Source organism: Hydrogenophaga laconesensis (assembly GCF_031457235.1).
Classification (GTDB): Bacteria; Pseudomonadota; Gammaproteobacteria; order Burkholderiales; family Burkholderiaceae_C; genus Hydrogenophaga; species Hydrogenophaga laconesensis.
Genome location: NZ_JAVDWE010000008.1, coordinates 1 through 56,131 on the forward strand (window position 1 = coordinate 1; position 56,131 = coordinate 56,131).

General features: G+C 66.2%; 53 protein-coding genes and 1 pseudogene (1 of these 54 cut by a window edge). 24 read left to right on the forward strand and 30 right to left on the reverse strand.

Features of this window, described 5'->3' with window-relative positions:
* Positions 1–337: 337 nt before the first annotated feature.
* Positions 338–685 (reverse strand): DUF2958 domain-containing protein, encoded by a 348-nt coding sequence (locus tag J2X09_RS14560; RefSeq protein ID WP_003056199.1) that lies wholly within the window; start codon positions 683–685, stop codon positions 338–340.
* Positions 686–908: 223 nt separating this feature from the next.
* On the opposite strand from J2X09_RS14560, the gene J2X09_RS14565 reads away from it, so the two are divergent.
* The gene (locus J2X09_RS14565; RefSeq protein WP_003056202.1) at positions 909–1,202 is read left to right on the forward strand and encodes a helix-turn-helix domain-containing protein; all 294 of its coding nucleotides are present in this window, start codon (positions 909–911) and stop codon (positions 1,200–1,202) included.
* Positions 1,203–1,555: 353 nt separating this feature from the next.
* Here the strand turns inward: J2X09_RS14565 and J2X09_RS14570 are convergent, their stop codons facing one another.
* Complete coding sequence (locus J2X09_RS14570) at positions 1,556–1,870, reverse strand: DUF736 domain-containing protein (RefSeq protein ID WP_003056203.1); 315 nt, start codon at positions 1,868–1,870, stop codon at positions 1,556–1,558.
* 821 nt (positions 1,871–2,691) lie between these two features.
* Here J2X09_RS14570 and J2X09_RS14575 point away from each other — a divergent pair.
* The gene (locus tag J2X09_RS14575) at positions 2,692–3,210 is read left to right on the forward strand and encodes a GNAT family N-acetyltransferase (protein WP_011517543.1); all 519 of its coding nucleotides are present in this window, start codon (positions 2,692–2,694) and stop codon (positions 3,208–3,210) included.
* A 130-nt stretch (positions 3,211–3,340) separates the two neighbouring features.
* Here J2X09_RS14575 and J2X09_RS14580 read toward each other — a convergent pair whose 3' ends face one another.
* From J2X09_RS14580 to J2X09_RS14590, 3 genes are all read right to left on the reverse strand, one after another.
* Positions 3,341–3,550, reverse strand: coding sequence for a hypothetical protein (locus J2X09_RS14580; RefSeq protein ID WP_003056207.1), 210 nt, complete (start codon positions 3,548–3,550; stop codon positions 3,341–3,343).
* Positions 3,551–3,612: 62 nt separating this feature from the next.
* Positions 3,613–5,679 carry a ParB/RepB/Spo0J family partition protein gene (locus J2X09_RS14585; RefSeq protein WP_003056209.1) on the reverse strand — a complete coding sequence of 689 codons (2,067 nt, stop codon included), beginning with the start codon at positions 5,677–5,679 and terminating at the stop codon, positions 3,613–3,615.
* A 75-nt stretch (positions 5,680–5,754) separates the two neighbouring features.
* Positions 5,755–6,582, reverse strand: coding sequence for a DUF932 domain-containing protein (locus J2X09_RS14590; RefSeq protein ID WP_003056211.1), 828 nt, complete (start codon positions 6,580–6,582; stop codon positions 5,755–5,757).
* Between the two features lie 566 nt (positions 6,583–7,148).
* Between J2X09_RS14590 and J2X09_RS14595 the strand changes: the two genes are divergently transcribed.
* Positions 7,149–7,370: a hypothetical protein gene (locus J2X09_RS14595; protein ID WP_049799789.1), complete on the forward strand. Its 222-nt coding sequence runs from the start codon at positions 7,149–7,151 to the stop codon at positions 7,368–7,370.
* A 147-nt stretch (positions 7,371–7,517) separates the two neighbouring features.
* Positions 7,518–7,817: a hypothetical protein gene (locus J2X09_RS14600; protein WP_003056213.1), complete on the forward strand. Its 300-nt coding sequence runs from the start codon at positions 7,518–7,520 to the stop codon at positions 7,815–7,817.
* Between the two features lie 142 nt (positions 7,818–7,959).
* Here J2X09_RS14600 and J2X09_RS14605 read toward each other — a convergent pair whose 3' ends face one another.
* The 5 genes from J2X09_RS14605 to mblB form a co-directional block, all read right to left on the reverse strand.
* Positions 7,960–8,238, reverse strand: coding sequence for a hypothetical protein (locus tag J2X09_RS14605; protein ID WP_021027902.1), 279 nt, complete (start codon positions 8,236–8,238; stop codon positions 7,960–7,962).
* Between the two features lie 63 nt (positions 8,239–8,301).
* Entirely contained in the window at positions 8,302–8,652 is a 351-nt protein-coding gene (locus J2X09_RS14610) for a DUF2958 domain-containing protein (protein ID WP_012204591.1), read from the reverse strand.
* Positions 8,653–9,028: 376 nt separating this feature from the next.
* Positions 9,029–10,099, reverse strand: coding sequence for a ComEC/Rec2 family competence protein (locus tag J2X09_RS14615; RefSeq protein ID WP_003056219.1), 1,071 nt, complete (start codon positions 10,097–10,099; stop codon positions 9,029–9,031).
* Between the two features lie 45 nt (positions 10,100–10,144).
* Positions 10,145–12,400, reverse strand: coding sequence for an anti-phage 6A-MBL system cap2_3 protein (cap2-3, locus tag J2X09_RS14620; RefSeq protein WP_011517546.1), 2,256 nt, complete (start codon positions 12,398–12,400; stop codon positions 10,145–10,147).
* Positions 12,397–13,590, reverse strand: a complete 1,194-nt coding sequence (gene mblB / locus J2X09_RS14625; protein WP_003056221.1) for an anti-phage 6A-MBL system MBL-fold protein — start codon at positions 13,588–13,590, stop codon at positions 12,397–12,399. Before mblB ends, cap2-3 begins: the two co-directional genes overlap by 4 nt.
* Positions 13,591–13,679: 89 nt before the next feature.
* On the opposite strand from mblB, the gene J2X09_RS14630 reads away from it, so the two are divergent.
* Both J2X09_RS14630 and J2X09_RS14635 read left to right on the forward strand, forming a co-directional pair.
* The gene (locus J2X09_RS14630) at positions 13,680–14,582 is read left to right on the forward strand and encodes a WYL domain-containing transcriptional regulator (protein ID WP_003056222.1); all 903 of its coding nucleotides are present in this window, start codon (positions 13,680–13,682) and stop codon (positions 14,580–14,582) included.
* Positions 14,583–14,588: 6 nt separating this feature from the next.
* Positions 14,589–15,377, forward strand: a complete 789-nt coding sequence (locus J2X09_RS14635; RefSeq protein ID WP_003056223.1) for a hypothetical protein — start codon at positions 14,589–14,591, stop codon at positions 15,375–15,377.
* A gap of 45 nt (positions 15,378–15,422) precedes the next feature.
* On the opposite strand, the gene J2X09_RS14640 is transcribed toward J2X09_RS14635, so the two are convergent.
* From J2X09_RS14640 to bfr, 7 genes and pseudogenes are all read right to left on the reverse strand, one after another.
* Positions 15,423–16,559, reverse strand: a complete 1,137-nt coding sequence (locus tag J2X09_RS14640) for a PDDEXK nuclease domain-containing protein (protein ID WP_003056224.1) — start codon at positions 16,557–16,559, stop codon at positions 15,423–15,425.
* Entirely contained in the window at positions 16,556–17,755 is a 1,200-nt protein-coding gene (locus tag J2X09_RS14645; protein ID WP_003056225.1) for a tyrosine-type recombinase/integrase, read from the reverse strand. Before J2X09_RS14645 ends, J2X09_RS14640 begins: the two co-directional genes overlap by 4 nt.
* Before the next feature lie 402 nt (positions 17,756–18,157).
* Positions 18,158–18,553 (reverse strand): annotated as a pseudogene (locus tag J2X09_RS14650) (barstar family protein); the annotation flags it as partial.
* 53 nt (positions 18,554–18,606) lie between these two features.
* A complete protein-coding gene (locus J2X09_RS14655) occupies positions 18,607–19,029 on the reverse strand; it encodes a guanyl-specific ribonuclease (RefSeq protein WP_204735701.1) in 423 nt (140 codons plus the stop codon).
* Between the two features lie 221 nt (positions 19,030–19,250).
* On the reverse strand, positions 19,251–21,578 hold the full coding sequence (locus J2X09_RS14660) for an NADP-dependent malic enzyme (RefSeq protein ID WP_204735702.1): 2,328 nt from the start codon (positions 21,576–21,578) through the stop codon (positions 19,251–19,253).
* A 236-nt stretch (positions 21,579–21,814) separates the two neighbouring features.
* Positions 21,815–22,039, reverse strand: a complete 225-nt coding sequence (locus tag J2X09_RS14665; protein ID WP_204735703.1) for a (2Fe-2S)-binding protein — start codon at positions 22,037–22,039, stop codon at positions 21,815–21,817.
* Positions 22,040–22,178: 139 nt separating this feature from the next.
* Positions 22,179–22,655 carry a bacterioferritin gene (gene bfr, locus J2X09_RS14670; protein WP_204735704.1) on the reverse strand — a complete coding sequence of 159 codons (477 nt, stop codon included), beginning with the start codon at positions 22,653–22,655 and terminating at the stop codon, positions 22,179–22,181.
* A 197-nt stretch (positions 22,656–22,852) separates the two neighbouring features.
* On the opposite strand from bfr, the gene J2X09_RS14675 reads away from it, so the two are divergent.
* From J2X09_RS14675 to J2X09_RS14715, 9 genes are all read left to right on the forward strand, one after another.
* Positions 22,853–25,093, forward strand: a complete 2,241-nt coding sequence (locus tag J2X09_RS14675; RefSeq protein WP_204735705.1) for a TonB-dependent hemoglobin/transferrin/lactoferrin family receptor — start codon at positions 22,853–22,855, stop codon at positions 25,091–25,093.
* 19 nt (positions 25,094–25,112) lie between these two features.
* Positions 25,113–25,439 (forward strand): hypothetical protein, encoded by a 327-nt coding sequence (locus J2X09_RS14680; protein ID WP_204735706.1) that lies wholly within the window; start codon positions 25,113–25,115, stop codon positions 25,437–25,439.
* 35 nt (positions 25,440–25,474) lie between these two features.
* Positions 25,475–26,560 (forward strand): hemin-degrading factor, encoded by a 1,086-nt coding sequence (locus J2X09_RS14685; RefSeq protein ID WP_204735707.1) that lies wholly within the window; start codon positions 25,475–25,477, stop codon positions 26,558–26,560.
* Positions 26,557–26,952 (forward strand): VOC family protein, encoded by a 396-nt coding sequence (locus tag J2X09_RS14690; protein WP_204735708.1) that lies wholly within the window; start codon positions 26,557–26,559, stop codon positions 26,950–26,952. Before J2X09_RS14685 ends, J2X09_RS14690 begins: the two co-directional genes overlap by 4 nt.
* A gap of 40 nt (positions 26,953–26,992) precedes the next feature.
* Positions 26,993–27,925 (forward strand): heme/hemin ABC transporter substrate-binding protein, encoded by a 933-nt coding sequence (locus J2X09_RS14695; protein ID WP_204735709.1) that lies wholly within the window; start codon positions 26,993–26,995, stop codon positions 27,923–27,925.
* A 61-nt stretch (positions 27,926–27,986) separates the two neighbouring features.
* Positions 27,987–28,484, forward strand: a complete 498-nt coding sequence (locus J2X09_RS14700; protein WP_204735710.1) for a VOC family protein — start codon at positions 27,987–27,989, stop codon at positions 28,482–28,484.
* Positions 28,481–29,572, forward strand: coding sequence for a FecCD family ABC transporter permease (locus J2X09_RS14705; RefSeq protein WP_204735711.1), 1,092 nt, complete (start codon positions 28,481–28,483; stop codon positions 29,570–29,572). Before J2X09_RS14700 ends, J2X09_RS14705 begins: the two co-directional genes overlap by 4 nt.
* Positions 29,573–29,667: 95 nt before the next feature.
* Positions 29,668–30,519 (forward strand): heme ABC transporter ATP-binding protein, encoded by an 852-nt coding sequence (locus J2X09_RS14710; RefSeq protein ID WP_374726509.1) that lies wholly within the window; start codon positions 29,668–29,670, stop codon positions 30,517–30,519.
* Positions 30,516–30,938 (forward strand): hypothetical protein, encoded by a 423-nt coding sequence (locus tag J2X09_RS14715; protein ID WP_204735712.1) that lies wholly within the window; start codon positions 30,516–30,518, stop codon positions 30,936–30,938. Before J2X09_RS14710 ends, J2X09_RS14715 begins: the two co-directional genes overlap by 4 nt.
* Positions 30,939–30,953: 15 nt before the next feature.
* Here J2X09_RS14715 and J2X09_RS14720 read toward each other — a convergent pair whose 3' ends face one another.
* From J2X09_RS14720 to J2X09_RS14745, 6 genes are all read right to left on the reverse strand, one after another.
* On the reverse strand, positions 30,954–32,003 hold the full coding sequence (locus J2X09_RS14720) for a DUF1513 domain-containing protein (protein WP_310308651.1): 1,050 nt from the start codon (positions 32,001–32,003) through the stop codon (positions 30,954–30,956).
* Between the two features lie 165 nt (positions 32,004–32,168).
* Complete coding sequence (locus tag J2X09_RS14725; protein WP_204735714.1) at positions 32,169–33,257, reverse strand: imelysin family protein; 1,089 nt, start codon at positions 33,255–33,257, stop codon at positions 32,169–32,171.
* Complete coding sequence (locus J2X09_RS14730; protein ID WP_204735715.1) at positions 33,254–34,747, reverse strand: di-heme oxidoreductase family protein; 1,494 nt, start codon at positions 34,745–34,747, stop codon at positions 33,254–33,256. Before J2X09_RS14730 ends, J2X09_RS14725 begins: the two co-directional genes overlap by 4 nt.
* 166 nt (positions 34,748–34,913) lie before the next feature.
* The gene (locus J2X09_RS14735) at positions 34,914–36,101 is read right to left on the reverse strand and encodes an imelysin family protein (RefSeq protein WP_204735716.1); all 1,188 of its coding nucleotides are present in this window, start codon (positions 36,099–36,101) and stop codon (positions 34,914–34,916) included.
* Between the two features lie 131 nt (positions 36,102–36,232).
* Positions 36,233–37,630, reverse strand: coding sequence for an aminopeptidase P N-terminal domain-containing protein (locus tag J2X09_RS14740; RefSeq protein ID WP_204735717.1), 1,398 nt, complete (start codon positions 37,628–37,630; stop codon positions 36,233–36,235).
* 45 nt (positions 37,631–37,675) lie between these two features.
* Positions 37,676–38,380 carry a nucleotidyltransferase family protein gene (locus J2X09_RS14745; protein ID WP_204735720.1) on the reverse strand — a complete coding sequence of 235 codons (705 nt, stop codon included), beginning with the start codon at positions 38,378–38,380 and terminating at the stop codon, positions 37,676–37,678.
* Between the two features lie 205 nt (positions 38,381–38,585).
* Between J2X09_RS14745 and tkt the strand changes: the two genes are divergently transcribed.
* From tkt to J2X09_RS14770, 5 genes are all read left to right on the forward strand, one after another.
* Positions 38,586–40,679, forward strand: a complete 2,094-nt coding sequence (gene tkt / locus J2X09_RS14750; RefSeq protein ID WP_204735718.1) for a transketolase — start codon at positions 38,586–38,588, stop codon at positions 40,677–40,679.
* Positions 40,680–40,717: 38 nt separating this feature from the next.
* Positions 40,718–41,716: a type I glyceraldehyde-3-phosphate dehydrogenase gene (gap, locus tag J2X09_RS14755; protein ID WP_310308653.1), complete on the forward strand. Its 999-nt coding sequence runs from the start codon at positions 40,718–40,720 to the stop codon at positions 41,714–41,716.
* Between the two features lie 113 nt (positions 41,717–41,829).
* Entirely contained in the window at positions 41,830–42,426 is a 597-nt protein-coding gene (locus J2X09_RS14760; RefSeq protein WP_204734153.1) for a TetR/AcrR family transcriptional regulator, read from the forward strand.
* Between the two features lie 22 nt (positions 42,427–42,448).
* The gene (locus J2X09_RS14765) at positions 42,449–43,348 is read left to right on the forward strand and encodes an alpha/beta hydrolase family protein (protein WP_204734154.1); all 900 of its coding nucleotides are present in this window, start codon (positions 42,449–42,451) and stop codon (positions 43,346–43,348) included.
* A 117-nt stretch (positions 43,349–43,465) separates the two neighbouring features.
* On the forward strand, positions 43,466–45,385 hold the full coding sequence (locus J2X09_RS14770; RefSeq protein ID WP_204734155.1) for a S8 family peptidase: 1,920 nt from the start codon (positions 43,466–43,468) through the stop codon (positions 45,383–45,385).
* Positions 45,386–45,409: 24 nt separating this feature from the next.
* Here J2X09_RS14770 and J2X09_RS14775 read toward each other — a convergent pair whose 3' ends face one another.
* From J2X09_RS14775 to J2X09_RS14785, 3 genes are read right to left on the reverse strand one after another with little or no spacing between them, the layout of a single operon-like run.
* A complete protein-coding gene (locus J2X09_RS14775; RefSeq protein WP_204734156.1) occupies positions 45,410–46,189 on the reverse strand; it encodes an SPOR domain-containing protein in 780 nt (259 codons plus the stop codon).
* Complete coding sequence (locus tag J2X09_RS14780; protein WP_204734157.1) at positions 46,183–46,986, reverse strand: biotin--[acetyl-CoA-carboxylase] ligase; 804 nt, start codon at positions 46,984–46,986, stop codon at positions 46,183–46,185. The genes J2X09_RS14775 and J2X09_RS14780 overlap by 7 nt, the downstream gene beginning before the upstream one ends.
* A 15-nt stretch (positions 46,987–47,001) precedes the next feature.
* On the reverse strand, positions 47,002–47,538 hold the full coding sequence (locus J2X09_RS14785; RefSeq protein ID WP_204734158.1) for an SET domain-containing protein: 537 nt from the start codon (positions 47,536–47,538) through the stop codon (positions 47,002–47,004).
* A gap of 96 nt (positions 47,539–47,634) precedes the next feature.
* Here J2X09_RS14785 and J2X09_RS14790 point away from each other — a divergent pair, with 96 nt between their 5' ends.
* Together J2X09_RS14790 and J2X09_RS14795 are read left to right on the forward strand one after the other, a co-directional pair.
* On the forward strand, positions 47,635–50,595 hold the full coding sequence (locus J2X09_RS14790) for a DNA topoisomerase III (protein WP_204734159.1): 2,961 nt from the start codon (positions 47,635–47,637) through the stop codon (positions 50,593–50,595).
* A gap of 34 nt (positions 50,596–50,629) precedes the next feature.
* Positions 50,630–51,280 carry a glutathione S-transferase family protein gene (locus tag J2X09_RS14795; RefSeq protein WP_204734160.1) on the forward strand — a complete coding sequence of 217 codons (651 nt, stop codon included), beginning with the start codon at positions 50,630–50,632 and terminating at the stop codon, positions 51,278–51,280.
* Positions 51,281–51,283: 3 nt separating this feature from the next.
* Here the strand turns inward: J2X09_RS14795 and J2X09_RS14800 are convergent, their stop codons facing one another.
* The 3 genes from J2X09_RS14800 to J2X09_RS14810 form a co-directional block, all read right to left on the reverse strand.
* Entirely contained in the window at positions 51,284–52,663 is a 1,380-nt protein-coding gene (locus tag J2X09_RS14800; protein ID WP_204734355.1) for a sensor histidine kinase, read from the reverse strand.
* Positions 52,664–52,769: 106 nt separating this feature from the next.
* Positions 52,770–53,444, reverse strand: coding sequence for a response regulator (locus J2X09_RS14805; protein WP_204734161.1), 675 nt, complete (start codon positions 53,442–53,444; stop codon positions 52,770–52,772).
* A 99-nt stretch (positions 53,445–53,543) separates the two neighbouring features.
* Positions 53,544–54,062: a MarR family winged helix-turn-helix transcriptional regulator gene (locus J2X09_RS14810; protein WP_204734162.1), complete on the reverse strand. Its 519-nt coding sequence runs from the start codon at positions 54,060–54,062 to the stop codon at positions 53,544–53,546.
* Positions 54,063–54,193: 131 nt separating this feature from the next.
* Between J2X09_RS14810 and recA the strand changes: the two genes are divergently transcribed.
* A complete protein-coding gene (gene recA / locus J2X09_RS14815) occupies positions 54,194–55,300 on the forward strand; it encodes a recombinase RecA (protein ID WP_204734163.1) in 1,107 nt (368 codons plus the stop codon).
* A 28-nt stretch (positions 55,301–55,328) separates the two neighbouring features.
* A complete protein-coding gene (recX, locus tag J2X09_RS14820; protein ID WP_204734164.1) occupies positions 55,329–55,790 on the forward strand; it encodes a recombination regulator RecX in 462 nt (153 codons plus the stop codon).
* A gap of 10 nt (positions 55,791–55,800) precedes the next feature.
* Here recX and J2X09_RS14825 read toward each other — a convergent pair whose 3' ends face one another.
* Positions 55,801–56,131: the 3' end of an MFS transporter gene (locus J2X09_RS14825; RefSeq protein ID WP_204734165.1), read on the reverse strand. 1,211 nt of this gene lie beyond the right edge of the window; 331 of the gene's 1,542 nt are visible here — the last part of the coding sequence; its start codon lies beyond the right edge, outside the window — the gene reads right to left on this strand; it ends in the stop codon at positions 55,801–55,803.

The window sequence follows — 56,131 nt, forward strand, 5'->3', positions numbered from 1 at the left end:
GTGCTCAATGGTGGCGAATTGTGCGGGCGTAATCTCCATGCCCGAGATTGTCCGACGAGATCGCCACGATCGCTATTAGTGTTAACACGCCCTAGTAACTTGCGTGTCAAGACGAAAAGCATCCGATGGATTGCGCGGATCGTCTGAATGCGACGGTGGCGCGCGAGGAAATGCGGCCTCCTGCGCTATCCACCGTGCCCGATGGCACGGCTGGCGTCATGACCGTTTGCGTCAGGGTGGCACTGGTTTGGTGCAACAGTGCGGATTAAGACCTGACGGGTCTGGAGCAAGACCGAAATAGCCTCAATGCGCCCGGCTTGGCCGTGGCGCGAACGGCTCAATCGAGGACGGAACCGTTCTCCTGGGCCAGCCGCAGGTACTCCGACAACGGGCGCACCGCCCGGAAATACCGATCTCGCATCACGGGCTGTTTGCTCGGCCCGACGATGGATGCGAGGTCGGACAGCTTGATCTCGCCCAGCTCAGGCATGCTGATCCCCAAGTCGATCAGGCCATGGGCCGTATCGCCGTCAGCGGGGTCAAGCGACACCAGCAGCCAAGTGGCGTGTGCGTCCGGCGTGAACAACCGCACCACGGGCAGCGGGTCGATGGCCCGGCCAGCGGCCCGGACCCGGCCGTGTTCCAGCAGTTGCTTGCGCTCGTCCTCGGTCATGAGTTGGTTCATGGGCGTTACCTCATTCGCACAAAACCGCCGAAGCGTGAAAGCGCAAAACCGCATCGGCGGGTTTGTGGAAAGGCACGGATGCGGTTTTGTGCTTCTGTGAGAAGCTGCAGATACGGATTTCCGTAAAAGCACGAAAGCGGCAGGCGGGCATAGTTGAACACTATAGATTGTAGCCCTATAGGGCTCAATCGGATGTCATCTTGGATTTTGCGGAGATCCAGGGTTGGCAGCGAAACATACATTGTCGGAGGCACTAAAGACCATCAGGAAAGCACGTGGTTTGAGCCAGGAAGCGTTCTCGGACGTGTCCAGCCGCACCTACATGAGCACGCTGGAACGCGACCTCAAAAGCCCCACCTTGAACAAGCTGGCCGAGCTGTGCGAGGTCATGGAGGTGCACCCGCTCACGCTGCTGACGCTGGCCTATGCCGGCGACGACCTGCAGCAGGTCGATCAGCTGCTGGCGCAGGTGCGCCAGGAGTTGGAGACTGTGGCGAAGAAGAGTGACACGCCATAGCGTGCGACCGCGCTGGCGTGGCCGATCCGGTGCAGCCGGTTCGGGGACTTCAGGGGCGCCAAGCATCGCGCGGCGGGGAGAGGCCGCAGGGTTTTCCCCCGGAGGCAAGCGAAGCGCGCAGCTGCGATAGGGATTGAAGCCGAATGGCCATGACGGCGAAGTCGGCATGGGGCGCAGCCCGCAAAGCCCGGTCGGCGCAGTGCGCCGAATCGCCCTGCATTCGCCCTGGCAACACGAAGTCATGGTGATGCTGCCCGACCACCACCATCACGAAGCTGGGAGAGCCAAGCCTTCCAGTCTGCTGATCCAAGCAGTACAGCGCCCCGCCGCAGTGGGCGGGGCGCTGGCGGCCGTCAGGCCGCCTGGGGCTTGCTGCGCGACCAGATCAGGTCGTGCGTGCCGTTCTCTCCTTCGATCAGGCGGGCATAGACCGTGGCCGGGAACGAAGGATCGTCGAGGGTCACGGAGATGTACTCCCGCCCGGCCTCGCTGGTCTTCTTCCACGCCGCGCCGATGTCGTGGCTGGCGGCCTGCAGGCGGAAGTCCGGGGCCTTCTCGTTGTCCCCCTTGTCGTTGGGCACCAGCTTGACCTTGACGTTGAGCGTCAGGGTGCGAAGCGTGCCGGTGAAGCCGTCTTTGTCTGCGGTGAAGGTGCCGATGTTGGCCATGATGAAACTCCTTTTGGTGGAACAAGGTTCGCGCCCATCGCGTCCTTGTTGTGATCCGGCCGGCGGGGGACGGGCGGGCTGCACCGCTTGCGGTCGCAACGCAGTGGAGAGCCGGGAGGCGAAAAGAATTTGTCCCGCGAGGAATGCGCCGAACGCAGTGACAAAGCAGGGGAAATTGTTTTCGCCGGACGGTTGCAGCCATGAAGCCCGAGGCGCAGCCGCGCCACCGCTAGGATTCACAACAACACAAGGACGCCTTGGGCCGAACCGCATCGAAAGGAGGCAGGGCCGGCTCGGCATCCCCGCACGAAGGCAGCACCGGCTCGCCCACTGACGCGGGCCAGGTCAACCATCCGACGACAAGCGAGAACGCCCCGGCCGCACCTTGCGGCGCCGGTCTTGAGGCGTGGCGTGGAAGCTCCATAGCGATGCCGGGCGGGATGTCCGTGAACCGTCCTTCGTGACGTGATGGGCGAGAACCGCCAGCGTTGAGGACGGCACGCATTCGCACAACCTGCCGCAGCAAGCACCAGCGTGTTCGCCAGCTCCGTCCATTGCGGCGGGGCGCTGGCCGGGCCGATCCGGCATCGACGGTTCGGCGGCATCGAGGGGCGCCAAGCTCGCGCGGCGGGGATGGGCCTTGCGCCGATCCCCCGGAGGCAAGCGCAGCGCGCAGCGCCGCAGGCGCGAAGGCGTGAGTGGATTGAAGCCGAATGGCCGTGACAGCGAAGTCGGCACGGGGCGCAGCCCGAAAGCCCGGCGGCGCTACGCGCCGACACGCCCAGGCCGTTCTATATTTTGAGCAGGGAACGCAGAACACCATGACCATCCAGCTACGACACGAAACCACGAACGACATTGCCGCTATCGAGGCCGTGACCATTGCCGCCTTCGCCGATGCGCCGCACACCAGCCACACGGAGCAATTCATCGTGCGTGCATTGCGCGACGCTAGCGAACTGACGCTTTCCATCGTGGCCGAAGAACACGGCCAGGTCGTCGGCCATGTGGCTCTGTCGCCGGTGACTATCACCAACGACCACGGCCACAAGGCCAAAGGCTGGTGCGGCCTGGGGCCGATCTCCGTCCTGCCGCAGAGGCAGGGGCACGGCATCGGCTCGCGCCTGATGGAACAGGCGCTGTCTGAACTGCGGGCCATGCAGGCCGAAGGCTGTGTGCTGCTCGGAGAGCCCGCGTACTACGGGCGCTTTGGCTTCCAGGCCCATGCGGGCCTGCAACTGCCGGGCGTGCCGCCCGGCTATTTTCTCGCACTGGCCTTCCATGGGCCAGTGCCCGAAGGCATCGCGCAGTACAGCGATGCCTTCAACGCCGCCGCCTGAGTGCCAGTGAAGGCGGCGGCGTAATGCCCCGGCTATTCGGCTTCAACACCGGGCGCGGCCACCGCCGCGCCCGGATTATGCGTTTCACCGCGCCCAGGGCGGAACGGCCTGGGCGCGGTGCTGACGATGATCATTCCTTCGTTTCGATGATCCACCACACGGCACGCGGCAAGGCGCGGCCCGTGATGGGATGTATGTCGGTGAGGTCAGCGCGGGCCGACCAGCCCGAGGGCGGTCGGTAGCCGCGCACGTCGCCATCGCCGTGCCAGCGGCGGGCGCGCACCGTGCCGGGTGCATAGACCGCCGCCATGCGCGGGCGGTTGGTGGTGGTGCGGGTCATGGGGGCTTCTCCTTGCAGCGAAGCGCCCCGGTCGAAGCCGGGGCGCTTGCCTTCGGCGTGGGTCAAGCGGCCAGCGCCTCGGCGGGTTCATCCGCCATTGCCTCGGCATCCTCCGGGGCGTCCTGCTCCGGGCCTGCCTCCTGCGCGCTTTCCTTCACTGCCTGCTGCGGGCCTTCGACCTTAAAGATGGCAGGCATCCAACCCGCGCCATCGGCCAGCCGCTCGGCTTCGCTGGCAATGTCGGCCTTCTTCAGCTTCGCCAGCCGGGAAACCTGATCGGGCGCGTACTCGCCCACGGCTTGCAGAACTGCCGCCTTCGGAACGTGCTTGAAATACCCCTCGGCGGTCGGCTGCCACCATGCGGCCATGTCGAGGCCCACGGCCTGCGCCAGTTCCTCGCCGGGCTGGTGCGGTGTGGCGCGAGGCGTCACCACGTCCACCGTGGAAGCCACGCACACGGCCAGCAGCTTGACCAGTTCGCCTTGCTCCATCGCCAGCAGCGCGGCAAACAGTTCGGCGCTGTCCTCGGGCAGCTTGCCGCTCCACGCCTGCTGCAATTCACGCAGCGCCACAGCGGCGGGTGACTCGGGCCAGTCCGGGGCCATGCCGTCCAGCCGGTCTTGGACTTTCAGGCTCACGCCCAGCGGCAGGTCGCGCCCGTAGTAGCGGCCCTGCAAGACGGTCTGCACCATGCCATGCACCAGCGCGGCCACCGCCACCTGCGGATGCCGGGCCACCTCGATTTGCAGCGCGGCGGTGCGATGGGCGCTCAGGCGCTGGGCCAGTCGGTCGGAAATCGCTGCTGCCTTGGGCGGCTCGTCGTCCTCGCCTTCGTCATCGTTCGCGGCATCTGGGTCGCTGAACCCTTGGCGCAGCTTCTCCAGTGTGCGCAGTGCCTTGGCCTCGGCCTCGCGCAGCAGTCCGCGATGAATCACCACCTCGCCGTTGCGGCCGATGGTGACGATGGCCCCGGCTGCGGCCTTCACGTTCGCGCCGTACCCCTGCAAGCCGTCTTCCAGCGCCTGCAACTGCTCGCCCAGCCGCTCGCCTTCCTCTTGCAGCGCATCGGCCTTGTCCTCGTCGTCGGCGTCCGTCGCGGCATCAATGGCTTCGGCCACCTCCTGCATCTTGGCTTGCAGCCTCTCGATGCGCTGTGCTTCGCGCTTGTTCGGCTCGCGGCGCTCCCTCGGCGCACGCTGGAAGGCGTGCAGATCGGCATGGGTCACGCCCGGCGTGGCATCAGCCCAAGCCCAGCCCTCGGCCTTCACCTCTGCGGCGATGCCCGCCAGCTTGTCTTGCGCCAGTCGTTCCAGCAGCGCGGCGTCGGTCAGGTACACGCCTGCATCGCCCTCCGCGAACAGGTCGCGGCGGATGCCGCCGCCCGCCTGCTCGTAGGTGTCCAGCCCGACGAAGCGCACCAGCGGATGCCGGTAGGCGTCAATCTCGCGCTCCGTCAGACGTTCGCGCAAGTGCGAGGGTTGGCGCTGCCATTGCGGCGCATCGTAGAACGCGCATTCCTGCGCGGCGTGGTCGTCGGTGATGGAGAGCGCCATCAGCTGATCGAGGCTCACGGCATCGGCCCGGTAGTCCTCCATCAAACGCGGCGAGACATTGGCGAGCTTCAAGCGGCGCTGCACCACCAGCGGCGTAACGGAGAAATCCGCCGCAATGTCCTCAATCGGTCGGCCTTCGGCCACCAGCGCGGCGAAGGCTTCAAACTGGTCTGCTGGGTGCATGGCTTCGCGCTGCACGTTCTCGGTCAGGCTGGCGGTGCGGGCCGTGCCATCGGCCACCTGCAGGCAAGGCACGTCCCAATCCTTGGCGATACGGTGCTTCTTTGCCAGCAGCTTGAGGGCCGCAAAGCGTCGGCCACCTGCCACCACCTCGTAATGCAGGTCATCGGCGGCGGGAATCACGATCAGGTTTTGCAGCAGGCCCACGCGCTGAATGCTCGCGGCCAGCTCGGGGATGGACATGCGCGGGACGGTCTTGCGCACGTTGCGGCCCGTGGGGCGCAGCACCAGCCGCGACAGCGGAACCAGAATCATGTGCTTGCTCGGGTCGGCGGCTTGCAGCACGTTTGCGCGGCTGTCGAGGGCTTGAGCTTCGGTGTAAGTAACGGCGTTCATGGTGAATCTCCAATCAAGTGAAACAAGGGAATGGAGGGGAAACCGCCCCTCCGGCGGGGAACACGTCAGAGGGGGTCAGGCCTTGAGGGCGCGCATGCCATCGGCCAGCAGCCACAGGGCGCGGTTCAGGCGAATGTCCGAATCAATGCCCTGCACGGGGCGGGTCTGCTGTCTGCGGCCATTGGCGGCGCGGCCATGCAATCCGCCCTTGGTCAGGTTCTCCTGCGTGCGGTTGAACACGCTCCACAGGTCGGGGCGGCGGTCGTCGAAGCGGCGCGGCATCAGGATTTGCGATTCCGTGACGGGCGCGGGCTTGGTTGGGTCGTCGTACTTGAGGGCCAGCGCGGCGCGGGCGAACACTTCCGATTCCCCGGCATCCAGCGTGATGGCCTGCATGGATTCGCGCGATTCCTGCGCATGCTCGAAGCCGCTCAGCACCTGATAGGCGCCCTCGATGACATGGCCCGCCACGTCGCCCTTGTGGGGCACGCGCACATCGCCCACGGTGTCGCCGCAGACAAGGCCATTGCTGCAAACGAAGCGGAACATGCCACCCAGTAATTGATAGCTGCTCGTGCCGTCGTGCGAGTTCAGCAGGATGATTTCATTGGCTTCGCGGGCGTTGATCTGGTTGGCGTGGCGCAGGCGCAGCATGTGTTTCGTGTGCTCGCGCCGGCCCTCGTTGCGAACGCGGGTCTGGCACACCATGAAGGGCTGAAACCCCTCTTTGCGAAGCTCGGTCAGCACGGCGGCGGTGGGGATGTAGCTGTACCGCTCGGAACGGCTTTCATGGGGGGCATCCGCGAAGATGGACGGGGCCACGCGGCGGATCTGGTCATCGGACAGCGGGGAGTCGCTGCGCAATGCGGGGGAATGGGAAGCGAAGCGGGATGCGAGTTGCATGGTCTTTCTCCTGAACAAAAAGGCTGTTGAAGAAAACCGCACACCGGATTCCAAGATTCGAAGCCCAGCCTTTCGGCTGTTCGGTGCGGTCGGCGCGAGGAACCCGGTTGGCCCTGTTGCCACCGTCTTTCCTGAGTTCATCGCCCGCGACGAAAGGGAGCGCGCGGACGGGGGCCGTCAAGGAAACAAGCGCAGGGTGGGGCGGCCCGCAGGCGCAGCCGAGGACACGGCCCTGCGCGCCTTGACGGCACACGGCCGCGGGCTACAGTCGCGGACAAGGTGATGAAGTCAGGGAAGAGGACTGGACATGGCAACGGCCATCCCACAAGCCGACCGCACGGCAAGCGAAGCGCGCAGGCTCGAAGCTGGAAGCCGGGCCGGAGGCGTCAGCCGAACGGAGTGAGGGAACGATCGAAGCCCGAAGGGGGCGAGACGCCGCAGGCGGCTCGATGCGCTAGCACGAGAGCGCGACCGGCCATCTCCCAGGTGGCCGGGGACGCCCACATGACTTCAATGAAATCCCCGTGGACAGCTACCCACCCAGCCATCGGCAAAATGGCAATGGCATGGACATACGAGCCCTACAAGACGATGAACTGATGGCCCAGGCCCGAGACTGGCGGCAACGGGCACTGCGCGGCGAGAAGGACGCACGCGGCCTCGCGCACGAACTGGAATGCGAAGTGCGCCGGCGCTTCCCCAGGAACAATGCGCCCCATGCACTGCCGCCGATCCAATTGCTCGGCGCCGTGCCGCAAACACCCCAGCGGCGCTGGAAGCCCTGGTAAGCACCGGCTCAAAGGCAGCCCGCCCGCATGACTGCGCCACGGCCGATCGGCGCTGATCCCGAAATCCCCCCGAAATAGCGCGAATTTCGAGTGGCCCGGTCACGGGCCAATGCCTACCGTGGAATCTCCACCTTCTGGAGAACCACCATGAGCGATCCCATGCAACCCGGAACGCCTGCGCCTGGAGCAGAAGGGCCTGGCATCTTTCTGCCGACCCTCATCTGGACCACCGACCGCAAGACGGTAGGCAACGAGATGCAGCGCCTGCTGGGACGGCGCGCACAGCTCAACGTCCTGCTGTCCGCCTCCGAAGAAACGGACGACGGCACCACCTGGTACGCAATGGCCCAGGCCACGCTGAACCAGCTGGACTGCGATATCGAACGTCTCTTCGAGTGGCTGGGCGACTACGAACCCGACACACCCACGCCCGAAGTGCCATCGTAATGTCCGGCATGAAGGGAGCGATCCGGCACCAGCCGGTTCGCTGCGCGAGAGGGGCGCCAAGCCTGCGCGGCGGGGATAGCCCGCAGGGCTTTCCCCTGGAGGCAAGCGCAGCGCGTAGCGCCCCGCCAGGGGCGCGAAGGCATCAGGCCGGGTCGTCGGGGCGCAGGCTGGCTTCCGACACCGGCATCCACGGCGATGACGAGTCCAGCAGGTAGCGCGCACCGCGCGCGTACAGGCCCGAAAGTCCGCTGGGACGATAAAACCCGGTGACGCGGCACCGGAACTGTGCGCCAAACCCGTTGGTATAGATCACCGCGTCGCCGAGCGCAAAGCGCAAGGGCTGGCCGTTCTCCGGTGGGAACGGCTTGAACGCATCATGCTCTGCCGTGATTTCGAGGATGTAGTCGTGGTGGCTGCTCATGGCCTTGACCTCCTGAAATGATTGAGAACGCTCAGGAGCGCCTTGCGGCGCCCCAGAACCAGGTCAGACAACGACACGCCCCGCCAGCCGCGCATCGCGCGCATAGGCGCTCAGCCGCTTCTCGGCACGAAAGTGCAGATCCCGCTCTACCGGCAAGCCCAGCCGCCCGCGCACGGTCGCCAGTTCGGAAAAACTGACCCAGCCGATTTCCGGCATCCCTAGGCCCAGGTCGCAAAGACCGAAGGCGTGATCGTGGTCATCGGGATCAATCTCGGTCAGCAGCCAGGTCGCGCCGGCATCCGGCGTGAACAGCTTGACCACTGGGGCCGGATCGAAGTCCGGGTTCTCCAAGGATTCGCGGCCGTTGGCCAGCAGCACGATGCGCTGCTCGTCCGTGATGAATGCGTGGTTCATGGTGAACTCCTGTAAGGTTACCGGGCGGAATTGCCCAGCCCTTGCAGGGCACGGCGCAGCGCAAGCAGTCAAAGATCGAAGACGGCCGCCAGGCCGCAAGCGCCGAAGGTGCGCAGTCATTGACGGCGAGCACGCCGTGGCACGATGAAGGGAACAGCAAGCCGCCACACCTCACCACGCAGCCACCCCGGTATTGACAAGCGTAGCGCGCAGGTCCGAAGCGTCAGTCCAGATCAGAGCGTCCGGGCTTGAAGCCGGATGACTGCGATTCGGCACGAAGCTCGGGGCGCAGCCCATGAGCCCGACGAAGGAACGTCGGGATGCAGGCCAAGTTGTCAGCAGGCAGTTGAAAAGTGGTGCTGGCCTTCAGGCGCTGTCAATTTTCTTGATCTTCCGGATACGCCGCCTGGGGAATCGGCACCCAGCCATCGCGGGTGATGCCTGCCCCGATGCGTATGTTCTGGCTTTCAGTTGCCGCCCAGTGCCCACCCCGGTGCAATACGGCGCGAATCACCGACTTCCGCGGATGATCCTCATCCGCCTTGGCAGAACTGCATATGGCATTCCAATGGTGCTTGTCCGGCATACTGTTCAACCGTGGGCCGAGCAGTTGATCCAAGACTTCGGTCGAAACGTTGTGTCGCCCGCCGTGATGGGGCACTTGGAAATACCGAATACCTGGCAGCGCGAGTCCCACGAAAGGTGCGTAGTCGATCACCTCCTGCAGTGCTTCACGCCCGGCATCGCCAGTAAGCATGACGCGATGACCGTTCAAGACAGCCGACTGCACCACACTCATTTCATTCTCACGACTGGTCGGCTCAGGCGGGAAATATTCCTCGCCCCACAGGGACTTGATGTAGGCGGTCGCGGCCTTCACTGCCCGGAATATGCTGCTCAGCGCGCTATCAAAAGCACTTTCTTCGACAGCTTCCGGTGTCTTCGCGGAGTCCACGATCAGGTCCAAGTAGCGCCCCAGGGTAGGTGCCATGACCGCGAACGGACCGATGCTCTGCCCCTGAAGGGGGGCATGGATTGGAATTCCCTTCTCCACCGCAATATCCTCAAGAATTGCCGTGGCATCGTAGATTGAGCGCAACTTCCGTCGCAGGGCTTCAACCGATTCATAGGTCTCAAAGCGATCGATCAACTGGTCCGCGTATATCCACGGCCGGTTGATCCAAAGATTCCTGACCGTGCATTGCTCCAGGACTTTTCGTAGTCCGTTGGCGTGATCGCGATCTGGGTGCGTGAGGATCACATGGTCGATGACTGTTGTTCCATAGTACGTCTTCAGATGCTCGACTATCTGATCACCCGTATCCAGATACCCACCGTCAACAACGTGCACGCCCTCGGTGCCATTCACCGAGTAGCGCAGCGTGATCGCGTCCCCGCTTTTCGCTGTTTCGACGCCAAGAAAGTCGATCTCGAAGTAGTCAGCCATACATCCCTCTTGTTTTATGCCAACAAAGTGCCGGTGGCTTTGCACCTACCAGCGATCCACCGCACACGTGAGTCCTGTCGGAGTCCATACCAACGACACGGCCGGAAGGCCGCCAGCATCCTCGGCGATGCCGCGCAATGTATTTCGGTCGATACCCGAATGTGCGCCGCCTTTCGGGTGGCTGTGCCACGTTCCTATAAAGGCGAGATACCCCAAAGAGGCCGCGTTTGCGGCGCGCAAATTTTGAACAAGCCCGTTGGTTCCGAGGACGAAGCGGGCGGCCTCTCGAACACTGTCAGGCGGTGCCTCAACAAGGCCTGCAATGGTGATGGTTCGATTTTCAAACGAGATGCGGCCGATCAAGGCGCCGCCTGTTTCCAGAGCACCCCAGCGCAGCGCATCAGCATGGATTGCTTGCGCAACTGGGGACAGGACCCGAATGTTCCAGCCACCATCGTCTGCGACTTCAAGCGCAGTGGTCGGGCCAAGGCTGGCGCGGGTCCATGCCATTCCAAGGCCTTCGGCATCTGAGATTCCGGCGCAAAGCGTCGCTTCCTTCGGAAGCCCATCAACGAGCCATCGTTCCAGTTGCAGGCCGGCCAGTGACGTCGACCGCGAAACAACGGCGTCAGACATAGGCATCGTCAGCGAATGACAGTTGTCACCCACGAAAATCCGAGTCGGCTCAGACGTCTCGCCGGCAATCGACGCACGCAGTTCCGGTGCAAACCGGCAGCACTCGAACAAGAACGCCGTGAGGTCGTCAACTCGGCCGGCACGGCCAGCTCCTTCGAGCAATACCGCCACACAGCGCCCCTGACCATACATCGCGATCCGTGCCAATCGGGCTGGGGATTGATCCAACGCTGCCGATTGTGTTTCTGCAGCCAGCACCTGAAGTGACGCCGTCGCATCCACGATGAGGGCCGCATCCTGCGGAACGGTTGCCGCAAACTGTTCCGGATCGACCAAAAGAGTCACTGCGTCGGTGTCGAACGCTCGCGATTGAAGATGCGACAGCGATTCAAAGGCTGTCTTCATCAGCGCCGACTTCCGAGGCGGAACCAGAACTGATGCCCGCTCAATGAGTGCATGCCGCGCGGCGTTGTGAGGCGACATGGGTTCGTTGTCGACGAAAGTCATCGAACCAAAGCCCGCTCGCCCCAGTTGCATCGCGACTTTCGATCCCACGCTTCCGCAGCCGAGCACGACCAGCGGCTGTGATGTGGCTGCGTATGGAATGCCGGACGTCCTTGCCAGCAGTTCAGGAGACAACGCATGCGCGTGAAAGGCCGGGTGAACCGTGGCGTTACGCTCCAGGAGCGATTGAGCGTTGAGTTCATAGCGCACCACATAGGGCAATACCTCGACACTCCTCCCTGGCGAGCCCACAAGCGACGCTGGCCTTTGCACAGCCAGAATCACAATCGCGTACAAACCATGCACCCAGCCATGCGAGTCCTGTCGCATATCCAGGATTGAGCGTCCGAAATAACCGTCCACTTCCTGGGCCAAAGCGTCGCGATCAATACCAAGCTCCGCTGCTCGATCGAGCAGCGTCGCGAGATCGACAACTGTCTCTGGTTGATAGCGTCCGATCACATGCGGGAGGCCGTCGGTCATCGGAGCGCGCGCGATGAAGGCCGCGGCATGGCCGTTCCCCCATTTGCCCAGCTTGTCGTTGTGAACATCCTGATAAAACACAGGATCGACTTGTGCGGTCAGTTCGGCGTTGATGATGGCGTACAGACCGCCATCGATCGTCACGTAGCCTGCGGGAACCACCAGAATCGTGCCGTCAGCGGGAGCGGCGGCCGCGACCTTCTCGGCACTGAATACAACGGTCGAAGGACAGCTGTCTCGGCGCGTTGGTTCCCACCCCTGCTCCAGGTCCAGGAGTGTTCCGGCCGCGGCCTTGTGCAGCCAGTCGATCAACTGATCGACAACGGCGTCCAGGCCAAACCGATGCAGCAGCTCGTTCAACGACCCTTCGAATAGGCACGGCGAGACTAACTCGCCTTGGCGATGGGGGTTGATGTGCGGCAAGTTGAGCGGGAAGTCCGCACGTAAGAAGGGCTCGGGTGCAGACAGGGGCCAGTCACTACCGAATACCAGCACGCACGTCTCGACGGTGCGCACTCCGGTCTCAGAGATACCATTGCGCCGAGACCTGTTCGGCAGTTGGACCGCAACATCGACTTCAATCTCCGTCGATGCACCAGTTGTCCTTGGCTCGCCAACGCGGATAAGGCCTCGATGCCGCTGAAGTTGATGCAGTGCGTCTGCGATGGTGCCCGTCATGATGCTCCGTGCGGCATGGGGGTGCGCGCAGAGGTCACCACGGCAGCGGCCTTCGATCCGGACTCCTTCTTCGAGGGAGGTTGCACACCCTGAGCGGTTACGGTGAAAACGAGCGGTTCCACGGACTTTTCGCTGGGGTACTCGCCTGTGCAGTAGAACTCGCCTTTTGCTTCGTCCACGATCGTCACGTACTCACGCTTCGCACGGATGCAGGGCGGATCGCTGTCATCATCTGCAATCGGCTTGCAGCTGGCGACGATGACGGCGCCGTCACGGGTCTGCGAAAGCGCCTTGCGAGCATCAGCATCGAGCTTGGCTTTTTCACGGTAGTCGGACCAGCTGTCATAGGACAGCGAATGCCAGGAACAATGATGAGGCGCCTGCATGATGTCGTACTCAAGCACATCTGCTTCAGCCTTGTGGCGTTGCCACTGGCGGTTCCAGATGAACACCTCAGCATCGCCACCAGTAAGGAATTTCGCACCATCCGGCGTCTGCGCGTCAGCCGCCAACGTGATGTTCAGAATAACGCTGGACTGGTTCTTGACCAGGCACTCTTCCTCTTCCTCGTCATCCTGGGCGTCCAGTGGAGCCAAAAGAAACGCAGAAAAGAATGCGGAACTCTTGCCATTGATCGTTGAAAAGCGCGTGTCCACCTTCCGCACAATCGAAGTGAGATCATCGGTTTTTCCGTCGATGTCCTCGCCCATGATCTGAATGCGGTCACCGTTCCCGACGGCGAAATTCTTGTCACGGTTCAGTTGCACGCGCCGACGCGCCTCCGTGTTGAATGCCTTGGCGTCGTCGCTCAAGGTGTGCGTCTTGCTGGCGCGTCGAAACACGATCGGGGACGACCACATCTCGCGGATCACGATTTTCTTGTCCTTGTCGTCCTTCTTGTCGTCCGGGTACTTGTCGAGTGGCCCTAGGTAGAAGTGTCGCTTCAACCCTCGGCAATGGTCTTGATCCGGGTGGCTCAGCAGGAACGCATCGACATACGGCCTGCCGTTCTCATCCTTCTTCAGTCGTTCGCGCAAATCCTTGGCGACATCGCGCGCCTCCCCGTCAGGGTCGTCGGCGTCTTGCCTGATGTTTACGTCGATCAGCAGAGTCGTCGCGTCGAGATCGCCGAACTTGATGAGGGTCATGTCCCCGTTGTCGACGGGAAAAAACGTGATGGTTGTAGGCACTGGGGTCTCCGGGTAGACGATCGAAGGATGATCGCGTATAGTTAATGTACGACGATTTTTTATATCCGTCTACTTTTTAGGCGTGACTGATGCAAAAACCTTCCGTTCCTGCCGCCGAACCTGCTGAGCCTAAGGGGCTAAGTTGGGGGCTGGAGAGCAGACTTCAATTCATCGATTTCCGTCTGCGCTGGGAGCGGCGCATCAACCGGATGGATCTCACCGAGCACTTTGGTATTTCGGTCCCGCAGGCATCGCTGGACATTTCCAAGTACATGGAGTTGGCGCCGAGCAACCTGACTTACGACCGCAGCTCCAAGACCTACACGGCAGCGCAGAGTTTTCACCCGCTTTACCAACGAAGCTCGGCGCAACGCTATCTAGCAGAACTGCTAGCGACAAAGATGGGAATTGTCGAGCCGACGGCCAGCTTCATCGGCTCCGCGCCGGAGACAGATTGGGCCCCGTCCCCTTGGCGCACGATCAATGAGCAGACCGTCGAAGCAGTGGTGCGCGCAATCCGCCAGCAGGAATCCATTCTGGTGAGCTACCAGTCCATGACGTCGTTGGATGAATCGGTTCGCTTGCTGTCTCCCCACGCCCTTGGCAATGACGGTTTTCGCTGGCACATGCGCGCGTTTTGCCACAAGCGCCAGCGCTTCAGCGATTTCGTCCTTGCTCGAATCCTGCGCATCGATGGCTTCGAGGCGACCCAAGTGGACTCCAACCAAGATTCGCATTGGCAAACTGTATTGACGCTGGTACTTGCACCGCATCCCGATTTGCCTGCAGCCAAGAAACGAGTCTTAGAGTTGGACTACGGCATGGAAGATGGAGAGGTCAAACTTCCATGCCGCCAAGCGTTTCTGTACTACACGCTGAGACGTTTGGGTTTGCATACCAAGGAAGCACCAGACCCCCTCGCACAGCAGATCACGCTAAAAAACCGCGATGAAATCCAACCCTATATCGACGCCTTGGCGGCACAGGCCTGACTTCACATGACAACAATTTTTGAACTGGTCAAAGACCCCTACGAGCGCAAGGCACGTGTTATCCCTGGCCTTCTTGTGGCCTTACCCGTGCTGGTGCCGCTGTTGTGCGTCTACGGGGCTCGGCACCCTGTGCTTACAGGTGTGATCGGCCTGCTGGGCGGCTGCGGCGCTATCTATGCACTCGCGAGCGTAGCGCGCGGACGTGGTAAAAAACTTGAAGAGATGCTGGTCTCAAAATGGGGTGGCATGCCCACGACCATCGCACTACGCCACCGCGACAAGTTCCTTGATGGTGTCAGCAAGCAGCGTTATCACACGGCGATCACTGCCAAGTTGGGTATCGCCATGCCAACGGCAGAAGAAGAATCAGCAAACCCAGACAAGGCAGACGACATCTACATCGGTGCCACTAAGCGGCTTCGCGAACTCACGCGTTCCAACAAGCAGCTCTTGCTGAAAGAGAACATCGCCTATGGATTTCATCGCAACATGCTGGCGATGAAGCCTGTCGGTATCCTGTCGTGCCTCATGGGCGTCGTCTACGGATTGTTGATTGCAAAGATTTTGCAGGTAGCACCTCTCCAATTTGACTTGGTGCACCTTGCCGATCCAGGGCTTGCCGCAGGCTTGACATTGCTCATTTCGCTGGCGCTACTTGCCGCATGGCTACTGTATTTCGATCAGGACGCAGTAAGGCGGATGGGATTCGTCTATGCGGAACGTTTGTTTGAATGTTTGCCGTCGTTGCCTTCTTCCTCCTCACGGAAGAAAGCCGTAAAACCGACTACAGACTGAGGTTCTGCCCAATCTCCAAACAGGCGTATAGCTCCGCAGGTGTGTCTACCGCTTCCACGTCTTGGGACGAATCGTTCCGCGAGACTCCAGCAAGAGCCGCGTGCTTTCCAGTTCCTTTTGCAGCACATCGGTATCCGGCAGAACCATCCGGTAGTTCGCCGCCATGACCTTGGTGGGTAAGCCCTCCAGCGCATACCGCGCCAGGGCGAGCCCCTTGTCGGCACAAAGAATCAGCCCCACCGGCGGGTTCTCCTCGGGATAGGCCCAGTGTTCCTTGGCATAGTTGCAGTACATGTGCATCTGGCCCACGTCCGCATGCGTCAGACTCCCCAGCTTCAGGTCGATGATGACCAGGCAGCGTAACTTGCGATGGAACAGCAGCAAGTCCACCCGATACCAGGTCTGGTCGATGCGCAAGCGCCGCTGCCGTCCAATGAAGGTGAACCCTTCACCCAATTCGAGCAGGAAGTCTTCCAGCCGCCGGATCAAGGCGGCCTCCAGATCGGACTCCGAATACTCGTCCTTGAGGTCGAGGAACTCCAGCACATAGGGGTCTTTGATGGCATCGCCGGGCGCGACGGCATCTTCGGGCTTGGCCACCGCGCCCTTGGCCAGCATCGCCGCCTTGTTTTTCGACAGCGCCGTGCGCTCGTAGAACTGGCTGCCGATCTGCCGATCCAACTGGCGCACGCTCCAGCCGCCGCGCAAGGCCTCGGCTTCATAGAACTGGCGCGCATGCTCGTCCTTGACCGACAACAGCCGCACATAGGCCGACCACGGCAGCGTGAAGACCTGCGCCAGCTCGTCCAGCCGCCAAGGCCGCACTGGCTCCGGGGAAGATTCGCCAGACACTGTCTGGCGAATTGGCCGGGTCAGAAAAAACGACCGCATCTGCTGCAGGTTCTGACGGCTGAAGCCACGGCCGAACTGCTGGGTGAGGTCGCTTGCCAGCCGCTCGATCAACTGCTCGCCATAACCCGCGCGCCGCTTGCCCTGTTGCTCGGCCTCCACGATGCGGCGGCCAATCTCCCAGTAGCTGGCCGTCATCAGCGCATTGACGCTGCGCGCTGCCGTCTGGCGCGCGGCATCGAGCAGATCCACGATGCCGCCGTGGATGCCGGCGTAGCCGGCAGGCACGGCGGCGGGTGCGACTCCCGCCATCGCAGGCGCCTTCTTGGTCATGCAGCCACCTCCGCAGGCCGCTGCGCCTCGGTGATCGTCTTGCGCCGGTTCGCCACCAGCTCGGCCGCCTTGCGCACCGGATCGTCCTCGGTGTGGACGTAGCGCATGAACATCGCCACGGTCTTGTGCGCCGTCAGCGCCATGCCGACCTTGACCGGGATGCCCGAGTTGGCAATGTCGGTCGCGGAGCGGTGGCGGATGCCATGCGTGCCGACGTGCGTGGCGCCCGCCGCCTTGAGGGCGCGGCTCCAGCCGCCGTAATACTCGCCCGTGGTCAGGTGCTTGCCGGGATGGCTTGGAGACGGCAGCACATAGGGAGTGCCTTCCTGCCGTGGCGCCGTCGAGAGCAGTCGATAGGCTTCCTCGCTCATGGGCTTGGACATGCCGCCCGTCTTGCTGTCCGGCCAGACCACGCGGCGGTTGTCCAGGTCCACCCAATCCCATCGGAGCGTCACGATTTCGGAGCGGCGGCCGGCGAACTCGAATTGAAGGCGGATCGCCAGCGGGATGACGTAGTTCTCCAGACCCTCGGCTTCGATGTGCTCCAGTCGCCGAAACAGCTTGCCCATGTCCTCGTCGCTGATGAGGTGGGTGGCCTTGCCGTTGGGGTACATCGGGACGTGGCGGCAGGGGTTGGTGCCGTCAGGCCGGTGGCCCCACACCTCGGCCAGGTTGAACATCTTGCGCATCACGCTGAAAGCACGGTTGGCCTCGGCCGGCTTGTGCGCCATCTTCTTCATCGCCGTGGCCACGTCCGGGCGCTTCACGTCCTGGACCTTCAAACGGCCCAGCATCGGAACGATGCAGCGGTCGATGACGGCCTGATACCCGCGCTGGGTGCTGGGCTTGTTGCGCTGCTTGGAGTAATCCTCCATGAACTTGGTACACAGCTCCTTGACCGTGGGGGCTGAACGGGCGGCGGCCTTGGCCGCGCTGGGGTCGCCGCCCCGGCGCACCTCGGCCAGCCATTCCTGGGCCAGCGAGCGGGCCTGCTCGACGGTCAGTTCCCCGTACAGGCCCAGGGCGGGCTTGCGCCGCTCGCCAGCGTTCGTGCGGTACTGGAGCATGAACACCTTGCGGCCCGCTGGTGTAACCTTGCACAGGAAGCCGGGCACCAGCGTGTCCCGGAGTTCGACGGCCTGCGCCTGGGGTTGTGCCGCATCGACTGCGGACTTGGTGAGCTTGAGTTTTGCCACGATGACTCCTCGGAAAGACCCGATTCCCAAGAGCCATGTAGGGGCCATCAGAGGGGAAGCCGGGTCAGGTTTCGGAAAGCACCGGCATATGTTGGACTCGCCTAAGTTATTGATAAACCTGCTGTATCGGGCTTCGGCGTAGTCCAGCAAAGTTCGGTGCTGGAGTCATGGTGAAATGAAAAAAGCCGCTGCGGTTGCAGCGGCCTCTTTCTTGAGCTGGCGGATGCCGGGTGCGCACTGCAAACCCGGCGGCGATCAGGCGGCCGCCAACCAGTAACCTGCGTTGAAGGGGCTGCTCATGCGAAGCGCCATGGGGCTCACGTCCAGAATCTTGTCGGTGGGCATCGGCTCGTCGGTCTGCACCTCGATCGGCTCTTCGCCCTTGGGGGCACGCGCTACCGAGAACGAGTAGAAGCAACGGAACGGGATCTTGCGATCCGACCAGTAGTCAGCGGCATCGCGGAAGATGTCGAGCAGCTGTTCGCGGGCTTCCTTGTCGAACTTGGCATGGGCGGGGATGTGCTCCAGCACGACGATAAAGCCGGTCTGCGGGCCGGACTTGTGGACCATGTCGGTCATGCAGTCGTAGAGCGCATCGAAGTTCTTGCCGAAGTGGGACGGCAGCGTGTATTGCGCAGCGATCAACTCCAGCACATCCTGTTTGCTCTGTGCCTTGGCCAGGTTGGCGTACAGGAAGTGATGCCCCAGGTGTTCGGCAGCGGCCTGCAGATCCTTCACGCCGTGGGCGCGGATCGACTGAACGATATTGGGACGTACGTTACGAAGTGGCGTGTCCATCTCCGCGTCTCTTTCTAAGGTCAAAGTTAAAAATCCGTTCACACCACCGGAGCTCACTGCACGATCAGCCGGAAGCTGCTGTAGTGGTCTTCGGTGTAATAACACGCGTCAGGGGTCCGGGGCTTGAACCCGCCACACACGATCCGCCGGGCCCCCCGATGGCTCAGGCCCGGGGTGGGCACCGTGTATTCGCGGTAGTACCCTCGTTTTTCTCCTGGCAGCAGGCGCTCGCGATTGCCGAATACCGAACCGTCCTTGTCGTATCGAAAGGGTCCGCCTTGCCGAATCTGGTGCATCACGTCCTGGCCTTGCTGCGGCAGTCCTGAGACCACCACCGATGCGGACTGCGGGCCGGGAGTGGTGGCGTTCGGAGCGCGAGCCTGCACCGCAATGGTGCCCAACACCGCCGCCAGAATGGCGGCGAGGGCTACTCCCCTGGCCTTCCCGAAACGAGCCCGGATCTGCTTCAGATCCATGAAATCCCCAGCTCTTGATGACGTCAACACGCTTCAGCGGCCTCGAAAAATCAATGCAAAAGCATTCGTTTCTGAAGGCGTTGGAGAGCGGGTTAACCCTGAAATCCAAGCGTGGTAGTGTGCCCGAGGCGGGGGGAAAAAGCAAGCGCCTGCTGAAATATTCAGCAAGATGCCCTGTCAGGATTGTGTGTAAAAGTTAGCGCTTGCTTTTTTGGAGAGTGTCAACGTGAAACGTTGGCGTCCGCCACAGTGAGGGCCGTCATGTTGACGATGCGGCGCACTGTGGCGCTGGCCGTCAGGATGTGCACCGGCTTGTCCGCGCCCAGCAGCACCGGGCCGACCGCGATGTTGCCGCCGGCGGCCGTCTTGAGCAGGTTGTAGGCGATGTTGGCCGCGTCGATGTTGGGCAGGACCAGCAGGTTGGCGGCGCCCTTGAGCGTTGAGTTGGGCATCAGAACGTGGCGTGCGGCGGGATCCAATGCCACATCTCCGTGCATTTCGCCGTCCGCTTCCAGCCAGGGGGCCTGTTCGCGCAGCAGCGCCAGGGTGCGACGCATCTTGATCGCGCTGGGTTCGTCGCTGGAGCCAAAATTGGAGTGCGACAGCAGGGCGGCCTTGGGCTGCAGGCCGAAGCGCAGCATTTCCTCGGCCGCCATGACGGTGATTTCGCAGAGCTCTTCCGGGGTGGGATCGTGATTGACATGCGTGTCCACCAGGAACACCTGGCGGCCGGGCAGCATGAGCCCGTTCATGCAGGCGTAGATGCGCACGTCCTGCTCGGTACTGGGGCTGCCACCCTCGCGCTTGCCGATCACCTGGTCGATGTACTTCAGGTGGTGCTGGGTCGAACCCCAGGTGCCGCAGATCAGGCCGTCGACCTGCCCTTTGTGGAGCAGCATCGCGCCGATGAGGGTGAGGCGCCGGCGCATCTCGATCTTGGCGAGCTGCTGGGTCACGCCCTTGCGCTCGGTCATGCGATGGTAGGTCTGCCAGAAATCGCGGTAGCGGTCGTCCTGCTCGACGTTGACGACGTCATAGTCGAGTTCCTCGCGCAGGCGCAGGCCGAACTTCTCGATGCGCTGGGCGATGACGGCGGGACGTCCGATCAGCGTGGGGCGCGCCAGGCCTTCATCGACCACAATCTGGCAGGCGCGCAGCACGCGCTCTTCTTCACCCTCCGCATAGGCGACGCGTTTGCGTGCCGCCGTCTTGGCCGCGGCAAAGATGGGCTTCATGATCGTGCCCGAGGCGAACACGAAGCTTTGCAGCTTTTCGCGGTAGGCGGCCATGTCGGCGATGGGCCGCTGTGCCACGCCGCTGTCGGCGGCGGCCTGTGCCACGGCCGGTGCGATCTTCATCATCAGGCGCGGGTCGAACGGCTTGGGGATGAGGTACTCGGGGCCGAAGGCGAGCTTTTCGCCCGCGTAGGCCGCAGCCACCACCTCGCTCTGCTCGGCCTGTGCCAGCTCGGCGATGGCGTGCACCGCCGCGATCTCCATCTCGTCGTTGATGGTGGACGCACCTGCGTCGAGCGCGCCGCGGAAGATGTACGGGAAGCACAGGACGTTGTTGACCTGGTTCGGGTAGTCGGTGCGGCCGGTGGCCATGATGGCGTCGTCGCGCACCGCTTTCACATCTTCGGGTGAGATCTCGGGGTTGGGGTTGGCCAGCGCGAAGATGACGGGCCTGGCCGCCATCGACTTCACCATGTCGGGCTTGAGCACCCCCCCCGCCGAAAGACCAAGGAAGACGTCGGCACCCTCGATGACCTCGGCCAGCTTGCGCTTGTCGGTCTTCTGCATGAACTGGCGCTTGTCGTCGTCCATGAGCTCCTCACGGCCCTCGTAGACCACGCCAGCCAGGTCGGTGACGAACACGTTCTCACGCTTGAGGCCGACCTTGAGCAGCAGGTTCAGACAAGCCAGCGCCGCCGCGCCGGCGCCGGAAGTCACCAGCTTGACCTGGCCGATGTCCTTGCCCGCGACCTTCAGGCCGTTGAGCATGGCCGCCGCCACCGTGATGGCTGTGCCGTGCTGGTCGTCGTGGAACACCGGAATCTTCATGCGCTTGCGCAGTTCGCGCTCGACGAAGAAGCAGTCGGGTGCCTTGATGTCCTCCAGGTTGATCGCGCCGAAGGTTGGCTCCAGTGCGGCGATCACGTCGACCAGTTTGGCCGGGTCTTTCTCGTTGATTTCGATGTCGAACACATCGACGCCGGCGAACTTCTTGAACAGGACGCCCTTGCCTTCCATCACCGGCTTGGCGGCCAGCGGGCCGATGTCGCCCAGGCCGAGCACAGCGGTGCCGTTGGTGATGACCGCGACCAGGTTGCCGCGGCTGGTGTACTTGAAGGCATTGGCCGGGTCGGCCACGATTTCCTCGCAGGGCGCCGCCACACCGGGCGAGTAGGCCAGCGCGAGGTCGCGCTGGTTGGTGAGTTGCTTGGTGGCGGCGATGGCCACCTTGCCCGGGATCGGGAACTCGTGGTATTCGAGGGCGGCGCGGCGCAGTTCGGCGCGTTTGTTCTCAGGGCTGTTTTCCATGCTCATGCTCGTGTCTCCAGCGAGTTGTTATCTTGCGATGCGGAAAGGAATTGCGCATTCTAAAGCGATGGCCGGGAAAACCCTAGTGCGTGATACCGCGTAAAGCGTTGGGGCGCTTGTGACTTTCCGGAATGGAATGCGGGGCCCGGCATCGCACGGTGCGACAAGCCGCAGTATGCGACCGTGAAAGGCGCTGGGGGCGCCGGGCAGGGAAAGTCTGGAGGCGGAGTGCCGAGCAGCGCTCAGGCGGCGGCAGCCTTGGCCGGCGGTGTGGCTGGATGCAGCTGCAGGTGCACGACCGACTGGTGGGGCGTGCATTCCGACCACAATGTGCGCGCGCAGGACTCGCACTGTCCGCACTGCGTGGCCACACCCAACTCCAGCTGGATGTCGTCAAAGGCCATGCCCGATCGCGCGCAACGGGCGATGGTCTGGTCACTGACGCGGTGGCAAACGCAAACGATCATGGGCTGGATGTTCGTGGTGAACACCGCCCGGGGACCGAGCGGATGCGCAAATGATAATTGATCGTATTCAAATGACCAAAAAAAGCCCCGCGAAAGGGCGGGGCTCTGTGGCGGGGAGGGAACAGGTGGGGCTGCGCGCTCAGCTCGCCGGGCTCATCTGCGTCTGCAGGTAGTTCTGGATGCCGACCTTGTCGACCAGATCGATCTGCGTTTCCAGGAAGTCAATGTGCTCCTCCGTGTCGTCCAGGATGTCCTGCAGGAGGTCGCGCGAGACGTAGTCGCGAACGGATTCGCAGTGCGCGATGCCATCCTTGATGGTCTGCTGGGCGCCGGTCTCCAGGGCCAGGTCGCTGCGCAGGATTTCGGGCACGTCCTCACCGATATTCAGTTTGCCCAGATCCTGCAGGTTCGGCAGGCCGTCGAGCGTGAAGATCCGGTCCATGAGCTTGTCGGCGTGCTTCATCTCGCCGATGGACTCCTCGTATTCCTTGCCGGCGAGCTTGTCCAGGCCCCAGTGCTTGAGCATGCGGTAGTGAACGAAATACTGGTTGATGGCGGTGAGTTCGTTCTTGAGCTGGGCTTGCAGATGGCCGATGACTTTGGGATCGCCTTTCATGGGTCCACTCCTTTCGTGTTGTGTTGACAGGCGCGCATTGTGCGCGTTGCGCGCTATCAATTCAGTCTTGAGAATCGCTACATCTTGCAAATGAGAATCGTTCGCATACAATAAATCGTTCAGCCAGCCCGCATCCGGGAATCTCCCGCGGTCGTGACGCCAGCCTCGTTCTCCAACCCTTGGATTCAGGTGCCGTCTTGACCGTCTCACAACCCCTCTCCCCCTCTTTCCGACCCCACCCGCTGGTGCTGGCCTGTCTCGTGCTGATGGCTGGCCCGACGCTGGCGCAGACGGCGGCCCCCGATGCCGCCCCCATCGCCCAGGCCGGCGGTACTTCTTCCTTGCGGGAGCTGGTGATCAGTGGCTCGCGCAGCGAGCGCGCCATCGAGGAAGTGCCCGCCAGCATCGATGTGATCGGCGGCGAGGACCTTGACCCGGCGCGCGTGCAGGACATCCGCGATCTGGTGCGCGAGATTCCCAATGTCAGCGTCAAGCGCGCGCCACAACGCTTCGGCGGTGTCACCGGGTCGACCGGGCGCGACGGCAATGCCGGCTTCAACATCCGTGGTCTTGATGGCAACCGGGTACTGCTCACGGTCGATGGCATTCGCGTGCCGCGCGAGCTCTCCAGCGGCGTGTTCGGCTCGGCCGCCTTCGGGCGCGACTACTACGATCTCGGTCTCATCTCCCGGGTGGAAATCCTGCGCGGCGCGAACTCGGCGCTGTACGGCTCGGACGGTCTGGCCGGCATGGTGGCGATGTTCACCACGGAGCCGAAGGACCTGCTCAAGCCGGGCCAGACCTTCGGCGGTCGTGTCAGCCTGCGGGCCGACTCCGAAGACGACAGCCGAGGCGTCGGTGTGACGCTCGCCGGAGCGCCGAACGACACCCTGCAGTGGCTGGGCAGCGTGCAGCTGGGCCGCAGCGGAGAACTCGACAACCAGGGCGAAAACCATGCCCTCAACAGCACGCGCACCGCACCGAACCCGCAGAAGGACAAGAGCGCCTCGGTGATGGGCAAGGTGGTGCTGACGCCGGGCGCAGGTCAGCGCCACACACTGACGCTGGAGCACGTGGACAAGTCGGGTGAGGTCGAGGCCTACACCGCGCGCTCGACCACGGCAACCGGCACGCTGGACGTGGACGGCACCACCGACATGCAGCGCACGCGCCTGAGCTGGGACGGCCGGTTCAAGGTCGGGTCGACGTGGGCCGATGAGCTGCGCGCCACGGTGGGCTACCAGCAGTCCGATGCGCAGGAAGTGGCAACCGAGCTGCGCACGGCCGCGCCAACCTACCGCGTCCGCGACGTCACCTACACCGAGAAGCTCTGGCAGGGCGTGCTGCAGGCCGAGAAGGCGCGCTCGCTGGGGGCGGACTGGGGCCAGAAACTGGTCTATGGGGTCGATGTATCGGTGTCGAAGATGGACAACCTGGTCACGGGTGTCGGTGCGCCGGTGTACGAGACCTATCCGCTCAAGCGCTTCCCGCCCACGCGCGAGACCAACACGGCGTTGTTCGCGCAGAGCGAATTCGTGTCGGAACGCTGGAGCCTGATTCCCGCGCTGCGCTACGACCGATTCGACCTCAAGGCGCAGAACAGCACGCTGTACCCGCTGACACCGGCCAGCCTGTCGGACTCGGCGCTCTCGCCCAAGCTGGGCGCGATCTTCCGCCCGACCCAGGAGCTGAACCTGTTTGCCAACCTCGCGGCCGGCTTCAAGGCACCGAGCGCCTTGCAGCTCAACAACTTCTTCCAGAACGCGCTGGCCCAGTACCGCACGATCCCCAACCCGAACCTGAAGCCCGAACGCAGCCGCACGCTGGAGATCGGCGCGCGTGACAAGGTGGGGCCGGTGCAGTGGGAGGCCGCGGTGTTCACCGGGCGCTACAAGGACTTCATCGACGAACTGGTGGTGGTCGGCGGTGTCGCCGGCAACCCGGCCAACCCGCTCACCTACCAGGCGGTCAACCGTGGTCAGGTGCGCCTGAGCGGGTTTGAACTCAAGGGCAGGTTCGCGCTGGGCGCGGCGACCGACCTGCGGGTGGCTTATGGCCAGACGAAGGGTGAGGACACGCGTCTCGGCGTGCCGCTGAATTCGGTCAACCCCGCGCGCCTGATGGTCGGCCTGGACCACCGCATCGGTGACTGGAAGCTTGGCGCCGTGGTCTCGCACACGATGAGGAAGTCCACCAGCGACATCGACTACACCAGCACGCCCAACCAGTTCGCACCGCCCTCGTACACCACGCTGGACCTGCGCGCGAGCTGGCAGGTCAGCCGTTCCACGCGTCTGAGCGCAGCAATCCACAACGTGACCGACCGCAAGTACTGGGAGTGGACCAACGTCATTGGCGTGGCCGCCGGTTCCCCTGTGCTGGACGCCTACTCCGCGCCCGGGCGCGGCATTTCGGTGGCGTTGGTCACCGACTTCTAGCCACTTCACAGGAACCGACATGACCACAGCCGAGCGCCCGACCGACGCCGCCGACGAGGAATACACCATGCCCTGCGTGGAAGCGCTGTTCGCCGGCACCCTGGCGCTGATGACCGGCTACGCGCAGAGCGCACGCGACTGCGCGCACCGGCCCTTCATGGCGCGCAAGCTGGTGTCCAACCTCGAGTTCCTCGCCGCACACCCGCAGCTCTCCCCGGCCATGCGCACCATGCTGGCCAACCTGCGCACGCGGTGGGCGCTGGAGATGGAGCACGAGGCCGAGGCGGCGTCGGCCGCATCGCGCCCCACACCGCTGTGGCATCCCGTTCCCGCCCGCGTGCAGTGACGCGCGGGCGCTTCACCCTTGTCCAGGAGAACCCCATGCATGTCCACGACGTCCGAAACGCTTTCCAGGCGGCCCGCAGCAGCGGGTTGCGCGCCAAGGAGGCGGCCGAGCACATCGGCCTGAGCGAAGGCGAGGCGATCAACGCGCACAGGGGTTCGCATGAGGCACCGATGCAGGCCGTCGCGCTGCGACCCGACTGGCTGGCGCTGCTGCAGTCGCTCGAAGCCTGCGGTCCGCTCATGGCGCTCACGCGCAACGAAACCGTGGTGCACGAAAAGACCGGGGTCTACCGGAAGGTGTCGGCCAGCGGGCCGGTGGGGCTGGCGCTGGGCGAGGACATCGACCTTCGCCTGTTCTTCAACCAGTGGCATGCGGGCTTCGCCGTGGCCGAGGCGCTGAAGTCGCAGCCTGGCATGGGCATACCAAGCCTTCAGTTCTTCGACCGCCACGGCCTGGCCGTGCACAAGATCTTCGTGCGCGAGCAGACCGATCTGGCGACCTGGCAGCGCGTGATCGCGGCGCACAGCGACGACGCGCGGGAGATCGAGTTCCTGCCCCGTGGCGCGGCCAGCACGCCGGTGCCGCCGCCGCTGGTCGACGCCCATGCCTTTGGTGCGGCCTGGAGTGCCATGACCGACACGCACCAGTTCTTTCCGCTGCTCAAGCAGTTCGGACTGGAGCGGCAGCAAAGCTTCCGCCTGGTCGAGGGGCGCTACACCCACCGTGTGGAAAAGGCCGCCGTGCGCGAGATGCTCCTGGAAGCGGCCTTCGATGGCACGCCGATCATGGTCTTCGTGGGCAGCCCGGGTTGCATCCAGATCCACACCGGCCCCGTCAAACGCGTGGAGCCGATGGACATCCATGGCAAGACCTGGCTCAACGTGCTCGACCCGGGTTTCAACCTGCATCTGCGCGAAGACCTGATCGAGGACGCGTGGGTGGTCGAGAAGCCGACCAGCGACGGCGTGGTCACTTCGGTGGAAGCCTTTGACGCGCGCGGTGAACTGATGGCCATGTTCTTCGGTGCGCGCAAGCCAGGCCAGAGCGAGCTGCAGGCCTGGCGCCACATCGTGGCGCACCTGCAGACTTCCGGTACAGCCCACTCCCCGGTGGTCGCATGAACGCGCTGCAGGCGGTCGAGCTCAAGGCCTTCGTGCCAGCCAGGGACTTCGCGTTGTCCAAACGCTTCTACGCCGACCTGGGTTTCACCCAGCGTTCGGAGGGCGGCGGCGTTGCGTACTTCTGTGTGAACGACAGCGCATTCCTGCTGCAGGACTTCTACGAACAGACGCTGGCCGAGAACCTCGTCATGCACCTGCTCGTGACCGACGTGCAGGCCTGGCGCGCGCACGTCGATGCGCAAGACCTCGCGGGCCGGTACGGCTCGCGCATCACGCCCGTGACGGCGCAGCCCTGGGGCATCACCGAGTTCGTGGTGATCGACCCGTGCGGTGTGTGCTGGCACATCGGGCAGAACACGCCGGGCTTCGAACCCGTGGGCCGTTTGCCTTGAGTGGCAGGCAGCCACCCCGCGGACTTCTCAGGACGACATCATGACCCCCTCTCTGCTGGCCTATTCTCCCGCCGCCGCCGCCGCCGCCGCCGCCGCCGCCTCGCGTCGCCGCGCCCTGCGCGCGCTGTCGGTCGCTGTCCTGGCGGGCTCTGCGGCAACGCCCCTGCGGCTGATGGCGGCCACGGCCACCCCGCGCCTGGTCACCGTGGGCGGCGGCATCACCGAGGTGGTCTACGCACTGGGCGCGCAGGACCAGCTGGTGGGTACCGACACCACCAGCCTGTACCCGCCAGCGGCGCTGTCCACGCCCAAGGTCGGCTACATGCGACAGCTCTCGGCCGAGGGCCTGCTGGCCTTGCGGCCCGACGCGCTGATCGCTGGCACCGATGCGGGGCCGCCTGTCGTCATCGATCAGCTTCGCAGCGCCGGTGTGCGCGTGGAGCTGGTGGCGTCCGACCACACCTGGGACGAGGTGCGTCGCAAGATCACCGCCGTGGGCCGCGCCTCCGGACGCGAAGCCGCGGCGCGCGAACTGCAGGCCCGCCTCGACGCGCGCTGGCAGGCGGTGGCCGCGCGCGTGCAGTCTGCCCGAGGCCCAGGCCCCAGGATGCTGTTCGTGCTGTCGCACAGTGGCAGCCCCATGGTGTCGGGCGAGAAGACCGCGGCCGATGCGCTGATCCGTTTCATCGGCGCGCGCAACGCGCTCGGCGGCTTTCAGGGTTACCGGCCGATGACGGCCGAGGCCATGGCGCAGGCAGCGCCCGACGTGATCCTGACCACCACGCAAGGCCTCGAGGCGGTGGGTGGCGAAGCAACGTTCTGGCAACGCCCCGAGGTGGCGCTCACACCCGCCTACCAGCGCCGCACATCGGCCCGCACGCTGGTGCATCTGGATGCGCTGGAGTTGCTTGGCTTCGGGCCGCGCCTGCCCGATGTGGTCGAACGGCTGCACAACCAGGTGGTGCGGGGATGAGCGCTGCGCCGGGCCGCCCCAAGCCAGCTCGCACCGCAGTGCGCCGCACGGAGGTCTTCGAATGAACGCCGTGCGCCACGACGTGGCCAACGTCCGCACGCCCGATCTGTACCGTGCCGTGGCCGATTACACCGAGGTGTTCGGCTTCGAATGCCGGCAGCATGTGACGGGTGTCTGTGCCCTGGTGGTGCACGGTCCGCTGCAGGTGCAGCTGTGGGCCTGTGGTGCCACACCCGGGCGCTGGGAGCGGCCCACGCCCGGCGACCGCGGCTTCATGCCTGGCCACCACCGTGTGGAGGTGCCGCGCATCCATGTGCTGCATGCCAGTCTGCGCGCCGCCGTGCTGCGGCCCTGCCGCACCGCGCTGGGTGGGCACAGGCCCCTGCACGCGCACCGATTCGAGGGCGAATCGCCCCGCTGGCAGCCTTGGGGGGCCTGGGAGCTGTCGCTGACCGACATCGACGGCAACGTGCTGCAACTGGTGGACCGCGTGGCCTGGTGGCCCGACGTGACGGCGCAGCGCCAGCCCGGGGAACAGCGCCTGGAGGACCGTTCATGAATGCGGTCGCGCCTGTCGCGCTCGAACGTGGGCGCGGGCGGTGGATGCCGCGCCGCGTCTCCGGCCGGGGCCTGCTGGCCGCCCTGACCGCGCTGCTGCTGTTCACGCTGCTGTGGGCGGCGGGTCAGGGCGCCTACAGCCTGCCGTTGAGCGAACTGCCCGGTGTGCTCTGGGGCGCCGTGACCGCGGCCGCGCCCGCCAGCAGCGGTGCCGAGCTGGTGTTCTTCAACATCCGCCTGCCGCGCCTCGTGCTCGGGCTGGCCGCGGGCGCCGGACTGGGCATGGCCGGCGCGCTCATGCAGGGGCTGTTCCGCAACCCGCTGGCCGACCCCGGCCTCATCGGCGTGAGCAGCGGTGCCGCGCTCGCCGCCGGCTTCACCATCGTCGTGGGCAACCTCTGGTTCCCCGATGTGCCGCGCTCGCTCGGCAGCTGGACGCTGGTGCTCATGGCCTTTGGCGGTGGCCTGTCTGTCACGGTGCTGATCTACCTCCTCTCGCGCGGCGAAGGCGGCACGCGCGTGGGCCTGATGCTGCTGGCCGGCATCGCGGTCAACGCGCTGGCTGGCGCCGGGCTGGGCCTGCTCAGTTTCCTGGCCACCGACGAACAACTGCGCAACCTGCAGTTCTGGTTGCTGGGCAGCCTGGGCGGCGCGCGCTGGAGCGCGGTGGCCCTGGTCGGCGGCATCACGCTGGTGGCGCTGGCCATCGGCATGCGCCTGGCCCGCCCGTTGAACGCGCTGGCACTGGGCGAGGCACAGGCGGTGCTGCTGGGCGTGTCGGTCGAACGCGTGAAGCAGGTGGCCATCGTGGTCACGGCGCTGGCCGTGGGTGCGGTCACGGCCACCACCGGCATCGTCGGTTTCATCGGTCTGGTGGCCCCGCACATGGTGCGCCTGGTCGCGGGGCCGGATCACCGCTGGGTGTTGCCGGGCTCGGCCCTGCTGGGCGGCGTGATGGTGCTGGCGGCGGACGCGGTGGCCCGCACGGTCCTGCAGCCGGCCGAGTTGCCGCTGGGTGTGCTCACCGCCCTGGTCGGCGTGCCCTTTTTCCTCGTTCTGCTGCGCGGCGCACACGGGAGGCGGTTGTGAACGCGCGCCTGCTCGACGCCGACTGGCGCAACGCCTGCAGCGAACTGCCGGCCGGGGAAAGCCCGCTCTGGCTGGAGGAAGACGACGACATGGACATGCAGGAAGGGACGTCTGCCGTGGACAGCGGGCCGGGCCTGTGCGGGGTGGACGTGGGTGTGCGCATGGCGGGCAGCACCTTGCTCCAGGGCGTGCGGGTGCGGCTGGCGCCTGGCGAGGTGGGTGCGATCCTCGGGCCCAACGGCGCGGGCAAGTCGACACTGCTCTCGGTGCTGGCCGGCCTTCGCGCACCCGACACCGGCCGTGTCACCCTCAACGGCGTGCCGGTGGCGCCCGCGCGGGTGCATGAACTGGCACGGCACCGTGCCGTGCTGCCGCAGGAAACCGCCGTGGCGTTCGATTTCCGCGTGCAGGAGGTGGTCGAACTCGGGCGCTACCCGCACCACCAACAGCCTTCGAACAACGAAGCCGCCATCGTGCGCGCCGCGATGCAGGCCACGGGCGTGGCCGCGCTGGCAGGACGCAGCATCGCCAGCCTGAGCGGCGGCGAGCGCGCGCGTGCCCAACTGGCCCGCGTGATGGCGCAGATCTGGGAACGCAGCGCCGATGGCGCTCCGCGCTGGCTGCTGCTCGACGAACCCACCGCCGCGCTCGACCTGCGCCACCAGCACGAAACGCTGGGCACCGTGCACCGCTGGGCACGCGAGCAGGGGGTGGGCGTGCTCGCGGTCCTGCACGACCCGAACCTCGCCCTGCGCTACGCCGACCGGGTCTGGGTGCTCGACGGCGGTGTGGTGCAGGCCAGTGGCCGCCCGTCGCGCGTGCTGCAGCCCGCGCTGGTGGAGCGCGTGTGGCAGGTGCAGGCCAGCACCGTGCGTGCGGCCGATGGTGTTCCCCAATTGCTCATCGCGGCCGGCGCGCCGCTCACGACAGGGAAGGACAACACATGACACAGACCGCACCACCCCGGCGCATCGCGCGCCACGACAGCATGGCCGCGCGCGAGATCGCGATCGAACACGGCGTGCTCACGCGGCAGATGGCGGGGCTGCAGCGCCGCGTGGGCGAACAACTGCGCGCTTGTGCGCAACAGGTTTCTGCCTTGCAGGACGAGGTGGTGCACCTGCGTGCACAGCTCATCGTCTCGCGCACCTGCATGCTCTGGGGACTGGGCATGGCGGGGGCCGCCAGGCCGACCGCACGCCGACCGCGTGTGGCGGCGTCGTCAGCGGAGGCGGCGTCCATGGCCGAGGCCAGCGGCGTGATCTGCCAGACCGGTTGCGTGGGCCACGCGCACCCCTGGCTGGAAGCCGATGGCCTGTGCCGCCGCACGGGCAGCGCCTGCACCCAGGTCGACAGCAATGCCTGATCGCACTGCTGGCCTTTAGATGAGATTCCAGTGGTTGTCGATCTGCAGGCGCCCGCTGGAACGCGCTTCGATGCCTTCGGGCGCGCACCAGACGCCCTCAGCGCCGCTGGCCCACCAGTGGCCCGGGCCGGCAGCCAGCGCGTACGCTTCGCGGTGGGTCACGTTCTGCGACCAGCGAGCGTCCGGGCGGAACAGCGCCAGGGCGTCCGCGCGCGGGCAGCTCACCACGAAGCCACCATCGGGCAGCGCGCAGATGTCGCCGCCGTAACCCTGCACCGCGGGCTGCGCCTGCGCGGCCTGCAGGCGCTGGCCGTTCCACAGCGCGAACACCGGCGCCTGCCGTTTCGCTTCCGCATCGGGGTGTTCGGCCTGCAGCGCGATACCCACTGCGCGCGAGACCGGGTCCCAGGCCAGATGGCGGATGCTAAGGTAGGGGTCGTCCAGCCGCCACTGGCCCAGGCGAGCGCCGTCGCGCGGGTCGAGCGCCACCAGCGAGGCGTCCATGCGGTCGAGCTGGCGCTTGCTGCGACCCGTCTCGGGCAGCGTGGGGATGCCTCCATTGGCCACCAGCAGGCTGCCGGCCGGCATGTCGCCCACGCGCTGCGGCAACACGATGAGTTCGTGCGGGTCCATGCCGTGCGTGGCCCATTCGTCGCGCTTTTCCAGCGTCTTCATGTCGCGCATGGCCAGCCGCCCCTGCGCGGTGTCGAGGTCGGTCTCCGTGGTCCACAGCACGTCGCCGACGGGGCTGGCCACCGCGTGGCCGTTGAAGCGGCGGTCGTCCTCGATCCAGTGCCACTGCGTCTGCCCGTTCGCGGGGTGCCAGCGCAACAGCCAGTCGCCCGGGCGCCGCGCAGTGGCCAGCACGCTGCCGCCGGCCTCCACCATCAGCCCATGCGCTCGCGTGGGCACGGCAAGCGACTGCTGCACCGACCAGCGCGCACCGTCGACCGCGAGCACACCGATGCGGTGTTCGTCCGCAGTCTGCCAGGCCGAAATCAGACGGGTGGACCTTGCGCGTATTGCAGCAAAGGCCGGAGAGAACCCCGCCATCGCCGCAGCCATCAGCCAATTGCGACGAGAGAGAGAGAAGTACGCGCCGCGCGAGGTGTCTCCATCCAGGGGCAGCAAGGGTCCGGCCCCGTCGGCCCGAGAAGCCGACCCCCCTCGAAGCGCCGAAGTCGCGCGACGGAGGGGGGAAGCCGCAAAGCGGCGCAGGGGGGTGTTCATCTAGTCCCCATCCGCGTCAGAGAAACCCAGTGGCACATCGAGCGCCGCCGCGACTTCGTTCTGGAACAGCACGGTCACGGCCCTCATCGACTTCGTGACCCTCAGCGCCTCGCTCTCGCTGGAACGGGGCGTTAGCTTCTCCATGCCCGCGGTCACCTGGTCCAGCGCCTGACCCCACTTCTGCGCCAGCGCGAGTTGTCCCCGGCCCATGAGCAGAGCCTCCATCGGCACCAGCGCCTGGCCGGCGGCGGGGGGTGACGCACCCGGCGGCAGCCGCCCCTGCGTGAGCAGGCTCTGCCATTGCGCGCGCCAGTCGCGCAGGTTGCTCTCGCGGTCCAGCCGCGCGTAGGGCACCGGCTTGCCCTTGCCCGTGGTCTGGTGGGTGGTGATGGGCTTCTCGATGTGGGCCCAGCGCAGACGCTCCAGCCCGGCCAGCCACTGGTTGACCCATTCGGCGAGCGACGCGGTGGTCACCTCCGGCTCGTCTTCCCATTCCTTGCTGGCCCATTCGCCCAGGCCGTTCTGCAGCTCGCGCGCCTCGGCCGCGATGCCCTGCGCGATCAGCTCGGCGTAGCGGCAGGCCGGTGCAGGCGCGGGCTGCCGGCTCGCGGCCCACTGGTTCAGCAGCAGTTCGAACGCGGGGAAGCCTTTGGCGGGCGTGCCCACGCGGTCCATGTCGGCCAGCGTGGCCGGCGTCTTCTCCATCGAGCGCCGCAGCAGGTCGGGCCGCGCAGGCCAGAAGTCGATCTGCCGCTGCGAGCGCCGCGTGACCAGCGGGCCGACGGCGGGTGTGGACAGGGTCTCCCAGCTCACCAGCGTGTCCTGCCACTGCGTGCGCAGTGCGGACAGGGGCGCCTGTCCTGTGCAATGCTGCGCGGTGGTCTCGACCAGCCGGTCGGCCTGGGCCTGGAAGCCGCGCGCCAGCGGTGGCAGATGGTGCGTGTACAGCCCCTGCATGGCCTGCTCGGCCGAGTAGTAGGGCGCGGCCACCACCGGCGCGGCAGGTTGGCCCGTGGCCAGGCCCGTGAGCGCAAGGCCCAGGGCGAACACGGCGACGCACCGTGCGAAGTGAAGGGTCTGGTGTGTCATAGCGACTCCACGAATTTCACGAGCGCGCTCCGATCGGCCTTTTTCATCTTGAGCACCTGCTCTTTCGAGGCCTGGGCTTCGCCGCCGTGCCACAGGATGGCTTCGAGCACACCGTTGGCACGGCCGTCGTGCATCAACCGGGTGTGGCCGTTGACGTCCTTGATGAGGCCGACTCCCCAGAGCGGGGGCGTCTTCCATTGCGTGCCGCTGGCCAGGAAGTCGGGCCGGCCATCGGCCAGATCGGGACCCATGTCGTGCAACAGCAGATCGGTGTACGGCCAGATGCGCTGGTTCTTCAGCGCGGGGCTGGTGAGCGGCGGGAACGGGCCTTCCGCCGTGACGTAGCTCGGCCGGTGGCAGGTGGCGCACTGTGCCTGTGCGAACAACGCCTGGCCGCGCAGCACTTGGGCGTCCTTCACGTTGCGCCGCGCGGCCGGCGCCAGTGTGGCCTGGTAGAAGATGACATGACCCAGCGTCTCGTCGTCGATCTCGGGTTTGAGCTCGTTCGCGCTGGCGGCGGGTACGATGCCGTCGCGACCGGTGGTCTTGCCGCCACCGTGCGGCGCGGCCAGGCAGTCCTTCTGCGCGGGTGTGCAGGTCTCGTGCGGAAACGCGCTGGAGGTGATGCCCATGTCGCCATGGAATGCCCCCGCGGTCTGGTGCGCGATGGTGGCGACGTTGGCCTTCCAGCCGAAGCGACCGATGCGTTCTTCTTTCGCGAACACGTCCCACACGCGGTTGGGCTGGCCCTTGATGGGCCCGGGTGCGGCAGCCTGTTCGCGTGCGTTGCGCAGGATCTCGGTGTCGGGAATCGCCTCGAGCAGGCCGATGCCTGCGATCTGCGGCGCGATGCGCGGGCTGACCATGAGCCCCGGCGCGAACGGCCCATAGGCGAGGTCGGTGAGTTTGTAGATCGGCTTCTGCAGGGTGTAGCGCGTGCCGTCGGCGAAGCGACCGGAGATCGCCTGCTGGCGGATTTCCACCCGGCCTTCCGGCTTGACGCCCTGGATGGCGGCATTGTTGAACTGGTCGCCATACACCGGGTCGGGGCGCACGCCGGACTTGGGGTCGGGCGTGCCCGCCACCGACAGGCGCATGAGCAGCGCCACCGTGCCCTCCGGCTCGGGGCCCAGCGTGTTTTTCCACTCGGGCGGTTCGCCCCGGCCGTCGAGCACATGGCAGCCCGCGCACGCGCGCGCGATGAAGTGCGGTCCCAGGCCATCGCGTGCGGTGGTGGACGCCGGTGCCTCGACCCAGTTGCGCTTGAAAAAAGAGTTGCCGATCACGAAGCGCGTGCGCCCCGGGTCGTCCAGATTGGCCAGCGGAAACGAGAACGCGTTCTTGCCGGTGGCGTAGACGGTGGTGGCACCGCCCGTTTTCTCACCCAGAGGATCGGGTGCCTCGTCTGCACGCAGGACGAGGGCCGTCGAGCCGCAGAGCAGGACCCCCATGGCGAGCGCAAGGCGCGTGGCTGCGGGAAGAAGCGACATGGTGAAAAGCCTGGGGGGGTATGAGGGGCGGCCGGAGCGAAAGAACGTCAGACCAGAGGCATCCAGGGTCCGGCTCCGCTGGCCCGAGATGCCGTCCCCCCTCGAAGCGCCGAAGGCGCGCCACAGAGGGGGGAAGCCGCACAGCGGCGCAGGGGGGTATCCCGGATCACGGCTCCACCAGCGTCAGCTTGGCGATGCCCACCGCGCTGGCCGATTCCACCAGCAGTTTCGATTGCTCGACGAGGCTGGCGACGGTTTTCTCGATCGCAGGGCGACCCGGAGCGCCCTTGGCGATCGCGCGATCGAATGGAGCGGGGATGGCTTCGGCGCCAGCGACCGATGCGGCGATCTGCGAAGTGGTCTTCTCGGCCAGATCGGCCTTCTTCGCGGCCACGAGATCGCGCACGCCCGGTCCTTGCAGCACGCTGCCGTCGCGCTTCTTGTACTGGCCCAGCCACACGTTCTGGATGCCCGTGGCATTGGCCACGATGTCGCGGTGCGTGTTGTCGGAGAAGCAGGAGTGTTCGTCTTCCTGGTCCTGCGAGTTCAGCGCCACTTCCATGCGCTCGCCCGAGAGCTCGCCGCGCGAGAGCGAGCCCAGGCCGACGATGATCTTGCGCACCGATTCCTTGCCGCCTTTTTCGAAGCGGGCGCGGTAGTTCTTCTGCTCCGGTGCCCAGGCCTTGACCAGGAAGTTCAGGTCGTCCACCAGCAGCTCGGTGGCAACGTTGAGGAACTGGCGGCGGCGATCGGCATTGGGTGTCTTGCCGTCCACGTAGTCTTCGAACGAGCGGTTGCCCGGGCCGGTTTCGCTCAGGTCCTGGCCCCACAGCAGGAACTCGATCGCATGCCAGCCGGAGCTGATGTTCTCTTCGCCGCCGCGCTCGTTGAACTTGACCAGGTTGGCCTTGGTGATCTTGAACTTGGTGTTGGCGATCAGGCCCGACTTGGGCTTGCCTTGCACGTAGTCGACGTAGGACTCGTCCAGCGGCCAGGCGTTGATCTGGCCTTCCGGGCCCTTGTCGTCGTCGATCGGGCCGCCGTAGAAGCGGAAGGCCTCGGTCTGGCCGTAGAACTCGCGCGCAGCCAGCCAGGCCTTGCGCGCGGCGGCCAGGCCATCGGCCGAGGGTGCTGCCGTGAAGGCCTTGATGGCGGCCTGCATCTCCTGGGCCGCCGCCAGCGTGTCGCTGTAGTTGGCATGCACCAGTGCGGCGTAGTGCGTGGCCACGGTGGCGAAGGTGGCGGCGGCGGGGGCGCTGGCGGTCGCAGGCGTGCCCGCTTGCGCATGGGCCGGAACGTGCAGCAGGGTCGCGGCAGAGGCCGCCAGGGCCAGGACGAGCAGGGTAGGTTTCATGGCAGAAGGCCTTGGAGTGGAGGAATCGGAGCCCGTCTGGACGGGCAGGGCTTCTCAGTTTAAATGAGAATGATTCCTGATCATTATCCCAGGCTTAATCGCCGGCGGCCTTTGCCGGAACTTGATCTGCGTCAAGCCCGCATCAGCGCCTCGATCTCGTCCGCCTTCACCGGCACGTCCCGTGAGATCAGCTCGCAGCCGCTGCCGGTGACGATGGCATCGTCCTCGATGCGGATGCCGATGTTCCAGAACTTTTCGGGCACGCCCTCGCCCGGGCGCACGTACAGGCCGGGCTCGATGGTCAGCACCATGCCGGGCTGCAGCACGCGGCTGGGACGGTCCTTGATGGTCTCGCCGCTGAGCGGGTCGCGCCGCTCGCTCACGGTGCCCAGCTCGGAGGGCTCCACGTAGCTCCCGCAGTCGTGCACGTCCATGCCCAGCCAGTGGCCGGTGCGGTGCATGTAGAACGGGAAGTAGCTGCGGTTGGCGATCACGTCCTGTGCGCTGCCCACCTTGTTGCGGTCCAGCAGGCCGACGTCGAGCAGGCCCTGGGCGAGCACGGCCACCGTGGCCTCGTGCGGGTCGACGAAACGCGCACCGGCCTTCGTGGCGGCCACGGCCGCGTCCTGGCTCGCGAGCACCAGGTCGTACAGCACGCGCTGCGGTCCGGTGAAGCGGCCGTTGGCGGGGAAGGTGCGCGTGATGTCGCTCGCGTAGCCGTCGAGTTCGCAACCGGCGTCGATGAGCACCAGCTCACCATCGCGGATGGGCGCGGCATCGGCGCGGTAGTGCAGCACACAGGCATTGGCACCAGCGGCCACGATGCTGCCGTAGGCGGGGTACTGCGAGCCGTGTTCGCGAAAACTGTGCAGGAGCTCGGCGTCGAGGTGGTACTCGCGCACGTCCTGGCCCGCGCGCAGCATGGCCGCGCTGCGCTGCATGGCGCGGATGTGGGCCCGGGCGCTGATCTGCGCGGCGCGGCGCATGGTGGCCTGCTCGAAGGCGTCCTTCACCAGCCGCATCTCGTCGAGCACACCGCACAGGTCGCGCTGCGATTCGGGGCACAGCGCGCCATAGCGCACGCGGGCGCGCACCGGCTGCAGCCAGCCATTGACGCAGCTCTCCAGCCCCTCGTGCGTGGCAAAGGGGTACCAGAGCGTCTGCCGGTTCTCCAGCAACCGGGGCAGGCGCTGGTCGAGTTCGGCGACGGAAAACGACTCGTTCACGCCCAGATGGCCGGGCGCGGCTTCCGGGCCGAGGCGGATGCCGTCCCAGATTTCGCGCTCCAGGTCCTTCGGCTGGCAGAACAGCGTGGTGTGACCCTCGGCGGTGATGACCAGCCAGGCGCTGGGCTCGGTGAAGCCGGTCAGGTAGTAGAAATAGCTGTCGTGCCGGTAGATGAAGTCGGTGTCGCGGTTGCGCGGTCGTTCCAGTGCGGTGGGCACGATGGCGATGCCGCCGGCGCCCAGCCGGGCGGCCACGCGGGCGCGGCGCTCGGCATACAGGTGGGTGTGGGTGGTCGAGTCCATGCGTTCCATTGTCGGCGGTTTAGTGTTTTCGGGGGTGCCCGGGTTTCAGGCGGTGGCGTTCAACTCCGCCAGGCGGGCGGGTGTGCCCACGTCCACCCAGGGCCCGGTGTAGAGCTCGGCGCTGACACGGCCGGCGTCCATGGCGCGTCGCAGCAGCGGCGCCAGCGGTTCGGCCGTGCCTTGCGGGTTGCCCGCCACGATGTCGCACCAGGGGGGCTCGAACAGCTCGCGGCGGTACAGGCCGATCGTGCTGTAGGTGTGGCGCATCTCGGTCTGGTTGAGTGCCATGCCATCGGCGCTCAGGCCGAAGTCGCCGCGCGGGTTGTGAGGCGGATTGGGCACCAGCCAGATGTGCGCCAGCATGCCGCTGGCCTGGAAGCGGGCCACGCTGACCGGGCTGAACGCGAAGCCGGGCGCGTACACGTCGCCCGCGAGCACCCAGAACACCTCGCCCAGCAGGGGCAGCGCGCGCGCGATCCCGCCGGCGGTTTCGAGCGCGTAGCCGAAATCCTGGCCTTCGCGCGAGATGGTCACCTCGGTGCCAGGGTGCTGTGCCTGCCAGTCCAGGCAGAAGGCGTCGATCTGTTCGCCCAGCCAGGCGGTGTTGACCACGAAACGCCGGAAACCGCTGACCGCCAGGGCTTCCAGCGGCCACTGCATCAGCGGCTTGCCGTGCACCACGAGCAGGGGCTTGGGAACGTCGTCGGTCAGGGGTCGCATGCGCATGCCGCGACCGGCGGCAAGCAGCATGGCCGCGATGGGGGCGGTGGCAAGTCGGGTCATGGTCGGTGGACGGTGCGCGAACCGGATGCACAGGGCCGGACGCATCCGGGAATTATGAGCGCGCGCGCCACTCCGGGTGGGCCGTGGGGAAAGGGGGTTGGGGCGGGCCCGATAAAATCCGGGGTTTTGCGCTGCGGCGCAGTCCCTCCCCCCTCCTACCTCCCCAGCACCCATGTCCGACGCTGCCAGCACCCCCACCCCATCCGCCTCCGCCGCATCGGCTGTGTCCGCCCAGACCCAGGCCAATGCCATCCGTGCCCTGGCGATGGACGCGGTGCAACAGGCCAATTCCGGCCACCCCGGCGCGCCCATGGGCATGGCCGACATGGCTGTGGCGCTCTGGGGCCGCCACCTGCGCCACAACCCGGCCAATCCGCAGTGGGCCAACCGCGACCGCTTCGTGCTGTCCAACGGCCACGGCTCCATGCTGATCTATGCGCTGCTGCACCTCACGGGCTACAAGCTGCCGATCGGTGAACTCAAGAACTTCCGCCAGCTGCACAGCAAGACCGCCGGTCACCCGGAAGTGGGCATCACCCCCGGCGTGGAAACCACCACCGGCCCGCTGGGCCAGGGCATCACCAACGCCGTCGGCATGGCGCTGGCCGAGAAGCTGCTGGCGTCCGAGTTCAACCGCGAAGGCCATGCCATCGTCGACCACCACACCTACGTGTTCCTGGGCGACGGTTGCCTGATGGAAGGCATCAGCCACGAAGCCGTGGCGCTGGCCGGCGCCTGGAAGCTGAACAAGCTGATCGCGCTGTACGACGACAACGGCATCTCCATCGACGGCCAGGTCACGCCCTGGTTCATCGACAACACCGCGCTGCGCTTCACCGCCAGCGGCTGGAACGTGATCGGCCCGATCGATGGCCATGATGCCGACGCCGTGGACCGCGCCATTGCCGACGCCAAGAACAAGGCGAGCATGGGCACGTTCGGGCCCACGCTGATCATCTGCAAGACGCACATCGGCAAGGGCAGCCCGAACCGCGCCAACACCGCGAAGGCGCACGGCGAGCCGCTGGGCTCCGAAGAGATCCAGCTCACCCGTGAGGCGCTGGGCTGGATGCACAAGCCCTTCGAAGTGCCGCAGGACGTGTACGCCGCGTGGGACGCCAAGGCCGCTGGTCAGGCGGTGGAGGCCGACTGGAACGGCAAGTTCGCCGCCTACAAGGCCGCCTTCCCCGAGCTCGCGAAAGAGTTCACCCGCCGCATGAAGGGCGAGTTGCCGAAGAACTTCGCCCAGGTGGCCGTGGATGCCGCTGTGGCCGCGCACGCCAAGGCCGAGACCGTGGCCAGCCGCAAGGCCAGCCAGCTCGCGCTGGAAACCTTCACCGCCGCACTGCCTGAACTGCTGGGTGGCTCCGCCGACCTCACCGGCTCCAACCTCACCAACACCAGGTCCACCCCCAGCCTGCGGTTCAACATGGCCGGCGACGTGGTGAAGAACGAGCAGGGCGTCGGTGGCCGCCACATCAATTACGGCGTGCGCGAATTCGGCATGGCGGCCATCATGAATGGCGTGGCGCTGCACGGCGGCTACATCCCTTACGGTGGCACCTTCCTGACTTTCAGCGACTACAGCCGCAATGCCATCCGCATGGCCGCGCTGATGAAGCAGCGCGTGGTGCACGTGTTCACGCACGACTCCATCGGTCTGGGCGAAGACGGCCCGACCCACCAGTCGATCGAGCACGCCGCCAGCCTGCGCCTGATTCCCAACCTGGACGTCTGGCGCCCGGCCGACACCGCCGAAACCGCCGTGGCGTGGGCCGTGGCGCTGCAGAACGACAGCCGCCCGACCGCGCTGCTGCTCTCGCGCCAGAACCTGCCCTACGCGCCCAAGCACGACCTCTCCGACATCAGCAAGGGCGCCTACGTCCTCGCCGAGCCGGCCGAGGTGGGTCTGAAGAAAAAGGCTCAGGCCGTGATCGTTGCCACGGGTTCCGAAGTGCAGCTCGCGCTCAAGGCGCAGGAACTGCTCGCGCGTGAACACAAAATCGCCGTGCGCGTGGTGTCCATGCCCAGCACCACGGCTTTCGACCGCCAGAGCGCGGCTTACAAGGCCTCGGTGCTGCCGGCCGGCGTGCCGCGCGTTGCCGTCGAAATGGGTGCCACAGACGGATGGTGGAAGTACGGCGTGGCAGCCGTGGTCGGTATCGACACCTACGGCGAGTCCGCCCCCGCCCCGGTGCTGTTCAAGCATTTCGGTTTCACCGATCAGAACGTGGCGGACACGGTGCGTGCCGTGCTCGCGAAGTGATTTGTTAGTTTTTTGAAACCTATCAGGAGAGACGACACATGACGATCAAGATCGGCATCAACGGCTTTGGCCGAATCGGGCGCAACGTGCTGCGCAGCGCGATCCAGAACTTCGGGGACATCGAAGTGGTGGCCATCAACGACCTGCTCGAACCCGACTACCTGGCCTACATGCTGCAGTACGACAGCGTGCACGGGCGCTTCAAGGGTGAGGTGAAGGTCGAAGGCAACACCCTGATCGTCAACGGCAAGAAGATCCGCCTGACGCAGGAACGCGACCCGGCCAACCTGAAGTGGGCCGAAGTGGGCGCCGAGGTGGTGATCGAATCCACCGGCCTGTTCCTGGACAAGGCCACGGCGCAGAAGCACCTGGATGCGGGCGCGAAGAAGGTCATCCTGTCGGCCCCCTCCAAGGACGACACGCCGATGTTCGTCTTCGGGGTGAACGACAAGACGTACAAGGGCGAGGCGATCATCTCCAACGCCAGCTGCACGACGAACTGCCTGGCGCCGATTGCCAAGGTGCTCAACGACAAGTGGGGGATCAAGCGCGGGCTGATGACGACGGTGCACGCGGCCACGGCGACGCAGAAGACGGTGGACGGGCCGAGCAACAAGGACTGGCGCGGCGGTCGTGGGATCCTGGAGAACATCATCCCCAGCAGCACGGGCGCAGCCAAGGCGGTGGGGGTGGTGATCCCCGAGCTGAACAAGAAGCTGACCGGGATGAGCTTCCGGGTGCCCACGAGCGATGTGTCGGTGGTGGACCTGACGGTGGAGCTCAACAGCGAGGCGAGCTACGAGGAGATCTGCGCGGAGATGAAGGCGCAGAGCGAGGGTGCGCTCAAGGGGGTGCTGGGCTACACGACGGACAAGGTGGTGGCGACCGACTTCCGCGGGGACACGCGCACGTCGATCTTCGATGCGGACGCGGGGATTGCGCTGGACAAGACCTTCATCAAGGTGGTGAGCTGGTACGACAACGAGTGGGGCTACTCCAACAAGTGCCTCGAGATGGTGCGTGTGGTCGCCAAGTAAGCGCAAGCTCACTTGATTCGGGAAAGCGCCTTCGGGCGCTTTTTTGTTGGCCATGCCACTTGCGCAACAGGGCGCATGTTGACACCAGACCGACCGGTCTATAGATTGCGGTCATGCCTCACCTCCCCACTGACGCCCTGCCCGGCACCCGCGATCGCCTGATCGCGGCCATGACCGATGCCTTGTGCCGACGCGGTCTGCACGGCATCGGACTGACCGAGCTGCTGGCGCAGGCTGGCGCACCCAAGGGGGTGCTGTACCACCACTTTCCCGGCGGCAAGACCGAGTTGGCCGTGGCGTCCATCGACGACGTGGTCGCGCGCATGCTGGCGTGGCTGGACGGTCTGCTGTCGCGGCACGAAGATCCGATCGAGGCCGCGCGGCAATGGATGCAGGCCGCGACCACGCGGCTGAGCAGCACCGGTTTTCACGCCGGCTGCCCGCTGGCGACGGTTGCCCTGGAAAGCACACCCGACGACCATGCGCTGCGCGAGGCCCTGGCGCGCGCGTTCGCCACGCTGCGGGAGCGCATTGCGCAGGCGCTGGAGCAGGTGGGTGAACCACGCGAATCGGCGCAGGGCGTGGCGGCGCTGATCGTCGCCACCTACGAAGGAGGGCTCCTGCAGGCGCGGGTGGCCCACAGCACCGAACCCATCCAGCAGGCGACGCAGACGTTGCTGACGCTGCTGGCCGCGCGTGCCAAGCGCTGAACCGTTCTGACGGGAGACTCCCATGACCGCTTCACCCGCCACCGAGGCAGAGATTCGCATCGAACGGCTCACCCTGCACGCCGCCGATGGTTATGCCCTCGCGGCCACCCGCTACCGCAGCCCGACGCCACCGCTTGGCCATCTGGTGATCGGCGGCGCCACTGCGGTGCCCCAGGGCTTCTACAAGCGCTTTGCCGAGCACGCCGCGCGACGCGGCTTCGACGTGCTCACACTTGACTACCGCGGCATCGGACATTCGGCACCGCCCTCGCTCAAGGGCTTTCGCATGGATTACCTCGACTGGGGCCGGCTCGACCTGGCCGCCGGCGTCGAAGCCATGCGGCAGGACGGCATGCCGCTCTATCTCGTGGGGCATTCGTATGGCGGCCACGCGTTGGGCCTGTTGCCGCATCAGGAATGGATCGATGGCGCCTGGACCTTTGCCACGGGCGCCGGCTGGCATGGCTGGATGCCGCCCCTGGAACGCCTGCGCGTGCTCTTCATGTGGCGCGTGCTGGGGCCCGTCTGGACCCGTTTCGCCGGTTACCTGCCCTGGAGCCGCCTCGGCATGGGCGAGGACCTGCCCCTGGACGTGTACCGGCAGTGGCGCCGGTGGTGCCGCTTCCCTCGTTACTTCTTCGACGACCCGCAGATGAAGGCCGTCACGGACCGCTTCGCGCTGGTCCGCTTTCCGATCGTGGCCGCCAATGCGCTGGACGACGCCTGGGCCCCGCCGGCTTCGCGCGACGCGTTCATGGCGGGTTACCGCAACACGGCTGTGCGAGCCATCACCATCGACCCGCGGCGTTCGGGTCTCGGACCGATCGGCCACATGGGGTACTTCCGGCCCAGGGCAGTGCCGCTGTGGAACGAGGCGCTGGACTGGTTCGAGGTGTTGCAAGGCAACAAAGCAACGGTCTGAGCGCCCTGACCGACCGGCTGTGCGGAATTGCCGAAGGGCGGCGGCGGGAGCGTGTCAAAATCTTTCGCTGCATTACACACACTTGCACTTGGCCCATGGCCTGGTGCCCCCATTCCCATGAGGCGACTGCTTCCTACGTTGGTGATCCTGTGCGCGTCCGCCCTGGCCGGGGTGGGCGCAACCTCCGCCATGGCGCAGTCGCAGACCGAAGGCCGCGAGGCCGCCGGGCTGATCATCGTGTTCAAGGACGATGCGAACGCCTCGGCAAAACTCGGCGGCGAGGGCCCCTGGGCCAGCGGCCGCGACCGGGTCCGCGCCCAATGGGACGGCCAGGCCCGCAAGGGGCGTGAACGGCTGGCCCGCTTGAAGAAGGAAGCGGGCCTTCCCGACGCCACGCCCGGTGAAGCGGGCAACGCGGGGTTGCTGCGTTTCGACCGGCCCCTGCGAGGCCAGGCGCTCGAAAACGCCGTGCGCCGTGCACGCCTGCATCCCGACGTGGCCTGGGTCGAACCGGATGTGCTCGTGCCACGCCTGGCGCCGCGCATGCCCAACGACGCGCTGTTCTCGCAGCAGTGGCACCTGCAGGCACCCGATCTGGCTGCCGGCAACGCGGCAGGCCTGAACCTGCCCAGCCCCTGGGGCGACACCACGGGCAGCAGCAGCGGCCCCACCGCCGTGGTCGCCGTGGTGGACAGTGGCATCCGACCCAGCCATCCGGATCTGGCCGGCAAGCTGCTGCCGGGCCACGATCTTGTGAGCGACCTGTCCGTGGCGAACGACGGCGACGGCCGCGATGCGGACCCCACCGACCCGGGCGACTGGGTCGACGCCAACGACAGGACGAAGCCGCTGTTTGCAGGCTGCGACCTCGCCAGCAGCTCCTGGCACGGCACCTTCATTGCCGGGCAGATCGCTGCCGCCACCGACAACGTGCAAGGCGTGGCGGGCATCAACTGGAACGCACGCATCCTGCCCGTGCGGGTGGCCGGCAAATGCGGCGCCCTGCTGTCGGACTTGCTGGACGGTCTGCGCTGGGCCGCCGGCCTGCCGGTGAGCGGGCTGCCCACGAATCCCAATCCCGCCCGCGTGATCAACCTGAGCTTTGGCGGCGACGTGGCTTGCGACGGCGCCTACCAGACCACCATCGACGCGGTCACCAACGCCGGCTCGCTGATCGTCGTGGCCGCGGGCAACCTGGACACCATGCTCACCCGCCCGGCCGACTGCCGCCGGGTGATGGCCGTGGCCTCCGTCCGCAAGGATGGCGCCAAAGCGGCGTACTCCAATTTCGGCACACGCGTCGCCGTGGCCGCACCGGGTGGGTCAACCGAGGGGGGCACCACGACCCTGCTGCTGTCGACCGACAACAGCGGCAGCACCACGCCGGGCGCGGACATCTACAGCTACAAGCAGGGCAGCAGCTTCGCCGCGCCGCAGGCTGCCGGTATCGCCAGCCTGATGCTGGCGGTCAATCCTTCCCTGACCCCTCGCCAGCTCATCGAACGCATGAAGGCCGGTGCGCGGCCGCACGAGGCGGTGGCCGGGCTGGCCGCGTGCGGAACGCCGGGTACCGGGGTCTGCAACTGCACCACAGCCACCTGCGGCACCGGTCTGCTGGATGCCCGCACCTCCGTGCAGCTCGCCACCGGCCCTGCGGTGGTGATCCGGCCTCTCAATGAGGTCGAACCGGGCACGGTCATCACGCTCGACGGGCAGCAGAGCGTGGCGATTCCGGGTGCCAGCATCGTGTCGTACCAGTGGGTGCAGGTGAGCGGGCCACCGGTGGCCCTCTCGTCGGCCAACACCGCCGTGGCCACCGCCACGCTCGTGAGCGAGAGCACCTACGTGTTCTCGCTCACCGTGGTCGACAACTTCGGCCGGTCCGGGGAGGACACGGTCCGCGGCGTGGCCGTCATGCCTCCGCCGCCTGCCGGTGGTGGTGGGGGCGGCGGAGCCACCAGCCACCTGTGGGGCCTGAGCTTGTGGGCCTGGGTGATCGCCGTGGCCTGGTTCCAGCGCCGCCGCCCACGCGGCTGACCCGCCACCTGGCGGCCTGCCGGCTCAGCCGCAGCGGCGCAAGGTCTTGCCGGCCATGGCCTCGCGCAACCCATCCACCGAAGCCCGTTGCGCGTCGGTGATGGAAGGCAGGCGCAGCGAGAACGACACGCTTTCCGCGCGTTCCTGTGCGACCTTGGCTGTGCGCACGCCACCTTGCTCGGTCTGCTGCAGCGCCTGCCGTGCCGCCGCCTCGGTGGAATAGGTGCCCAATGCCAGCCCGGGCGCCAGGCCGCTTGTGGTGAGTTCGCGGAACTGCACGCCGAGGGCGCGCAGTTCGGCTTTCTTGCGCTCCACCTGTTCGATGTTGTCGTAGCGGCCCATGTACACGATCCAGCGGCCGCTGCTGCGGCTTTCGGTGAACTGCCAGCTGCTGGCCGGCAGGCCCAGCAAGGCCAGTTCGGCGCGCAGCAGCTCGACCTGTGGCTCGGTGAAGCCTGTGGCCTGCCAGCATTCGCGCGGCGCGTTGGTGGCCACAGCGGATGCGGGCGCGGATTTCGGGGGGGGAGCTTCAGGTGCTGGCGCGGGGGCGTCCGCCGTCGCCGCTGGCCCGGTGGCCGGAGGCGCTTCAGGCGCGGCAGGTGCTGCAGCCGGGGTGGCGGCGGGCGCATCGACCCCCTTGGGGCCGTTGAGCAGCCGCAAGGCTTCGGGCTTCACCTGCCCCGCGAGTCGCTCCGGTTCGCGCTGCTCGACCGGTGCCATGCCCAGGCCGTCCAGGTAGCCCCGCGTCCAGGCGAAATAGCCGGCGTTGGCCAGCACCAGCAGGACGACCGCCCACCTCAGCATGGGCGCACGCTCACTTCCGCGCTGGTCACGCTCTGCATGCCGCCGGCGGTCAACACCTGCAAGGCGCCTTCCTCGGTGACGCCGCAGGCGGTGCCCTGCGTGCCGTCGGACAGCCGCACCGACAGGCCTTGCAGCGCATCCAGGCGGGCGAAGCGCTGCGCGAAGGTGGGAAAGCCCTGCGAGGCGAATGCGAGCACGTCCTGCACCAGCGTAGGCACCACGCGCTCGAGCGCTTCGCCGGGCGTGACACCCACCAGCACCTCGGCCAGGCCGGCCGGCGCCATGGCCGCCACGGTGGCGCCCGCCGGTGCCAGCGCGGTGACGGCGGCGGTCTCGGGACGGGCGATGTTGATGCCCACGCCGATCACCACCATGCGCAGGCCCTGCGTGGCCTCACCGGTGCTCGCGGTTTCGACGAGGATGCCGCCCAGCTTGCGCTGCTGCAGCCAGAGGTCGTTCGGCCACTTCAGCCGCACATCGGGGTGCAGGCTGTGCGCCAGGCTCACGCCCACCGCGAGCGACAGCCCTGACCAGCTCGATGGCGCGAGCGGCAGTGCGATGGAGAACGTGAGCGACTGCCCCGGCCGGCTGTGCCAGCCCTTGCCAAGCCGGCCCCGGCCGGCTGTCTGCGCTTCGGCGGTCAACAGCACCGGCTCCAGCATGCCACTGCGCGCACGACGCATGAGTTCGCTGCTGGTGGAGTCGATGCTGGGCAGCACCTCCACCGTGAAGCCGGGCAACGATGGCACCACGGCCTGCCACACCGCTTCGGCGTGATGGGTCAGGGAGTCCGCCATGCGCGAGAAACGGGCTCAGCCCAGTTTCGATGCGCGCCCGGGCCGCTTGGGCGCGAGCAGCGTGCCCCGGCATTTCTTGGCCCCGCACCAGCAGGGGTATTCGGCCTTGAGCTTGGGGGTGTAGGGCTCGTCGATCACGAGGCCGTAGTCGTAGAACAACTCCTCACCAGCCCGGATGTTGCGCAGCGCGCGGATGAACACGCGGCCATCCTCGACATCCGCCTCGCAGTTGGGCTTGCAGCTGTGGTTGATCCAGCGCGCCGAGTTGCCGCCGACCTTGGCATCGATGACGTGGTCTTCATCGATGTGGAAATAGAACGTGTGGTTCGGATCGCTGGGGTCGTGGGGGTGGCGGCGCAGCGCTTCGTCCCAACTGATGATCTCGCCCACGTATTCGATGAGCGTCTCGCCTTCGGCGAGGTCGACCACGGCATACACACCCTTGCCATGCACGCCGGAGCGCCGTGTCTGGATGCGCCGGCCGGTGGGTGCGGCGGCCTTGGCCTTGGCGGAAGATGGGCGCGGCTGCGCCTGGCGGGGGCTTTTCGTCACGGCCGAAATATTTGGTAAGGTTGTTTCATGCAGGTGCGCGCGGGTGTGCGCGTGCCCATGTGCGCGTGTACACGCGCGTGAAAGCAGATTGTAGAGATGAAAACAGAAGGCCCTGCCAAAACCCTCGTCATTGCCGAGAAGCCGTCCGTGGCACAGGACATCGTGCGTGCGCTCACGCCGGTGGCGGGCAAGTTCGAGAAGCACGACGACCACTTCGAGAACGACAAATATGTGGTGACTTCTGCCGTCGGCCACTTGGTGGAGATCGCCGCGCCCGAGCAGTTCGATGTGAAGCGGGGCAAATGGAGCTTCGCGCACCTGCCGGTGCTGCCGCCCTACTTCGAGCTCAAGCCGATCGACAAGACCAAGTCGCGGCTGTCGGCCGTGGTCCGGCTCGCCAAGCGCAAGGACGTGACGCGGCTCATCAACGCCTGTGACGCGGGACGCGAGGGTGAACTGATCTTCCGGTTGATCGAGCAGTACGCTGGCGGGCTGAAGAACGGCGGCTACCAGGGCCTGGGCAAGCCGGTGCAACGCCTGTGGCTGCAGTCCATGACGCCGGCGGCGATCCGCGACGGTTTCGAACAGCTGCGCACCGACGAGCAGATGCGTGGCCTGGCCGACGCCGCGCGCAGCCGCTCCGAGGCCGACTGGATGGTGGGCATCAACGGCACGCGCGCCATGACCGCCTTCAACTCGCGCGATGGCGGGTTTTTCCTCACCACCGTGGGTCGGGTGCAGACGCCGACCTTGTCCATCGTGGTCGAACGCGAGGAAAAGATCCGCGCGCACAAGAGCCGCGACTACTGGGAAATCCACGCGTCCTTCCTGGCCGAGGCAGGCGAATACCCCGGCAAGTGGTTCGACCCGAACTTCAGGAAGCCCACCGGCGACGACGCCGATGCCGATCTGCGCGCCGACCGGATCTGGAACCACCGCGACGCGCTGGCCATCGTCGAGGCGGTGCGCGGCAAGGCCGCCAGCGTCACCGAGGAGAGCAAGCCCACCACGCAGGCCAGCGGCCTGCTGTACGACCTCACCAGCCTGCAGCGCGAGGCCAACGGGCGGTTCGGTTTTTCCGCCAAGACCACCCTGCAGCTGGCGCAAAGCCTGTACGAACGCCACAAGGCACTGACCTACCCGCGTACCGATTCGCGCGCGCTGCCGGAAGACTACCTCGGCACGGTGAAGCAGACCTTCGAGATGCTGGCGGGCAGTGGCATGAAGCACCTGGCGCCGCATGCGCAGACGGCGCTGGGCAATGGCTACATCAAGCCCAGCAAGCGCGTCTTCGACAACAGCAAGGTCTCCGACCACTTCGCCATCATTCCCACGCTGCAGGCCCCCAGTGGCCTGTCGGATGCCGAACAGAAGCTCTACGACCTCGTCGTGCGCCGCTTCATCGCGGTGTTCTTCCCGAGCGCGGAGTTCATGGTGACCACCCGCATCAGCACCGTGCTCAACCACCACTTCAAGACCGAAGGCAAGGTGCTCGTGAAGCCGGGCTGGATGGCGGTGTACGGCAAGGAGGCGGCCGAGGACGTCGAGGGCGCAAAGGACGGCGACAAGGGCCAGAACCTGGTGCCGGTGCGTGAAGGCGAAACGGTGCGCACCGAATCCGCCGAGGCCAAGGGCCTCAAGACCAAACCGCCCGCGCGCTACTCGGAAGCCACGCTGCTCGGCGCCATGGAAGGCGCGGGCAAGCTGGTGGACGACGACGAACTGCGCGAGGCGATGCAGGAAAAGGGCCTGGGCACGCCAGCCACGCGCGCGGCCATCATCGAAGGCCTGCTGACCGAGAAGTACATGCTGCGCGAAGGCCGCGAGCTCATTCCCACGGCCAAGGCCTTCCAGCTCATGACGCTGCTGCGCGGCCTGCAGGTGGAAGAACTGTCCAAGGCCGAGCTCACCGGCGAGTGGGAATACAAGCTGTCGCAGATGGAGCATGGCAAGCTGAGCCGCGCTGCGTTCATGGGCGAGATCGCTGCCATGACCGAGCGCATGGTCAAGAAGGCCAAGGAATACGACCGCGACACGATTCCCGGCAACTACGCCACGCTGTCCACCCCGTGCCCGAACTGCGGCGGTGTGGTGAAGGAGAACTACCGCCGCTATGGCTGCACCGGGGCCGATGGCAACAGCGAGGGCTGTGGCTTCTCGTTCGGCAAATCGCCGGCCGGCCGCACCTTCGAACCGGAGGAGGCAGAGCAGCTGCTGCGCGACAAGAAGATCGGCCCGCTCGAGGGCTTCCGCTCCAAGGCCGGGTGGCCCTTCGTGGCCGAGATCGTGATCAAGTTCAGCGAGGAAGACAACAACTGGAAGCTCGAGTTCGACTTCGGTGACGACAAGAAGGCCGAGGAGACGGGCGAGCTGGTGGACTTCACCGGCAGCGAATCGCTGGGTGCCTGCCCCAAGTGCGGCGGTGCCGTGCACGAGCACGGCAGCAACTACGTGTGCGAGCGCGCCGTGCCCACGCTGGCGCAACCCACACCCACCTGCGACTTCAAGAGCGGCAAGATCATCCTGCAACAGCCGGTGGCGCGCGAGCAGATGACCAAGCTGCTGGAAACTGGCAAGACGGATCTGCTCGACAAGTTCGTCTCCATGCGCACGCGCCGCGCGTTCAAGGCCTTCCTCGCCTGGGACAAGGAAGCCGGCAAGGTGAATTTCGAATTCGAACCGCGCGCCAGCAAGTTCCCGCCTCGCAAGACAGCGGCCGGTGCACCGGCCAAGGCCGCGCCCGCCAAGAAGGCCGCTGCAAAGAAGGCGCCTGCCGCGAAGAAGGCGGCGCCCGCCAAGGCCGCGAAGGCGCCGCGCAAGACCACCACCGCCAGCGGCAAGCAACCCAGCAGCGCGCTGGCTGCCGTCATCGGCGATGGCCTGGTGTCGCGTCCCGAGGTGGTGAAGAAACTGTGGGACTACATCAAGGCCAACGGCCTGCAGGATGCCGCGGACAAGCGCAAGGTCAATGCCGACGCCAAGCTGCGCCCGGTGTTCGGCAAGGACCAGGTGACGATGTTCGAGATCGCCGGTATCGTGGGCCAGCACCTTTCCTGAACACCCGTCCATTGAACGTCGAGGAGACAGAACCGTGAGCCTGAAACTCTATTTCGCCCCGGGTGCGTGCTCGTTCGTGCCGCACAGCATGCTGGAACTCTCGGGCGTCGCCTTCGAGCCGAACGGCGTCAAGCTGCACAAGAACGAACAGCGCAGCCCGGAGTACCTGGCCATCAATCCGCGTGGCCAGGTGCCAGTGCTGGTCGATGGCGATGAGGTGATCACGCAGATCGTGGCGATTCTGCTGCACCTCGATGCCCAACTGCCCGAGGCCGGCATCCTGCCAGCGTCCGGCCTCGCGCGCACGCGTGCGCTTCAGACGCTGACATGGATGAACAACACGGTGCACCCCACCTTCACGCACGTGTTCATGCCGGAAAAATACAGCGACGACGAGGCGGTGCAGAAAGCCGTCCGTGCTTTCGCCGCCCAGTCCTACCGTGGGCTGCTGGGTGAGATCGAAGCGATGGCCGAGAAGGCGTCGCCCTGGATGACCGGTGAGCGCCCGGGTGCGCTGGATGCCTACGCGCTCACGCTGCTGCGCTGGGGCGGCTTCGCGGGCATCGACCCCTCCACGCTGCCGGCCACCTGGGACCTGGCCCAGCGCTTCGCGACCCTGCCCGCCGTGGCGCGTGCGGTGGAGCGAGAGCGGTTGGTGCTGAACATCTACAGGCCCAAGGCCTGAACCTCAGACCGTCGCCCGGGGCGCCTTCGGTGTGAATCGCACCGAGGCGAGCAGGCCCGGTGGGTGGCGATCGGGATGTGCGCTCTCCATCATCACCGTCGCGCTGTGCTGCTGCGCGATCTCCTGCACGATGGTCAGGCCCAGGCCTGAGCCGTCCACGTTGGTGCCGAGCGCGCGGTAGAACGGCTGCATCACGAACTCGCGCTCGTTCTCCGGGATGCCCGGCCCGTTGTCTTCCACCTGCAGGATCTGCACACCGCTGAACGGGTCGACCAGCACGCGCGCAGTCACCACGCCACCGCGTCCGCTGTAGTTGATGGCGTTGTCCACCAGGTTGCGCACCATCTCCTGCAGCAGGGTCGGGTTACCGTCCATGAGGCAGTCCTCGGGCACTTCCTCGGGGCCCTCGCAGCCCAGGTCGATGCCGTGCTCGAGTGCGCGCGGAACCGACTCCTGCACCACGCCGCGCACCAGCCGGGCCAGATCGACGCGGGCACTGGGCAGGGCGCGGCCCGTGGTCTCCGCACGCGCCAGCGCGAGCAGCTGATTGACCGTGTGCGTGGCGCGCGTGCTGGAGCGCGCGATCTGCTTGAGCGAGCCACGGATTTCGGTCGCATCGGTTTCACGCTGTGCCAGTTCGGCCTGCATGCGCAGACCGGCCAGCGGCGTCTTGAGCTGGTGCGCCGCGTCAGCGAGAAACCGCCGCTGTGTGGTGAGCGAGGCCTTCAGCCGCGTGAGCAGGTCGTTGATGGACGACACCAGGGGGGCGACTTCCTGCGGGATGGCCGACTCTTCGATCGGGCTGAGATCGTCGGGCTTGCGGGCACGGATGCGCTGCTCCAGTTCGTTGAGCGGTCGAATGCCGCGCACCAGGGCCAGCCAGACCAGCAGCACCGCCAGTGGGAGGATGACGAATTGCGGGATCATCACGCCCTTGATGATTTCGGCGGCCAGCGTGGAGCGCTTGCCGCGCGTCTCCGCCACCTGCATCAGCACGAGGTTGTCCGGGTCGTTGCGCATCAGCCAGGTGTAGGCGACGCGAACCTCGTCGCCGCGCACCATGTCATCGCGCAGCAGCACACGGCCGGGCTCGGGAACCTCGTCTTCGCGCGGTCTGGGAAAGTCGACCTCGCCACTGACAAGGCGGCCACGCGGGTCGATCACCTGGTAGTAGACGAGGTCGCTGTCGTCGGCGCGCAGCAGGTCGCGCGCCTGTGCGTTGAGGTTGAAGCTGACCTGACCGTTCTGGTTGCCGACGAACTGGGTCAGTGCCTGCAGGTTGAACTCGAGCGCGCGGTCGAAGGGCTTGCTGGCGATGCCTTGGGCAACGAACCAGGTCAGCGCCAGCGACAGTGGCCACAGCAGCAGCAATGGGGTGAGCATCCAGTCCAGGATCTCGCCGAACAGGCTGCGCTGTTCGCGCTGGAACAGGCCGAAGGACTTCGGCGAGGCCCGGCCATGCGCCGGTGTTTCCAGGGTGGCCTCGGCCTCAGCCGGCAATTTTTTCAAGGCAGTAGCCCAGGCCGCGCACGGTGGCGATGCGGATCGGGCCTTTCTCGATCTTCTTGCGCAGTCGGTGGATGTACACCTCGATGGCGTTGTTGCTCACCTCTTCGCCCCATTCGCAGAGGCGCTCGACCAGCTGGTCCTTGCTCACCAGGCGGCCCGCGCGCTGCAGCAGCACTTCCAGCAGACCGAGCTCGCGCGCCGAGAGTTCGATCATCTTGCCGTCGATGGTGGCCACCCGGCCGGCCTGGTCGTACTCCAGCGGACCGTGGCGGATCGTGTTGGTGGAGCCACCCATGCCGCGGCGGGTGAGCGCGCGCACCCGCGCCTCGAGCTCCTGCAGCGAGAACGGCTTGGCCATGTAGTCGTCGGCGCCGTAGTCCAGCCCCTTGACGCGTTCCTCGATGCTGTCGGCTGCTGTGAGGATCAGCACGGGCATCGTGGAGCCGCGCGAGCGCAGCCGCTTGAGCACTTCCAGACCGTGCAGCCGCGGCAGGCCGAGGTCCAGGATCAGCAGGTCAAACTCGTTGTTGGTGATAAGAGCGGTGTCGGCCTCGGTGCCGCTGGTGACGTGGTCCACCGCCGCGCCGGCCGCTCGCAGGCTGCGCAGCAGGCCGTCGGCCAGCACGTGGTCGTCTTCGGCGATCAGGATGCGCATGGGTGGGTCTCCTCGGTGGCTGGGTACAGCTCTTCGTGTGCCGGATGCCCGGCGATGGGCGGAGTCATTTTAGGCCGGCGGTGCCGGTGGCGCGATGTTTCAGCGGGGCGGCACGGCCGCGCGGGCGCCCGGCGATTCCGACCCGTAGGCCTCCAGGCCGAGCGTCACCACGGTGGCCACGGCGTCCCCCACTTGCGCGCGGAATTCCGCCTCGGCCTGGGCCACCGCCTGGCGGAACGCTTCCAGCCAGAGCAGGCCGGTTTCGGTGAACACGATGCGCCGCGCCCGCGCGTCCCGGGCATCGGGTTCGCGCCGCACCAGGCCCCAGGCCTCGCACTGCGTCACCAGATCGCCCATGGCTTGCTTGCTCATGCCTGCCAGGTGAGCCAGATCGGTCAGCCTCGAGCCGTGCAGGCCGAGGTGGCGCGTGATGTGGATGTGCGCGGCCCCGACCTGCGAGCGCGCGGCCAGGTGCGAGAGCGCCAGCGGCACGTTGGCATCGTGTGCCATCAGGCTGAGCACCCGCTCGTCGAAGCGCCGCAGGGCCAGCCCCATGATGCGGCCCAGGTGGCCGCCGCGCCAGCGGTCGTCGGGCAGTTCGGGGGTGGCGTCGGACATGGCTGCATATGGTAAGGCAAACTGACCAAATAAATGCCTCTTGCTCGTCAACTCATCGTTAAACTGCTGCTCAAGCATCCAGCCTGTATGCAATAACAGGCGTGTGCGAAAACTCAACTCAGGAGCCCCTCATGGACGCAGCCGTCAAGAACAATCCCCTCAACAGCGAAAAATCCAAAGCCTTGCAGGCCGCGCTGGCCCAGATCGAAAAGCAGTTCGGCAAGGGCACCATCATGCGGTTGGGCGAGGGCGAGGTGATCGAGGACATCCAGGTCGTCTCCACCGGCTCGCTGGGGCTGGACATCGCGCTCGGCGTGGGCGGCCTGCCCAAGGGCCGTGTGGTCGAGATCTACGGCCCGGAATCCTCGGGCAAGACCACGCTGACACTGCAGGTCATCGCCGAAATGCAGAAGCTTGGCGGCCAGTGCGCCTTCGTCGATGCCGAACATGCGCTGGACATCCAGTACGCGCAGAAGCTCGGCGTGACCCTGTCCGACCTGCTCATCTCCCAGCCCGACACCGGTGAACAGGCGCTCGAAATCGTCGACAGCCTGGTGCGCTCCGGCGCGGTCGACCTGATCGTGGTCGACTCGGTGGCCGCGCTCACCCCGAAGGCCGAACTCGAAGGCGAGATGGGCGATTCCCTGCCGGGCCTGCAGGCTCGCCTGATGAGCCAGGCGCTGCGCAAGCTCACTGCGCACATCAAGAAGACCAACTGCATGGTCATCTTCATCAACCAGATCCGCATGAAGATCGGCGTGATGTTCGGCAGCCCCGAAACCACCACGGGTGGCAACGCGCTGAAGTTCTACGCCTCGGTGCGCCTGGACATCCGCCGCACCGGCACGATCAAGAAGGGCGAGGACGCGATCGGCAACGAGACCAAGGTCAAGGTGGTCAAGAACAAAGTCTCGCCTCCGTTCAAGACGGCCGAGTTCGACATCCTGTTCGGCGAAGGCATCAGCCGCGAAGGCGAGATCCTGGACCTGGGTGTGGTGCACCGCGTGATCGAGAAGTCGGGCGCCTGGTATGCCTACAACGGCGAGAAGATCGGTCAGGGTCGCGACAACGCGCGCGAGTTCCTGCGCGAGAACATCGAACTGCGTGTCGAGATCGAGAACAAGGTGCGCACGGAACTGGGCGTGCCGCTGCTGCCGGTGGACGAAGCACCCGCACCCGCTGCCAAGGGGGGCAAGGCCGCCAAGTCCAAGGACGCCGACGCCACGCCCGCCGCCTGAGCCGCCGTTCGCCAGGATGTGATTGCGCATGGGCTTTGAAGACATCTCCCTCAAGGGCCGTGCACTGCGCTTGCTTGCCGGGCGCGAGCACTCGCGTGCCGAGTTGCAGCGCAAGCTGAGCCCGCACGAAACCGCGCCCGGTGAACTCGCGAAGGCGCTGGACGAACTCGAGGCCAAGGGCTTCATCAACGAACAGCGCGTGCTGGAGTCCGTGGTGCACCGGCGTTCCTCCCGCCTGGGTGCGGCGCGCGTGCGTCAGGAGCTGCAGGCCAGGGGCCTGGATCCGCAGGCGGTGGCCGAGGCGGTGGCGGGTCTGCAGGGGTCCGAGGAGGCCCGCGCTGGCGAGGTCTGGCGCAGGAAGTTCGGCCAACCACCCGCCGATGCGGGCGCGCGCGCGAAGCAGATGCGTTTTCTGCTCACGCGTGGATTCAGCGCCGAGGTGGTTCGCCGCGTGGTAAGCGGCGCATCGGTCGACGGCGCGGAGGACTGAGCCCGGGCCCTCAGTGCGGCCGGGTCGAGGCGGGCGCACGCAGCATGCGCCAGGCCAGCAGGCCGCTGACCACCATGATGCCTGTGCCCACCACGGCGGCGGCTTGCAGCCCATCGACGAAAGCGGCGCGCGCGGCCGTCCGCAGGGCATCGGCCAGTGGCGCGGGCAGCCCCGCGGCGACGATGAGCGCGCCACCCAGGGTCGATGCCTCCGCCACGGCCCCCGCGGGCAGGTCGGCAGGCAACTGGCCCGCCATGCCGGCGCGGTACAGGCTGGTGGCCAGGCTGCCAAAGACCGCGATGCCCAGGGCGCCGGACAGCTCCGCGCTGGTTTCGGACAAC

Excerpts from the sequence above, each read along its gene's own strand:
- J2X09_RS14590 (WP_003056211.1), bottom strand. The coding sequence starts at position 6,582 with ATGCAACTCGCATCCCGCTTCGCTTCCCATTCCCCCGCATTGCGCAGC.
- J2X09_RS14700 (WP_204735710.1), top strand. The coding sequence starts at position 27,987 with ATGAACGCCGTGCGCCACGACGTGGCCAACGTCCGCACGCCCGATCTG.
- J2X09_RS14735 (WP_204735716.1), bottom strand. The coding sequence starts at position 36,101 with ATGAAACCTACCCTGCTCGTCCTGGCCCTGGCGGCCTCTGCCGCGACC.
- J2X09_RS14580 (WP_003056207.1), bottom strand. The coding sequence starts at position 3,550 with ATGACCCGCACCACCACCAACCGCCCGCGCATGGCGGCGGTCTATGCA.
- J2X09_RS14740 (WP_204735717.1), bottom strand. The coding sequence starts at position 37,630 with ATGGACTCGACCACCCACACCCACCTGTATGCCGAGCGCCGCGCCCGC.
- J2X09_RS14780 (WP_204734157.1), bottom strand. The coding sequence starts at position 46,986 with ATGGCGGACTCCCTGACCCATCACGCCGAAGCGGTGTGGCAGGCCGTG.
- J2X09_RS14610 (WP_012204591.1), bottom strand. The coding sequence starts at position 8,652 with ATGAACCACGCATTCATCACGGACGAGCAGCGCATCGTGCTGCTGGCC.
- J2X09_RS14665 (WP_204735703.1), bottom strand. The coding sequence starts at position 22,039 with ATGATCGTTTGCGTTTGCCACCGCGTCAGTGACCAGACCATCGCCCGT.
- J2X09_RS14635 (WP_003056223.1), top strand. The coding sequence starts at position 14,589 with ATGACAACAATTTTTGAACTGGTCAAAGACCCCTACGAGCGCAAGGCA.
- J2X09_RS14790 (WP_204734159.1), top strand. The coding sequence starts at position 47,635 with ATGAAAACAGAAGGCCCTGCCAAAACCCTCGTCATTGCCGAGAAGCCG.
- bfr (WP_204735704.1), bottom strand. The coding sequence starts at position 22,655 with ATGAAAGGCGATCCCAAAGTCATCGGCCATCTGCAAGCCCAGCTCAAG.
- J2X09_RS14760 (WP_204734153.1), top strand. The coding sequence starts at position 41,830 with ATGCCTCACCTCCCCACTGACGCCCTGCCCGGCACCCGCGATCGCCTG.
- J2X09_RS14715 (WP_204735712.1), top strand. The coding sequence starts at position 30,516 with ATGACACAGACCGCACCACCCCGGCGCATCGCGCGCCACGACAGCATG.
- cap2-3 (WP_011517546.1), bottom strand. The coding sequence starts at position 12,400 with ATGACGGGCACCATCGCAGACGCACTGCATCAACTTCAGCGGCATCGA.
- J2X09_RS14810 (WP_204734162.1), bottom strand. The coding sequence starts at position 54,062 with ATGTCCGACGCCACCCCCGAACTGCCCGACGACCGCTGGCGCGGCGGC.
- J2X09_RS14745 (WP_204735720.1), bottom strand. The coding sequence starts at position 38,380 with ATGCTGCTTGCCGCCGGTCGCGGCATGCGCATGCGACCCCTGACCGAC.
- J2X09_RS14765 (WP_204734154.1), top strand. The coding sequence starts at position 42,449 with ATGACCGCTTCACCCGCCACCGAGGCAGAGATTCGCATCGAACGGCTC.
- J2X09_RS14630 (WP_003056222.1), top strand. The coding sequence starts at position 13,680 with ATGCAAAAACCTTCCGTTCCTGCCGCCGAACCTGCTGAGCCTAAGGGG.
- J2X09_RS14585 (WP_003056209.1), bottom strand. The coding sequence starts at position 5,679 with ATGAACGCCGTTACTTACACCGAAGCTCAAGCCCTCGACAGCCGCGCA.
- J2X09_RS14600 (WP_003056213.1), top strand. The coding sequence starts at position 7,518 with ATGAGCGATCCCATGCAACCCGGAACGCCTGCGCCTGGAGCAGAAGGG.
- J2X09_RS14770 (WP_204734155.1), top strand. The coding sequence starts at position 43,466 with ATGAGGCGACTGCTTCCTACGTTGGTGATCCTGTGCGCGTCCGCCCTG.
- tkt (WP_204735718.1), top strand. The coding sequence starts at position 38,586 with ATGTCCGACGCTGCCAGCACCCCCACCCCATCCGCCTCCGCCGCATCG.
- J2X09_RS14805 (WP_204734161.1), bottom strand. The coding sequence starts at position 53,444 with ATGCGCATCCTGATCGCCGAAGACGACCACGTGCTGGCCGACGGCCTG.
- J2X09_RS14685 (WP_204735707.1), top strand. The coding sequence starts at position 25,475 with ATGCATGTCCACGACGTCCGAAACGCTTTCCAGGCGGCCCGCAGCAGC.
- gap (WP_310308653.1), top strand. The coding sequence starts at position 40,718 with ATGACGATCAAGATCGGCATCAACGGCTTTGGCCGAATCGGGCGCAAC.
- J2X09_RS14800 (WP_204734355.1), bottom strand. The coding sequence starts at position 52,663 with ATGCTCACCCCATTGCTGCTGCTGTGGCCACTGTCGCTGGCGCTGACC.
- recA (WP_204734163.1), top strand. The coding sequence starts at position 54,194 with ATGGACGCAGCCGTCAAGAACAATCCCCTCAACAGCGAAAAATCCAAA.
- J2X09_RS14570 (WP_003056203.1), bottom strand. The coding sequence starts at position 1,870 with ATGGCCAACATCGGCACCTTCACCGCAGACAAAGACGGCTTCACCGGC.
- J2X09_RS14690 (WP_204735708.1), top strand. The coding sequence starts at position 26,557 with ATGAACGCGCTGCAGGCGGTCGAGCTCAAGGCCTTCGTGCCAGCCAGG.
- J2X09_RS14575 (WP_011517543.1), top strand. The coding sequence starts at position 2,692 with ATGACCATCCAGCTACGACACGAAACCACGAACGACATTGCCGCTATC.
- J2X09_RS14695 (WP_204735709.1), top strand. The coding sequence starts at position 26,993 with ATGACCCCCTCTCTGCTGGCCTATTCTCCCGCCGCCGCCGCCGCCGCC.
- recX (WP_204734164.1), top strand. The coding sequence starts at position 55,329 with ATGGGCTTTGAAGACATCTCCCTCAAGGGCCGTGCACTGCGCTTGCTT.
- J2X09_RS14615 (WP_003056219.1), bottom strand. The coding sequence starts at position 10,099 with ATGGCTGACTACTTCGAGATCGACTTTCTTGGCGTCGAAACAGCGAAA.
- J2X09_RS14680 (WP_204735706.1), top strand. The coding sequence starts at position 25,113 with ATGACCACAGCCGAGCGCCCGACCGACGCCGCCGACGAGGAATACACC.
- J2X09_RS14660 (WP_204735702.1), bottom strand. The coding sequence starts at position 21,578 with ATGAGCATGGAAAACAGCCCTGAGAACAAACGCGCCGAACTGCGCCGC.
- J2X09_RS14560 (WP_003056199.1), bottom strand. The coding sequence starts at position 685 with ATGAACCAACTCATGACCGAGGACGAGCGCAAGCAACTGCTGGAACAC.
- J2X09_RS14725 (WP_204735714.1), bottom strand. The coding sequence starts at position 33,257 with ATGACACACCAGACCCTTCACTTCGCACGGTGCGTCGCCGTGTTCGCC.
- J2X09_RS14655 (WP_204735701.1), bottom strand. The coding sequence starts at position 19,029 with ATGGATCTGAAGCAGATCCGGGCTCGTTTCGGGAAGGCCAGGGGAGTA.
- J2X09_RS14705 (WP_204735711.1), top strand. The coding sequence starts at position 28,481 with ATGAATGCGGTCGCGCCTGTCGCGCTCGAACGTGGGCGCGGGCGGTGG.
- J2X09_RS14595 (WP_049799789.1), top strand. The coding sequence starts at position 7,149 with ATGGACATACGAGCCCTACAAGACGATGAACTGATGGCCCAGGCCCGA.
- J2X09_RS14640 (WP_003056224.1), bottom strand. The coding sequence starts at position 16,559 with ATGACCAAGAAGGCGCCTGCGATGGCGGGAGTCGCACCCGCCGCCGTG.
- J2X09_RS14730 (WP_204735715.1), bottom strand. The coding sequence starts at position 34,747 with ATGTCGCTTCTTCCCGCAGCCACGCGCCTTGCGCTCGCCATGGGGGTC.
- J2X09_RS14710 (WP_374726509.1), top strand. The coding sequence starts at position 29,668 with ATGCAGGAAGGGACGTCTGCCGTGGACAGCGGGCCGGGCCTGTGCGGG.
- J2X09_RS14720 (WP_310308651.1), bottom strand. The coding sequence starts at position 32,003 with ATGGCTGCGGCGATGGCGGGGTTCTCTCCGGCCTTTGCTGCAATACGC.
- J2X09_RS14775 (WP_204734156.1), bottom strand. The coding sequence starts at position 46,189 with ATGCTGAGGTGGGCGGTCGTCCTGCTGGTGCTGGCCAACGCCGGCTAT.
- J2X09_RS14605 (WP_021027902.1), bottom strand. The coding sequence starts at position 8,238 with ATGAGCAGCCACCACGACTACATCCTCGAAATCACGGCAGAGCATGAT.